Source organism: Pontibacillus yanchengensis, from assembly GCF_009856295.1.
In the GTDB taxonomy this organism is placed as follows: Bacteria; Bacillota; Bacilli; order Bacillales; family BH030062; genus Pontibacillus; species Pontibacillus yanchengensis_A.
On the sequence record NZ_WMEU01000006.1, the window covers coordinates 115,343 to 171,706 of the forward strand.

Annotated in this window: 66 protein-coding genes and 1 riboswitch (2 of these 67 only partly in view); of the genes, 57 read left to right on the top strand and 9 right to left on the bottom strand. The window is 37.6% G+C overall.

The window, feature by feature from the left end; translation table 11 throughout:
- The 3 genes in view from GLW08_RS16925 to GLW08_RS16935 are tightly spaced (each overlapping or abutting the next) and all read left to right on the top strand, a layout consistent with a single transcriptional unit that may run on beyond the window.
- Window positions 1–278, top strand: partial view of an iron-sulfur cluster biosynthesis family protein gene (locus GLW08_RS16925; protein ID WP_160849833.1) — the 3' portion only. The gene continues 70 nt to the left of window position 1, outside the view; 278 of the gene's 348 nt are visible here — the last part of the coding sequence; the start codon falls outside the window, past its left edge; its stop codon occupies window positions 276–278.
- On the top strand, window positions 253–504 hold the full coding sequence (locus GLW08_RS16930; RefSeq protein WP_423808608.1) for a YqkE family protein: 252 nt from the start codon (window positions 253–255) through the stop codon (window positions 502–504). Before GLW08_RS16925 ends, GLW08_RS16930 begins: the two co-directional genes overlap by 26 nt.
- Entirely contained in the window at window positions 501–1,022 is a 522-nt protein-coding gene (locus tag GLW08_RS16935; RefSeq protein ID WP_160849835.1) for a GrpB family protein, read from the top strand. The genes GLW08_RS16930 and GLW08_RS16935 overlap by 4 nt, the downstream gene beginning before the upstream one ends.
- Window positions 1,023–1,192: 170 nt before the next feature.
- On the opposite strand, the gene GLW08_RS22170 is transcribed toward GLW08_RS16935, so the two are convergent.
- Window positions 1,193–1,306, bottom strand: coding sequence for a putative holin-like toxin (locus GLW08_RS22170; RefSeq protein WP_337193957.1), 114 nt, complete (start codon window positions 1,304–1,306; stop codon window positions 1,193–1,195).
- A gap of 226 nt (window positions 1,307–1,532) precedes the next feature.
- On the opposite strand from GLW08_RS22170, the gene GLW08_RS16940 reads away from it, so the two are divergent.
- Complete coding sequence (locus tag GLW08_RS16940) at window positions 1,533–2,987, top strand: aldehyde dehydrogenase family protein (RefSeq protein WP_160849836.1); 1,455 nt, start codon at window positions 1,533–1,535, stop codon at window positions 2,985–2,987.
- Between the two features lie 150 nt (window positions 2,988–3,137).
- Here the strand turns inward: GLW08_RS16940 and GLW08_RS16945 are convergent, their stop codons facing one another.
- On the bottom strand, window positions 3,138–4,058 hold the full coding sequence (locus GLW08_RS16945; RefSeq protein WP_160849837.1) for an aldo/keto reductase: 921 nt from the start codon (window positions 4,056–4,058) through the stop codon (window positions 3,138–3,140).
- A 147-nt stretch (window positions 4,059–4,205) separates the two neighbouring features.
- On the opposite strand from GLW08_RS16945, the gene GLW08_RS16950 reads away from it, so the two are divergent.
- The 24 genes from GLW08_RS16950 to GLW08_RS17065 all read left to right on the top strand — a co-directional run bounded on the left by GLW08_RS16950 (window position 4,206) and on the right by GLW08_RS17065 (window position 24,908).
- A complete protein-coding gene (locus tag GLW08_RS16950) occupies window positions 4,206–4,754 on the top strand; it encodes an NUDIX domain-containing protein (protein ID WP_160849838.1) in 549 nt (182 codons plus the stop codon).
- Between the two features lies 1 nt (window position 4,755).
- Window positions 4,756–5,922 carry an endonuclease Q family protein gene (locus GLW08_RS16955; RefSeq protein ID WP_160849839.1) on the top strand — a complete coding sequence of 389 codons (1,167 nt, stop codon included), beginning with the start codon at window positions 4,756–4,758 and terminating at the stop codon, window positions 5,920–5,922.
- A gap of 92 nt (window positions 5,923–6,014) precedes the next feature.
- A complete protein-coding gene (spoIIM, locus tag GLW08_RS16960; protein ID WP_160849840.1) occupies window positions 6,015–6,653 on the top strand; it encodes a stage II sporulation protein M in 639 nt (212 codons plus the stop codon).
- Between the two features lie 118 nt (window positions 6,654–6,771).
- Window positions 6,772–7,227, top strand: a complete 456-nt coding sequence (locus GLW08_RS16965) for a Fur family transcriptional regulator (protein ID WP_160849841.1) — start codon at window positions 6,772–6,774, stop codon at window positions 7,225–7,227.
- Window positions 7,228–7,711: 484 nt separating this feature from the next.
- Entirely contained in the window at window positions 7,712–7,930 is a 219-nt protein-coding gene (locus GLW08_RS16970) for a YqzK family protein (RefSeq protein WP_160849842.1), read from the top strand.
- Between the two features lie 6 nt (window positions 7,931–7,936).
- Window positions 7,937–8,824, top strand: a complete 888-nt coding sequence (gene xerD / locus GLW08_RS16975; RefSeq protein WP_160849843.1) for a site-specific tyrosine recombinase XerD — start codon at window positions 7,937–7,939, stop codon at window positions 8,822–8,824.
- An 89-nt stretch (window positions 8,825–8,913) separates the two neighbouring features.
- Window positions 8,914–10,089, top strand: coding sequence for a phosphopentomutase (gene deoB / locus GLW08_RS16980; RefSeq protein ID WP_160849844.1), 1,176 nt, complete (start codon window positions 8,914–8,916; stop codon window positions 10,087–10,089).
- 14 nt (window positions 10,090–10,103) lie between these two features.
- Entirely contained in the window at window positions 10,104–10,919 is an 816-nt protein-coding gene (locus GLW08_RS16985; protein WP_160849845.1) for a purine-nucleoside phosphorylase, read from the top strand.
- Window positions 10,920–10,959: 40 nt separating this feature from the next.
- Complete coding sequence (locus GLW08_RS16990; protein WP_160849846.1) at window positions 10,960–12,267, top strand: pyrimidine-nucleoside phosphorylase; 1,308 nt, start codon at window positions 10,960–10,962, stop codon at window positions 12,265–12,267.
- A 660-nt stretch (window positions 12,268–12,927) separates the two neighbouring features.
- A complete protein-coding gene (locus tag GLW08_RS16995) occupies window positions 12,928–14,094 on the top strand; it encodes a D-alanyl-D-alanine carboxypeptidase family protein (RefSeq protein ID WP_160849847.1) in 1,167 nt (388 codons plus the stop codon).
- A 105-nt stretch (window positions 14,095–14,199) separates the two neighbouring features.
- Window positions 14,200–14,553 carry an anti-sigma F factor antagonist gene (spoIIAA, locus tag GLW08_RS17000; RefSeq protein WP_036820754.1) on the top strand — a complete coding sequence of 118 codons (354 nt, stop codon included), beginning with the start codon at window positions 14,200–14,202 and terminating at the stop codon, window positions 14,551–14,553.
- Window positions 14,553–14,996, top strand: coding sequence for an anti-sigma F factor (spoIIAB, locus tag GLW08_RS17005; RefSeq protein WP_160849849.1), 444 nt, complete (start codon window positions 14,553–14,555; stop codon window positions 14,994–14,996). Before spoIIAA ends, spoIIAB begins: the two co-directional genes overlap by 1 nt.
- 12 nt (window positions 14,997–15,008) lie before the next feature.
- On the top strand, window positions 15,009–15,764 hold the full coding sequence (gene sigF, locus GLW08_RS17010) for an RNA polymerase sporulation sigma factor SigF (protein WP_160849850.1): 756 nt from the start codon (window positions 15,009–15,011) through the stop codon (window positions 15,762–15,764).
- 875 nt (window positions 15,765–16,639) lie between these two features.
- Window positions 16,640–17,272 (top strand): stage V sporulation protein AA, encoded by a 633-nt coding sequence (locus GLW08_RS17015; protein WP_160849851.1) that lies wholly within the window; start codon window positions 16,640–16,642, stop codon window positions 17,270–17,272.
- Entirely contained in the window at window positions 17,253–17,669 is a 417-nt protein-coding gene (locus tag GLW08_RS17020; protein ID WP_160849852.1) for a stage V sporulation protein AB, read from the top strand. Before GLW08_RS17015 ends, GLW08_RS17020 begins: the two co-directional genes overlap by 20 nt.
- Before the next feature lie 15 nt (window positions 17,670–17,684).
- Window positions 17,685–18,140 carry a stage V sporulation protein AC gene (gene spoVAC / locus GLW08_RS17025; RefSeq protein WP_160849853.1) on the top strand — a complete coding sequence of 152 codons (456 nt, stop codon included), beginning with the start codon at window positions 17,685–17,687 and terminating at the stop codon, window positions 18,138–18,140.
- Window positions 18,141–18,151: 11 nt separating this feature from the next.
- Window positions 18,152–19,171 carry a stage V sporulation protein AD gene (gene spoVAD, locus GLW08_RS17030; protein WP_160849854.1) on the top strand — a complete coding sequence of 340 codons (1,020 nt, stop codon included), beginning with the start codon at window positions 18,152–18,154 and terminating at the stop codon, window positions 19,169–19,171.
- A complete protein-coding gene (gene spoVAE / locus GLW08_RS17035; protein ID WP_160849855.1) occupies window positions 19,171–19,521 on the top strand; it encodes a stage V sporulation protein AE in 351 nt (116 codons plus the stop codon). The genes spoVAD and spoVAE overlap by 1 nt, the downstream gene beginning before the upstream one ends.
- Window positions 19,522–19,527: 6 nt before the next feature.
- Window positions 19,528–20,103 (top strand): stage V sporulation protein AE, encoded by a 576-nt coding sequence (locus GLW08_RS17040; protein WP_160849856.1) that lies wholly within the window; start codon window positions 19,528–19,530, stop codon window positions 20,101–20,103.
- Entirely contained in the window at window positions 20,087–21,553 is a 1,467-nt protein-coding gene (locus tag GLW08_RS17045) for a spore germination protein (protein ID WP_160849857.1), read from the top strand. Before GLW08_RS17040 ends, GLW08_RS17045 begins: the two co-directional genes overlap by 17 nt.
- A 177-nt stretch (window positions 21,554–21,730) precedes the next feature.
- Window positions 21,731–23,032 carry a diaminopimelate decarboxylase gene (gene lysA / locus GLW08_RS17050; protein ID WP_160849858.1) on the top strand — a complete coding sequence of 434 codons (1,302 nt, stop codon included), beginning with the start codon at window positions 21,731–21,733 and terminating at the stop codon, window positions 23,030–23,032.
- Between the two features lie 19 nt (window positions 23,033–23,051).
- Entirely contained in the window at window positions 23,052–23,486 is a 435-nt protein-coding gene (locus GLW08_RS17055; protein ID WP_160849859.1) for a peptidylprolyl isomerase, read from the top strand.
- A 233-nt stretch (window positions 23,487–23,719) separates the two neighbouring features.
- Window positions 23,720–24,181 (top strand): site-2 protease family protein, encoded by a 462-nt coding sequence (locus GLW08_RS17060; RefSeq protein WP_160849860.1) that lies wholly within the window; start codon window positions 23,720–23,722, stop codon window positions 24,179–24,181.
- 367 nt (window positions 24,182–24,548) lie between these two features.
- Window positions 24,549–24,908, top strand: a complete 360-nt coding sequence (locus GLW08_RS17065) for a GNAT family N-acetyltransferase (protein WP_160849861.1) — start codon at window positions 24,549–24,551, stop codon at window positions 24,906–24,908.
- A gap of 74 nt (window positions 24,909–24,982) precedes the next feature.
- Here GLW08_RS17065 and GLW08_RS17070 read toward each other — a convergent pair whose 3' ends face one another.
- Window positions 24,983–25,507: a DUF309 domain-containing protein gene (locus GLW08_RS17070; protein WP_160849862.1), complete on the bottom strand. Its 525-nt coding sequence runs from the start codon at window positions 25,505–25,507 to the stop codon at window positions 24,983–24,985.
- Between the two features lie 123 nt (window positions 25,508–25,630).
- Window positions 25,631–25,717, bottom strand: a complete 87-nt coding sequence (locus tag GLW08_RS17075; protein WP_160849976.1) for a YjcZ family sporulation protein — start codon at window positions 25,715–25,717, stop codon at window positions 25,631–25,633.
- A gap of 207 nt (window positions 25,718–25,924) precedes the next feature.
- On the opposite strand from GLW08_RS17075, the gene GLW08_RS17080 reads away from it, so the two are divergent.
- The 18 genes from GLW08_RS17080 (at window position 25,925) to GLW08_RS17165 (ending at window position 43,740) form a co-directional block, all read left to right on the top strand.
- On the top strand, window positions 25,925–26,668 hold the full coding sequence (locus GLW08_RS17080) for a segregation/condensation protein A (protein WP_160849863.1): 744 nt from the start codon (window positions 25,925–25,927) through the stop codon (window positions 26,666–26,668).
- Window position 26,669: 1 nt separating this feature from the next.
- The gene (scpB, locus tag GLW08_RS17085) at window positions 26,670–27,269 is read left to right on the top strand and encodes an SMC-Scp complex subunit ScpB (protein ID WP_160849864.1); all 600 of its coding nucleotides are present in this window, start codon (window positions 26,670–26,672) and stop codon (window positions 27,267–27,269) included.
- Between the two features lie 69 nt (window positions 27,270–27,338).
- Window positions 27,339–27,752, top strand: coding sequence for a hypothetical protein (locus tag GLW08_RS17090; RefSeq protein ID WP_160849865.1), 414 nt, complete (start codon window positions 27,339–27,341; stop codon window positions 27,750–27,752).
- 76 nt (window positions 27,753–27,828) lie between these two features.
- Window positions 27,829–28,335, top strand: a complete 507-nt coding sequence (locus tag GLW08_RS17095; RefSeq protein WP_160849866.1) for a DUF3907 family protein — start codon at window positions 27,829–27,831, stop codon at window positions 28,333–28,335.
- A gap of 58 nt (window positions 28,336–28,393) precedes the next feature.
- Window positions 28,394–29,278: a superoxide dismutase gene (locus GLW08_RS17100; protein ID WP_160849867.1), complete on the top strand. Its 885-nt coding sequence runs from the start codon at window positions 28,394–28,396 to the stop codon at window positions 29,276–29,278.
- Between the two features lie 659 nt (window positions 29,279–29,937).
- Complete coding sequence (locus tag GLW08_RS17105; protein ID WP_272917098.1) at window positions 29,938–31,035, top strand: D-alanyl-D-alanine carboxypeptidase family protein; 1,098 nt, start codon at window positions 29,938–29,940, stop codon at window positions 31,033–31,035.
- A complete protein-coding gene (locus GLW08_RS17110; protein ID WP_160849868.1) occupies window positions 31,036–31,623 on the top strand; it encodes a nucleoside recognition domain-containing protein in 588 nt (195 codons plus the stop codon).
- Window positions 31,623–32,156: a spore maturation protein gene (locus GLW08_RS17115; RefSeq protein WP_160849869.1), complete on the top strand. Its 534-nt coding sequence runs from the start codon at window positions 31,623–31,625 to the stop codon at window positions 32,154–32,156. Before GLW08_RS17110 ends, GLW08_RS17115 begins: the two co-directional genes overlap by 1 nt.
- 579 nt (window positions 32,157–32,735) lie before the next feature.
- Entirely contained in the window at window positions 32,736–33,476 is a 741-nt protein-coding gene (locus GLW08_RS17120) for a pseudouridine synthase (RefSeq protein ID WP_160849870.1), read from the top strand.
- Between the two features lie 56 nt (window positions 33,477–33,532).
- Window positions 33,533–34,090, top strand: a complete 558-nt coding sequence (gene resA, locus GLW08_RS17125; RefSeq protein WP_160849871.1) for a thiol-disulfide oxidoreductase ResA — start codon at window positions 33,533–33,535, stop codon at window positions 34,088–34,090.
- 27 nt (window positions 34,091–34,117) lie between these two features.
- Entirely contained in the window at window positions 34,118–35,752 is a 1,635-nt protein-coding gene (gene resB / locus GLW08_RS17130; RefSeq protein WP_160849872.1) for a cytochrome c biogenesis protein ResB, read from the top strand.
- A 52-nt stretch (window positions 35,753–35,804) separates the two neighbouring features.
- Window positions 35,805–37,001 carry a cytochrome c biogenesis protein CcsA gene (gene ccsA, locus GLW08_RS17135; RefSeq protein ID WP_160849873.1) on the top strand — a complete coding sequence of 399 codons (1,197 nt, stop codon included), beginning with the start codon at window positions 35,805–35,807 and terminating at the stop codon, window positions 36,999–37,001.
- 120 nt (window positions 37,002–37,121) lie between these two features.
- The gene (locus tag GLW08_RS17140; RefSeq protein ID WP_160849874.1) at window positions 37,122–37,844 is read left to right on the top strand and encodes a response regulator transcription factor; all 723 of its coding nucleotides are present in this window, start codon (window positions 37,122–37,124) and stop codon (window positions 37,842–37,844) included.
- Window positions 37,844–39,619, top strand: coding sequence for an ATP-binding protein (locus GLW08_RS17145; RefSeq protein ID WP_160849875.1), 1,776 nt, complete (start codon window positions 37,844–37,846; stop codon window positions 39,617–39,619). Before GLW08_RS17140 ends, GLW08_RS17145 begins: the two co-directional genes overlap by 1 nt.
- A gap of 95 nt (window positions 39,620–39,714) precedes the next feature.
- A riboswitch (cobalamin riboswitch) is annotated at window positions 39,715–39,897 on the top strand.
- 294 nt (window positions 39,898–40,191) lie between these two features.
- Window positions 40,192–40,614: a DUF4430 domain-containing protein gene (locus GLW08_RS17150; protein ID WP_160849876.1), complete on the top strand. Its 423-nt coding sequence runs from the start codon at window positions 40,192–40,194 to the stop codon at window positions 40,612–40,614.
- A 4-nt stretch (window positions 40,615–40,618) separates the two neighbouring features.
- Window positions 40,619–41,185 (top strand): ECF transporter S component, encoded by a 567-nt coding sequence (locus tag GLW08_RS17155; protein ID WP_160849877.1) that lies wholly within the window; start codon window positions 40,619–40,621, stop codon window positions 41,183–41,185.
- 277 nt (window positions 41,186–41,462) lie between these two features.
- On the top strand, window positions 41,463–42,008 hold the full coding sequence (sigX, locus tag GLW08_RS17160; RefSeq protein WP_160849878.1) for an RNA polymerase sigma factor SigX: 546 nt from the start codon (window positions 41,463–41,465) through the stop codon (window positions 42,006–42,008).
- Window positions 41,995–43,740, top strand: coding sequence for a hypothetical protein (locus tag GLW08_RS17165; RefSeq protein ID WP_160849879.1), 1,746 nt, complete (start codon window positions 41,995–41,997; stop codon window positions 43,738–43,740). The genes sigX and GLW08_RS17165 overlap by 14 nt, the downstream gene beginning before the upstream one ends.
- 56 nt (window positions 43,741–43,796) lie before the next feature.
- Here GLW08_RS17165 and GLW08_RS17170 read toward each other — a convergent pair whose 3' ends face one another.
- Complete coding sequence (locus tag GLW08_RS17170; RefSeq protein ID WP_160849978.1) at window positions 43,797–44,294, bottom strand: inorganic diphosphatase; 498 nt, start codon at window positions 44,292–44,294, stop codon at window positions 43,797–43,799.
- Between the two features lie 127 nt (window positions 44,295–44,421).
- Between GLW08_RS17170 and GLW08_RS17175 the strand changes: the two genes are divergently transcribed.
- On the top strand, window positions 44,422–44,880 hold the full coding sequence (locus GLW08_RS17175) for a helix-turn-helix transcriptional regulator (protein WP_160849880.1): 459 nt from the start codon (window positions 44,422–44,424) through the stop codon (window positions 44,878–44,880).
- Between the two features lie 63 nt (window positions 44,881–44,943).
- On the opposite strand, the gene GLW08_RS17180 is transcribed toward GLW08_RS17175, so the two are convergent.
- Window positions 44,944–45,192, bottom strand: coding sequence for a ferredoxin (locus tag GLW08_RS17180; protein WP_160849881.1), 249 nt, complete (start codon window positions 45,190–45,192; stop codon window positions 44,944–44,946).
- A gap of 203 nt (window positions 45,193–45,395) precedes the next feature.
- Here GLW08_RS17180 and GLW08_RS17185 point away from each other — a divergent pair, with 203 nt between their 5' ends.
- From GLW08_RS17185 to GLW08_RS17200, 4 genes are read left to right on the top strand one after another with little or no spacing between them, the layout of a single operon-like run.
- The gene (locus tag GLW08_RS17185; protein ID WP_160849882.1) at window positions 45,396–46,463 is read left to right on the top strand and encodes a helix-turn-helix domain-containing protein; all 1,068 of its coding nucleotides are present in this window, start codon (window positions 45,396–45,398) and stop codon (window positions 46,461–46,463) included.
- Window positions 46,444–48,021: a RecQ family ATP-dependent DNA helicase gene (locus GLW08_RS17190; RefSeq protein ID WP_160849883.1), complete on the top strand. Its 1,578-nt coding sequence runs from the start codon at window positions 46,444–46,446 to the stop codon at window positions 48,019–48,021. The genes GLW08_RS17185 and GLW08_RS17190 overlap by 20 nt, the downstream gene beginning before the upstream one ends.
- Entirely contained in the window at window positions 47,978–48,559 is a 582-nt protein-coding gene (locus GLW08_RS17195) for a CPBP family intramembrane glutamic endopeptidase (protein ID WP_160849884.1), read from the top strand. Before GLW08_RS17190 ends, GLW08_RS17195 begins: the two co-directional genes overlap by 44 nt.
- 5 nt (window positions 48,560–48,564) lie before the next feature.
- On the top strand, window positions 48,565–48,888 hold the full coding sequence (locus GLW08_RS17200) for a hypothetical protein (protein WP_160849885.1): 324 nt from the start codon (window positions 48,565–48,567) through the stop codon (window positions 48,886–48,888).
- Window positions 48,889–49,129: 241 nt separating this feature from the next.
- On the opposite strand, the gene GLW08_RS17205 is transcribed toward GLW08_RS17200, so the two are convergent.
- Genes GLW08_RS17205 through GLW08_RS17215 form a run of 3 tightly spaced genes read right to left on the bottom strand, consistent with a single transcriptional unit; the run spans window position 49,130 to window position 50,228 of the window.
- Complete coding sequence (locus GLW08_RS17205; protein WP_160849886.1) at window positions 49,130–49,699, bottom strand: manganese catalase family protein; 570 nt, start codon at window positions 49,697–49,699, stop codon at window positions 49,130–49,132.
- 33 nt (window positions 49,700–49,732) lie between these two features.
- Complete coding sequence (locus GLW08_RS17210; RefSeq protein WP_160849887.1) at window positions 49,733–49,996, bottom strand: spore coat protein CotJB; 264 nt, start codon at window positions 49,994–49,996, stop codon at window positions 49,733–49,735.
- Complete coding sequence (locus tag GLW08_RS17215) at window positions 49,989–50,228, bottom strand: spore coat associated protein CotJA (RefSeq protein WP_202406230.1); 240 nt, start codon at window positions 50,226–50,228, stop codon at window positions 49,989–49,991. The genes GLW08_RS17210 and GLW08_RS17215 overlap by 8 nt, the downstream gene beginning before the upstream one ends.
- A gap of 148 nt (window positions 50,229–50,376) precedes the next feature.
- Here GLW08_RS17215 and GLW08_RS17220 point away from each other — a divergent pair, with 148 nt between their 5' ends.
- The 6 genes from GLW08_RS17220 to GLW08_RS17245 form a co-directional block, all read left to right on the top strand.
- The gene (locus GLW08_RS17220) at window positions 50,377–51,009 is read left to right on the top strand and encodes a CBS domain-containing protein (protein WP_160849888.1); all 633 of its coding nucleotides are present in this window, start codon (window positions 50,377–50,379) and stop codon (window positions 51,007–51,009) included.
- 47 nt (window positions 51,010–51,056) lie between these two features.
- Window positions 51,057–51,458, top strand: a complete 402-nt coding sequence (locus GLW08_RS17225) for a hypothetical protein (protein ID WP_160849889.1) — start codon at window positions 51,057–51,059, stop codon at window positions 51,456–51,458.
- Window positions 51,459–51,558: 100 nt separating this feature from the next.
- Window positions 51,559–52,470: a MerR family transcriptional regulator gene (locus GLW08_RS17230; RefSeq protein ID WP_160849890.1), complete on the top strand. Its 912-nt coding sequence runs from the start codon at window positions 51,559–51,561 to the stop codon at window positions 52,468–52,470.
- Window positions 52,471–52,583: 113 nt separating this feature from the next.
- Window positions 52,584–53,165, top strand: a complete 582-nt coding sequence (locus GLW08_RS17235) for a genetic competence negative regulator (RefSeq protein WP_160849891.1) — start codon at window positions 52,584–52,586, stop codon at window positions 53,163–53,165.
- A 985-nt stretch (window positions 53,166–54,150) separates the two neighbouring features.
- Complete coding sequence (locus GLW08_RS17240; protein ID WP_160849892.1) at window positions 54,151–55,080, top strand: D-alanine--D-alanine ligase; 930 nt, start codon at window positions 54,151–54,153, stop codon at window positions 55,078–55,080.
- Window positions 55,081–55,230: 150 nt separating this feature from the next.
- On the top strand, window positions 55,231–56,364 hold the 5' portion of the coding sequence (locus GLW08_RS17245) for a Glu/Leu/Phe/Val family dehydrogenase (RefSeq protein ID WP_160849893.1). Its footprint extends 150 nt past the window's final position; 1,134 of the gene's 1,284 nt are visible here — the first part of the coding sequence; the start codon lies at window positions 55,231–55,233; its stop codon lies beyond the right edge, outside the window.

The window sequence follows — 56,364 nt, forward strand, 5'->3', positions numbered from 1 at the left end:
TAAGATTGTACTATGATACAGATGGATGTGGGTGTGGAGTGGATGGAATGCCCATTCTCCATTTTACAGACCAGCAAACAGTCTATGATGAAGAAGTGGAGAACGACAACTATACTGTAATAATAGATGATCAACAAAAGCTGTTTTTTGATGAAAGTATGACGTTAGAATGGAATGGCCAATTGTTTCGGTTGAAAAGTCCAAAAGGTATGCTCAATGCTTCCATTTCTTCTACGGACATTGAAAAAGGAGGTGCCCTTGTTGAGCAAGACGAATAAGAAACAACAAGAACAGGATGGAACGTTAAAAGATTTATTAAATGAAGATATGCTTGAACAGCTCCGTTCGAAGAAATCCAATTTAAAAAAGCAGGAAAAGGATCGACAAGAAGAAGAACAACGTCGTAAAGCAGAAGAACGTAAGCGACGAGAAGCAAATAAGAGCTTTGAAGAATTACTAAATGAAAGTAATTTAGACGATCCAAAGGCTTTTAAAGACAAATGAGAAAAGTGGAAATTGTTCCATATAAATCAGAATGGAAAAAGGAATTTATAAAAGAAAAGAACCTACTGTCTCCTATTTTTTCAACACTCCATAGCCGTATTCACCATATTGGAAGCACCAGTGTACCTGGACTTGCTGCTAAACCCATCATCGATATCCTTATAGAGGTTTTTGATATCAACGAGGTGGACCAACTCAGTTATGGTATGGCTGTGTTAGGTTATGAAGCGAAAGGAGAACACGGTATTCCAAAGAGGCGATTCTTCTTCAAAAATGAAAATGGACGACGAACGCATCATATACATGTGTTTGAACGAGACACGGAGGATGTAATTCGTCACTTGAGTTTTCGCAATTACCTAGTCGCACATCCAGAAAAATCTCAGGAGTACATGGAACTTAAGGAACGACTTGCCGAGGCGTATCCTGAAAATATCGATGCTTATATGGACGGAAAGCACGATTGGGTGCAAGAGCATGAACGAATTGCGATAGAGTGGTCTCAGCGTGAATTGTAATTTTGCTCGCTCGAAATGCATACGATATGGTATAATACATTTACATTAAACAATAAAAAACGACCACAGCTGGCACTGTGGTCGCTCGAGTCCGTGTTCTCTTAAACAGAGGATCGGCCCATCCTAAACAAGATAGACCTCCCCTTAACATTTAAGCGTGTAAGGGAGGTCTATTTTTTGTTGATAAACTCAGAAATCAGCTTTACAACTAAACCAAGCAGACCAACTAAAAAGCTACCAAACGAAAATAAAATAACAAACATTTGGTAAGCGTCCAGAGGCATCACCCCCTTTCACAGGGGATTAGCCGACCACCCTTTACGTCTGAAGAGGAACACGACTCTGCTTCCATTATACTAAAATTGGTACAAAATAGCTTTAGGACCATAGAACGTATCTTCGTATACGCTCAAACCTTTTGAGAGCATACCAATTTGTTTGAAAATCGAAATAACTTGGTAATGTACCAAAATGTAGCTATATTATTTCGGCGAATGGAGGATATAGAATATGACAACTCAAAACTATACAAAACAATATATAAATGGTGAATGGGGGGATGGTTCTAGTACTAAAAAAGTAAAGAACCTTAATCCTTATACAAATGAAGTGTTGCAGGAAATTCCTTCAGCCAATCAAGATGATTTAAATCATGCGTACGAAAGTGCAGCGAATGCCCAACAAGATTGGGCTACATTGGCACCAGCACAAGTGCAACAAAAGTTTGATGCCCTTTTACAAAAAATGAACGAACGAAAAGAAGAAATTATAAGTTGGTTAGTAGCAGAATCAGGAAGTACGAAAATAAAAGCTCAAGTAGAGTTTCAAGCAGCCTTGGCGATTGTTAAAGAATCATCTTCCTTTCCGACGCGCATGCAAGGAGCTATACTACCATCCAATGTGCAAGGGAAGAACAATTATGTAGAACGTGCTCCTAAAGGCGTGATTGGTGTCATTGGACCATGGAACTTCCCTTTCCATTTAGCGCTTCGTTCGATCGCACCAGCGATTGCATCTGGTAATACTGTTGTAGTCAAGCCAGCTTCAGAGACGCCGTTGACATCAGGGTTGTTGATTGCAGAACTCTTTGAACAAGCAGGCTTCCCTAGTGGCGTTATCAACGTTGTAGTGGGGAGAGGATCGGAAATTGGGGATGCGTTTGTAACTCATCCAACACCACAGCTAATCTCGTTTACAGGCTCCACAGAAGTGGGAAGTCATATTGGAGAACTTGCCGGTAAGCATATTAAAGATACGGCTCTTGAGCTTGGTGGAAATAACGCTATGATTGTTTTAGAGGATGCACATATTGATCAAGCAATACAAGCAGCTGCATTTGGTAAGTATCTACATCAAGGACAAATTTGCATGTCATTAAACAGAATTATCGTTCATGAATCCATTTATGATCAATTTGCTGAGGCGTTTGCTGAGAAAGTGAAACAGTTAAAAGCTGGTGATCCATCTGAACAAGATACTGTAATAGGTCCTCTGATTAATCATGATGCAGTAGAACGTATTCAACAAGATGTAGAAGAAAGTGTGAAACAAGGTGCAACAAAACTTGTATCCGGTGAAGTTCATGGCAATCTAATGGAACCTGTGGTATTAGCAGATGTAAGCAATGATATGCCAATTGCTAACAATGAAATTTTTGGTCCCGTAGCTACATTGATTAAAGTAAAAGATGAGCAAGAAGCGATTGAAGTAGCGAATGGGTCTCCTTATGGTCTCAGTGGTTCGATATTCACGACAGATCGCTATCGTGGTATGGAAGTGGCCAGAAAAATCGAAACTGGTATGATTCACATTAATGATCAGCCCGTAAATGATGAAGCACACGTTGCCTTTGGTGGTGAAAAACAATCAGGCATTGGACGTTTTGGAGGGGAATGGGCACTCGATAAATTTACAACAGTAAAATGGATCAGTGTACAATCCGAATACCGTCAATATCCATTTTAAAACTGTCCTAAGAGACCGAGCCATAATATTGTGGCTCGGTTTTTTTGTTTTCTAGCTTATAATGTCTAAAACTTAAAAAAAGTATTTGACATTGTACGCTAGACGATAAAAAAGCCCCTCACTCAACTTGGAGAGGGGCTACATCCTAAATTAACGATGTTTTTGATAGACAATAGGGCGAGTTTTCTCTTGAAGAGTTTTGTAGAGATCTTCAGTTAAAGGTGAAGCTTCTAACATAGAAATATTTTTCTCTAATTGTTCTACAGAGCTAGCACCAAATACAGCAGAAGCTACACCAGGATGCCCTAATACATACTGAAGAGCTAATGCTTGGAGTGTACGATTTTGATCTGTATGTTCTTGTAAGGAATGAACCATATCTTTTACTTCTTCATAGGAGTGCGTCAAATAACCATTTTGAGCTTTTTCTTCAACTTTTTCCATTCCTTTATCACTTAGCATTCCTTTGGCTAAAGGACCACGGGCCAACACGCTGATTTGATTTTGATGTAATAAATCAAGCACTTCTTCTTCAGGGCGTCTGTCAAATAGGCTATATTGCATCATAACGCTAACGATATTTGAACGCTCAACAAATTGTCTAATTACGTTTGGTCGTATAGATGAGATGCCATAATAACGGACAACGCCTTCTTGCACAAGTTCATCGAAAGCTTGGATTGTTTCATCAATTGGGTCATCAATGGTACCACCATGTAGCTGATAAAGGTCGATGTAATCCGTTTGAAGGCGACGAAGGCTTTCCTTTACGCCCTCTTTAATATAGGATTTTGAAGGGTCCCAAAACCAATCTTCCTTTTGGGCGTCAAAATGGTTGCCTACTTTGGTGCCTAGAACAACTTGGTCACGTCGTCCTTTCAGTGCTTTACCTACTATTTCTTCGTTGGTTCCAAAATTATATAAATCAGCTGTATCTAAGTAATTGATACCAGAATCTAATGCTCGATCAATGATTTCTGTTGCTTTTTGTTGTTCCGTTCCTAATGTCATGCATCCTAATCCTATTTCAGATATATATAGGTTTGATGTACCTAATTGGCGTTTATTCACGTTTTTCCGTCCTTTCTTGCATAATAGGTATGTTTCAACTACATTGTATAAGTCTATACCCGCTCACTCAAATCATAACCAATAGAATTGGTTCGAAATATGATACAATAGTGCACAGAATGAAGATTGATTGGAGCTGACGATACAATGAAAAAATTTGAAGAAAAAACATTACATACAACGTCTATCTTTCAAGGAAATATGATTTCACTACAAGTTGATGATGTACAACTTCCTAATGGAAAAACATCGAAACGAGAATTAGTTAAGCATCCAGGAGCAGTAGCAGTACTTCCTATTACAAAAGATGGGAAAATCGTAATGGTAGAGCAATATCGTAAGCCATTAGAGCGAAGTCTTGTAGAAATTCCTGCTGGCAAACTTGAACCTGGAGAGGAACCGAAACAAACAGCACTAAGAGAGTTGGAGGAGGAGACAGGTTATACTACAAGCGACTTGCAATTTGTAACGTCTTTTGCCACATCTCCGGGGTTTGCAGATGAGATTATTCATCTGTATGTAGCTACTGATATCGAATTGGCTGTAAATAAGTTAGATGGGGATGAAGATGAATTTGTCGAATTAATTGAACTTACGTTAAACGAAGCTGAACAATATGAGCAAGAAGAGAGAATTTGGGATGCGAAAACAGCATATGCGATATTATATGTTCGTGCGAAAGGATTACTTGACTAACATGAATACCTTTTATATCGATCTCCATGTTCATATAGGGCGTACCATGTATGGGGATCCGGTCAAAATTACAGCTTCTGACCAACTTACATTAACAAACATTATGAATGAGTGTTCTGAAAACAAAGGAATCGATATGGTAGGCGTTATTGATAGCCATGTTCCAGATGTGCAAGCAGAGATTCAACATTTGCTTGACCAAGGTGAAGCTATTGAGCTTGAAGAAGGTGGTATTCAGTACAAATCAACTACCTTAATCTTAGGTACAGAGATTGAAATCTATGATGAGAACTGCTATGGACCTCTTCATGTTTTATGCTATTTTCCAGCGTTACATCAGATGCAACAGTTTACGGTTTGGTTAAGCAACCATATGAAAAATATTACATTAAGTACGCAACGATTTTATGGGAAAGCAGTAGAATTGCAAAAGAAAGTGAAAGAACTTGAAGGCCTTTTTGTTCCTGCTCATATGTTTACACCATTCAAGAGTTTGTATGGGAAAGGTGTGCAGCAAAGTTTGATCGAAGTACTCGACCCAGCACTGATCGATGGAGTAGAACTGGGCTTAAGTGCAGATACAAACATGGCGGATAAATTATCTGAACTACATGATTACACGTTTTTAACGAACTCAGATGCACACTCCTTACCGAAAATTGCTAGAGAATATCAACAAATTAATGTAGAGAAAGCTACGTTCAAGGAACTCAAAAGAGTGTTGAAAAATCAGGATAACAGAAGAGTTGCTGCTAATTTTGGGATGAATCCTCGATTAGGGAAATATTATCAAACCACTTGTGCCAAATGCTTTCATCCTGTTCTTCAGGAAGGTGTCTGCAAGAAATGTGGTTCAAAAGATTACATAAAAGGAGTATCCGAGCGTATTCATGAACTTCAGGATACAAATACTTTCCCTAGGCATCGTCCGCCATATATCTCACAAGTTCCTCTAGAATTCTTGCCACATTTAGGGCCTAAAACGTTACGAAAACTATTAAATCAGATAGGAACGGAAATGAAGATTATTCACGATGCTACTAGAGAGGAGTTACTAGAGGTTGTTGCACCTCATTTAGCTGATCGAATTCTCGCTAACCGAAGTGGTCAATTGTCCATAAATGCTGGTGGTGGTGGGCGCTACGGAAGCTTGTCAAAAGAAACATGATGAATTCCTACTCTTAAGGGTCTATTTTACTCGAATCCTTCATAGATTTGTATTACTACTAGAAAAAGATACGGTAGAAATGGAGGATTCTTATGCATGTGAAAGGTTCCGTAGCATCGCAACACGTCCGTGAATATGCTAGTATTTATGTTTTTGTCAGTTTACTTTTCATGATTGGAATTATATTTGGAGCGGTAATAGTAAATAGTATGAACTTCATACAAAAGGAAGATTTGTTCTTTTATCTAGATCGTTTTTTTAAACAAATTCCCGGAGAACCTAACATAAGCTCGCAAGATCTACTAAAGAGTAGTTTCTTTTATCATGTAAAGTATTTGTTGTTCATATTTATTTTAGGATTATCCATAATTGGGATGCCTATTATTTGGATTTTATTATTTATGAAAGGCGTCGTTGTAGGTTTTTCTGTAGGTTTTTTAGTCAATCAAATGGGCTGGTATGGCTTACTGACTGCAGCAGCATCCATTGCTCCACAAAACCTGATTATTATACCGGTTTATATTGTGGCTGGAAGTCTGGCAATGATCTTTTCGTTTGGTCTGATTCAAAAGCTGGTTGCTAAGAAAATTCATCAACCAATCTTCCCGCCTTTTATTAGGTATAGTATGTTTTTTTTAATACTGCTCGTTTTTGTAGGTGTAGCAGCACTCATTGAATCATTTATCTCACCGATTGCTTTAAAATCAGTGATCGAAATGATATATAAATGATAAGATAGTATTTATTAAAAAATAATAATTATAAATAATAGATTGTAATCATTTCAATTTGACACTGGTTTCGTCTCTGCTTATAATTAAAGGTGGATATACGAGGGAGGGACCAGATATGGAACAACGTATAGAGAAAATAAAAAAACAGCTCCATTCCCAGAGCTATAAGTTAACACCTCAACGTGAAGCTACCGTTCGAGTGTTACTTGAGCATGAAGAGGATCATTTAAGTGCAGAAGACGTTTACCTCCTCGTAAAAGAAAAAGCTCCGGAAATTGGTCTAGCTACTGTTTATCGTACACTAGAATTATTATCAGAATTGAAAGTGGTCGATAAAATCAATTTCGGTGATGGTGTGTCACGATATGATCTTCGCAAAGAGGGTGCAGAACATTTTCACCATCATTTAGTTTGTGTAGAATGTGGATCTGTCGAAGAAATTGTAGAAGATTTACTTACCGATGTTGAAAGTCAAGTAGAAAAGGATTGGGGCTTTCAAGTAAAGGACCATCGTTTAACGTTCCATGGCGTTTGTAAGAAATGCCAAGTTGAAACTGTAAAATCATCATAAAGTAGACAGAACCTTTTTTCCGGTAGGGAGAAAGGTTTTTTTGTTTTCTAGCTTACTATAGAATGTTGGCTTGTGTATAACTAAATAAGTATAGAGGCAACGGCCAGTTCCAGCGCCCAGCAACGAGTGTTCTGCGTGCAGTAAGTCAACATCGAACAGACTGTAGGTCGCAGCCCATACATCACTAGACGGGTGTCCTGAGCTTTTGTTCATTTTGTTTTATAAAAAGGACTACATAAATACTAGGCTATGAGATAGTCTATTCGGAAAATTTCAAATCCACACAATTCTATTTACAAACAATAAGAAATCGGTTACGTTTATTTTGTATTCTTCCATAATTGCAATTTATACTAGGATAGAATTACATATGTAAAAAAACCTGTTTCAGATTTGTCTAGTTTCCTAGTATATTTTAAGTGAAATCTGGCATATCTTTTAGTAATGATACAAGCTCGTATTGGGTTTAAAAGGAGACATGATGATGACTCGTTTTTTACATTTACTAAAAGATACAGTAAAGATTTTCATCATCTTTACTGGCTGCACTTTGTTGTTTTACTTTGGATTGCGAATGATGAATGAAGAATATGATCAAATTCATCGCTATGATCAACCAGAAGGAAAAGCTGTCAAAGTTTTTCAGTGGGAGGACGAACGATTAATTGATCGTTTATCTATATTTTTTCGGTTAGGGGAGTAAATGTTCATGCAGCATGAACTCAATGACTTTTTTCATTATTTACAGGTAGAGCGAGGGTTATCAGAAAATACCCTTTCATCCTATCGAAGAGATTTACAAAAATATATTGAATTTTTAGGTAATACAAGTCAATTGGAAAACGTCAATCAGATTACTCGTGTGAACATTATGCAATATTTGCATCATCTCAATGACTTGAACCGTTCTTCTGCAACAGTAGCACGAACTCTTTCATCTATTCGGGCATTTCACCAGTTTCTAGTACGTGAACGGTTAGCTGAGAATGATGCTTCGTTACATCTGGAAACACCTAAGAAGGAGAGAAAGCTACCTAAGATTCTTTCTATGAGTGATGTGGATGCTTTATTAAATATTCAAGCAAAAGACCCACTCGCCATTCGTAACAAGGCTATGCTAGAGATTCTATATGCAACAGGTTTGCGTGTAACCGAGCTAGTAACACTAAAAGTTAGTGACTTACACCTTACGATGGGCTTTGTTCGTTGTTTAGGAAAAGGATCGAAAGAAAGAATCATTCCACTTGGCAATATGGCTAAAGAATCGATTGAACTTTATTTAGAGCAAGCAAGGCCATCTTTGCTAAAGCAAAAAAAGGAAGACTACTTATTTGTAAACCATCATGGTAATGCACTGTCAAGACAAGGGTTTTGGAAGATTCTGAAAGCGGTTGCGGAAGAGGTAGGGATCCAAAAAGAAATTACTCCCCATACGCTTAGGCATTCCTTTGCTACGCATTTATTAGAAAATGGAGCAGACCTTAGAGCTGTACAAGAGATGTTAGGTCATGCTGATATCTCCACAACACAAATTTATACACATGTAACAAAAGCAAGGTTAAAAGATATTTATCGCTCGTATCATCCACGGGCGTAATTCTTTTTTATAAGAGGTCTGACCTCTTACAACCTGGTGCATATAGAAAAGCAAACCAGGGAATGTAACATTTATAGGAGGGATGAATCATGGACAATTATAAACGAATTTTTCTAGTTGTAATGGATTCTGTTGGAATTGGTGAAGCACCCGATGCTGAACAATTCAATGACAAAGGAGCGGACACGCTAGGTCATATTGCTGAACATATGGGTGGGCTTAACATGCCAAATATGGGTAAGCTGGGCTTGAGTAATATTCGTCATATCAAAGGTATTGAACCTGCTGATCATCCACTAGCTTATTATACAAAGATGCAGGAAATGTCCAATGGTAAAGATACAATGACAGGACACTGGGAGATTATGGGGTTATATATTGATACGCCATTCAGAACATTTGAAGAGTTCCCTAAAGAATTAATTGATGAGATTGAAGAACGTTCTGGTCAAAAAGTTATTGGGAATAAGCCAGCATCAGGCACTGCCATTATTGATGAGTTAGGTCCTGAGCATATGGAAACAGGCGCACTTATTGTGTACACTTCAGCAGATTCGGTGCTTCAAATCGCAGCGCATGAAGATATCGTACCAATTGATGAGCTCTATGAAATTTGTGAAATGTGCCGTGAAATAACCAAAGATGAAAAGTATATGATTGGACGAGTTATTGCTCGACCGTTTGTTGGTGAACCTGGCAATTTCCAACGTACGTCTAACCGACACGACTATGCGTTAAAGCCATTTGGTCGCACTGTTATGAACGATCTAAAGGATGACAATTATGATGTGATTGCATTAGGTAAGATAGCTGATATCTATGATGGCGAAGGGGTTACAAAGGAAATTCGTACAAAGGACAACATGGATGGGATGGATAAACTAGTAGAATCAATGGATGAGGATTTTACAGGTTTGAACTTTTTAAATCTTGTTGATTTTGATGCGAAATATGGGCATCGTCGTGATCCTCATGGATACGGAGAAGCGCTTGAGTCATACGATCAACGTTTGCCAGAAGTGTTAGAAAAGCTTCAGGATGATGATTTACTGATTATTACGGCCGATCATGGTAATGACCCTATTCACCATGGTACGGATCATACTCGTGAATTGGTTCCTTTACTTGTTTATAACAAGCAAAGAAACGAAGGCAAGGAATTACCTTTACGGACAACATTCGCTGACATTGGTGCAACTGTTGCAGAGAATTTCAATACGAAAATGCCAGAATACGGCACAAGTTTTCTAAAAGATATTAAATAGGGGGAAATGGAATAATGGATGCTACACAAATTAAAGATGCAGCTCAATTTATTCAACAACAAAGTACCAATCAACCATCAATTGGTATGATTTTAGGTTCTGGGTTAGGAGTTCTGGCAGATGAAATTGAAAACCCTGTTACGATTAAATACAGAGATATCCCACACTTCCCGGAATCAACTGTAGCAGGTCACAAAGGACAACTTGTTATAGGTACTCTTGAGGGTAAACAAGTTATTGCAATGCAAGGTCGATTTCACTATTACGAAGGATATAGCATGCAACAAGTGACGTTCCCTGTACGAGTGATGAGAGAGTTAGGTGTGGAGACGTTATTTGTAACTAATGCTGCTGGTGGTATTAATGAAAACTTTAATGCTGGGGATTTAATGATTATTAGTGATCATATAAATAACATGGGTGACAATCCGCTTATCGGACCAAACGACGAAAAATTAGGTGCAAGGTTCCCAGATATGTCCAAGGCATATGATGATCAACTCGCAACTCATGCAAAAGAATGTGCTAATCGTTTAGGAATTACGGTGCAACAGGGGATATATGTAGGAAACACAGGTCCTTCCTATGAGACGGGAGCAGAGGTGCGCATGCTTCGTACTCTTGGTGGCGATGCTGTAGGTATGTCTACAGTACCAGAGGTTATTGTCGCTAATCATGCAGGCATGAACGTACTTGGTATTTCGTGCATCTCAAACATGGCTGCAGGGATTTTAGACCAGCCTTTAACTCATGATGAAGTGATTGAAACGACTCAACAAGTTCGTCAAGACTTCCTGAATTTCGTAAAAGAGACGTTAAAAACTCTATAAAAACTAGCTTCGTTAACTTTCAAATAAGGGTGATGAGAATATGAGAATGTATGATATTATTGCTAAAAAAAGAGACGGCTATACTTTAACGAAGGAGGAAATTGACTTTTTCGTAGAAGGTTACACAAACGGTGATGTTCCGGATTATCAAGCTAGTGCTTTATGTATGGCGATTTTCTTCCAGGATATGAATGACGAAGAACGTGCAAATATTACGACAGCTATGGTGGATAGCGGAGATACGATTGATCTTTCACCTATCGAAGGCATTAAAGTGGATAAGCATTCAACAGGTGGCGTGGGAGATACGACAACACTAATTTTGGGGCCATTGGTTGCTTCTCTTGATGTACCTGTTGCAAAAATGAGTGGTCGAGGATTGGGTCATACTGGTGGAACCATCGATAAGCTAGAAGCGGTGCCTGGATTCCATGTGGAAATCGACAAAAGTCAATTTATCGATTTAGTAAACACAAATAAACTATCCGTTATTGGTCAAACTGGTAACTTAACACCTGCTGACAAGAAATTGTATGGCCTTCGTGACGTAACAGCAACTGTTAACTCTATACCTTTAATTGCAAGTTCCATCATGAGCAAGAAAATTGCAGCTGGTGCGGATGCTATTGTGCTTGATGTAAAAACGGGTGCTGGTGCCTTTATGAAGAGTTTAGAGGACTCAAAAGCATTAGCTGAAGCGATGGTTCGTATTGGGAATCATGTTGGCCGTAACACAATGGCTGTTATTTCTGATATGAATCAGCCACTAGGTCGAGCAATTGGTAATGCTTTAGAGGTTGAAGAGGCGATCGAAACCTTGAAAGGGAATGGTCCAGAGGATTTAACGGAATTATGTTTAACTCTCGGAAGTCAAATGGTAGTACTTGCCGGTAAAGCAGATACGCTTGATGAAGCACGTCAAAAGCTAGAAGAAAACATGAAAAATGGCAAAGCACTTGAGAAATTTGGAACGTTCCTTAAATCTCAAGGTGGTGACGAACGCGTAGTAGAAGATTCTTCTGTTATGCCAAAAGCATCATATCAAATTGAATTAAACGCCAAAAAGTCTGGATATGTTAGTGACATTGTGGCGGATGAAATTGGAACTGCAGCGATGATGCTAGGAGCTGGTCGTGCCACGAAAGAATCAGAAATTGATTTAGCTGTAGGTCTTTACCTGAATAAGAAAGTAGGCGACTACGTAGAAGAAGGCGAATCACTTCTAACCATTTACGCTAACCAAGAAGATGTGGAAGATGTGAAAGAGAAGCTGTATAAGAATATCACAATCTCTGATGAGAAAGTCTCAGCGCCAACTCTTATTCATGATATGGTTACAGGAGAATAACATGTGAGTTAAAAGAGATGCCAAATGGCATCTCTTTTTTTATGACTCTGAAATTTTATGAAGTAATTTTTCTTCTACCTCTTTCTCCGGTGGGAGTCTCATTGTTCCAAGGCCACCTTTGCTTTTGTTGGGATGAACGGAAAAATGGCCAGGTTAGAGTGGAAGGATATTTGAACCTAATTTCTGAATGATGGCATTCACATACAGCTATACAGCGTGAGCGCACGCGTTACAGGTTGCTCTAAAATCGGTGGAATTACTCAGATTCTTCGCGCTCGCTCCTATTTTTGAAAAGTAGCCCCTATTTTTTCATTCTCGCTCCAATTCTCAAAATGTCGCTCCGAACCATTATTTCTCCTCTCTAACCTTCGGGAAATGGGGAGACTACCGTGGAAAAACGGATATGTCGAGACCCCGCAAGGTCGCATTTTGGCCTGAGGACTCTGTACAGTTGCAGATTACCTCGACCTCAAGTCTTCCACATTATGCCTCTTATATGGAAATACAAATATATCTAACTCTATAAACAGATACTAAATTAGAGAAGAAAATAAAAAAAGCATCACCAAAGGCTTTCTTTTTTAAAATATGTCTATTTTATTGTTATAAAACATTCTTAGCTTGGAAAAAATAGCTAACATTACGATTGGAGGGACAACGATGAAAAAGTTTGGTGTCTGGATAACCATTGTATTCGTTATGTTATCGGTTTTTGCTCCAACTTCCTTCGCGGCAGAGGAATCTGGACCTAAGTTAGCTGAGAAAGCAAAATCTGCAATATTAATTGAGAGAGATACAGGTACAGTCCTATACAACAAGAATTCAGATGAAAAGCTTCCACCTGCAAGTATGACGAAAATTATGACATTGATCCTTGTTATGGAAGCTATTGATGAAGGTTCTTTAAAGATGGATGAGAAGGTTCGTGCTAGTGAATACGCAGCTTCAATGGGGGGTTCGCAAATCTTTCTTGAGCCTGGAGAAGAAATGACAGTCAATGAACTATTAAAAGGAGTAGCCATTGCTTCTGGTAATGATGCTTCTGTTGCGTTAGCTGAACGTATTGCTGGTAGTGAAGAAGAGTTTGTTAAGCAAATGAATACGAAGTCAAAACAAATAGGTTTAAAAAATACGCAATTTAAAAATACAACAGGACTTCCAGCTGAAGGACATTACAGTACTGCCGAGGATATGGCGTTGATGGCCAGAGAATTGTTAAAGCACGAGGAAATTACAGAATACACAAGCAAATATGACGACTATCTAAGGAAAGGTACAGATAATGAGTTTTGGCTTGTGAATACAAATAAGCTTGTAAAGTTTTATCCTGGTGTTGACGGATTGAAAACGGGATTTACACGTGAAGCGATGTACTGCTTAACAGCAACAGCCAAAAAGAATGACATGCGTGTTATTGCAGTTGTAATGGGGGCTGAAACACCAAAAAATCGTAACGCAAGTATTTCATCTATGCTTGATTACGCATTTAACCATTATGAAACGGAATCGTTATATAAGCGTTATCAATCTGTAGATCAATTACGTATGATTCGTGCTCAACAACCAACTATTGATGTAGTGACAAGTGAGTCTGTGTCCGTGTTAAAGAAAAAAGGAGAGAAGATTGAGAATGTGAAGGCAAACATCTCCTATCATAAAGATCTATCTTTACCATTTAAAAGTGGTCAAGAGATTGGGGTTTTGACCGTGACAAGTAACGATAAGAAACTATCTGAATCTACATTAATCGTTAAAGATGATGTAAAGGAAGCCAGTATTTGGACGTTATTTAAAAGATCGCTTAATGAAATGGTGAAACATCGATAATTTTTAGAGGATTCGTCGAATCAACACTTCTTTTGGCAGGTAGCAGGATAATGAATGAGAAAAGGAGAAAGACTCACTAACCTAATTTTAGAGGAGGAAGAAACTGTGAGTCTTTCCGTTCACTTTGAAACGAAACAACATGTGCTGTTAGTTCGACTAGCAGGAGAATTAGATCATCATGAAGCAGAAAATTTACGTAATGAGTGGCAGACCATAATGGCGAGACAAGAGCTTAAGCATGTAGTGCTAAACCTTGAATCCCTTAGTTTTATGGACAGCTCAGGGCTTGGGGTCATTTTAGGTAGGTATAAAGAGGTCAAGCAAAATGGAGGGGAAATGGTTGTATGTTCTATTTCACCAGCCGTTCAGCGTTTATTTGAAATGTCAGGATTATTTAAAATTATTCGTTTAGAAGAAAATGAGGCATTTGCACTTGAAACGTTGGGGGTGGCGTCTTAATGAACAAAAATGAGATGCATATTCAATTTTCAGCTGTAAGTGAGAATGAGTCATTTGCACGTGTTACGGTGGCAGCCTTTGTAACACAATTAGATCCTACAATGGATGAACTGACAGAAATGAAGACCGTCGTATCAGAAGCAGTTACCAATTCCATTATTCATGGTTATGACGATCATGACGAAGGACTCGTACATATTGACTGTGTCCTTTGTGAAGGATCTGTTGAGCTAACCATTTGGGATGAGGGTATGGGAATCGACAACATTGATGAAGCAAAACAACCGTTATACACGTCTAAACCAGAATTAGAGCGCTCAGGAATGGGCTTTACGATTATGGAAAATTTCATGGATGAAGTAGATATCACATCTATCCAGGGTCAAGGGACAACCGTAAGACTGGTCAAGCATTTAAAAAAAAGCAAAACCTTATGTAATTAAGGGGACATGCGTATGGATGTGGAACTAAAGCAATCTAAAAAACAAGAACAGTTGTCTGATGAAGAGGTTAAAGTGTACATTGCACAAAGCCAACAGGGAGACCAGGAAGCCCGAAACATTTTAGTAGAGAAAAATATGCGTCTTGTTTGGTCAGTAGTCCAACGATTCTTAAATCGAGGCTATGATCCAGATGACCTTTTTCAAATTGGTTGTATTGGGCTTTTAAAATCTGTTGATAAGTTTGACCTCTCCTATGATGTGAAATTTTCGACCTATGCTGTACCAATGATTATTGGTGAAATACAGCGATTTATCCGTGACGATGGTAGTGTGAAAGTTAGTCGTAGTTTAAAGGAAACAGGCAACAAGATTCGCAGAAAGAAGGATGAGCTAACGAAAGTACTGGGGCGGACCCCTACAGTACAAGAACTTGCTAAGGAGTTAGACATAACGCCTGAAGATGTCGTACTAGCGCAAGAAGCCTCCAAATCACCACATTCCATTCATGAAACAGTATATGAAAATGATGGAGATCCAATTACACTTCTTGATCAAATAGCAGAACAAGACACAAAATGGTTTGATAAAATTGCCTTACAGGAGGCTATTCGTTCATTGGATGAACGGGAAAGACTAATTGTCTATCTAAGGTATTATAAAGATCAGACTCAATCTGATGTAGCTGAAAGATTAGGTATTTCTCAAGTTCAAGTATCAAGGCTTGAGAAAAAAATTCTCAGCTTCATTAAGGAACAAATGAAGGAATAATAAAGATTTAAAAGACTTCCCGCTATGGGGAGTCTTTTTTGTATTTAAATATGTTAAAGAAAAGGAAAATTTATTACATATAAGAGGCATAATGTGGAAGACTTGAATTTGAGATAAAATTTGGTAATCGTACAGAAAGAGCAATGTACCCGTAGATTTAGTTAGAATAAAGGTGGCCGTGGAACAACTCGCGTCCTGCCGGCGAGAGTCTCCTTGTTCCACGGCCACCTTTGCTGTTGTTTGGGAGAAATGGAAACATTGCGAAGTTAGAGAGGTTGAGGTATTTGAATATCTTCTGACGGTCTACACCCTAGTAAGTTCTAGTATAACAATTGGTTCATAACAAAAAATTCTTTGGCAAGAAAGCTAATGAACATTTAGTTCGCTGCTTGTAAAAAATAAAATTTTATTTGTCCGTAAGGTCTACCCAAAGAGGGTTTTCACTAAAAATAAGGCTTATATGTCCTTCCGGGAGACATACAACATTTGGCCGCGGATCCGATACCCATTAATCGGCTTGGGGTGAAGGGGAACGCGAGACTCCCGCGGGAGAAAGAGGTTGGAGAGATTTCGGAGGGGGCAAAGCGACTGAGAAGGCTCACCAGCTCGCCCGCAGGAACGCGAGTTGCTTCACCGTAACCCCCTTCCACTTTTCAAGTATCAGACCCATCACCTTTTGAATATATCTTGAATCCAAGTCTTCAAGATAATGTGGCGATTATGGAAAGTAAATATTTAACAGTGTTGTAGGTTACAAATACAAGGCTTTGTAACAAGAGAGTGTGGAAATTATATGGAACTAAACGGATTACGAATGATAAGCCTTTATGTAACTCATACTAACCGTAAACTTCTCTAGATAAGGAGGGGTGTACATGAGTTCGACAATTTATATCAGAATGAAAAGTAAAATACAAGCAAAGAGAAATCAAACCTTATACTTATCCGATGTTGCTTATATCTCCGGTCATGAAGAATGGAAGGAAAAACTAAAAGATGTGGAGCTATATCGTATAAAAGGAACAGATCGAAACATTGTCATTTTGGATGTTTTTCGAGTTATCTATACACTACATCAGCTTTATAAAGAATTGGAGCTTCAGGCAATTGGACCAAATCAGACCATAGTTACGATACCAACTAATAAAAAGCAACCTTCTCTTATATTGGTGTGTGTGATTTGGATGTTGTTATTCATTGGTGCTGCTATGGCGATTATGAATTTTCATTATGATGTCAGTATGGAAGAAGTGCAGCAAAGGCTACATTTTTTACTCACCGGAGAAGAAGAAGAACACCCTTTATGGATTCAAATCCCATATTCACTTGGATTAGGTTTAGGTATGATTTTATTTTTCAATCATTTATTTAAAAAGCGAATCAATGAAGAACCAAGTCCACTTGAGGTTGAAATGCATAAGTATCAACAAGATTTAGATCAATACATCGTTTACCATGAAAACCATATTACGAAGGATAGCGATCCAAATGATTCATCCTCTAATTGAATCGTTTATCGGTTTAGCTTCTGGTTTAGCAGTAGGTGCTGGCTTTGTTGCATTTCTTACTGTTTTAGGTATCATTCCTAGGCTCGTGCAACTAAGTAAGAGTGCCAAATACACTAGATTGTATGAACTATGTGTGGTTCTAGGTGTATTGCTAGGTACTCTGTTATCTTTTGACGATATTCCGGTTTCCTTACCGCTGATTATTCTTGCTATATGGGGTGGTTTTCACGGTGTGTTCATTGGGATGTTAGCTGCAGCATTAACGGAAGTACTAAATGTATTCCCCATTCTTGCGAGACGGGTAGGCATGGAGAAAAGTTTGTTATGGTTTTTAATGGCAATCGTCCTAGGAAAAATTTTGGGGTCATTGTTTCAATGGACCATTTTTGTAAACTAAATGAGGTGTGAATAGATGAGTGAAAAATTTAATCAACAACAATATGACCAAACGGTTAAAGAGTATCAACCTAAGCCAAGTATATTTGGAAACTGTATAAGAGCTTTTTTGGTTGGTGGGAGTATTTGTTTATTTGGGCAGTTCTTAACAGTGGTATATATGGATTTATTTAATATGACAGAGCGTGAGGCCGGAAATCCAACAGTTACAACTCTTATTTTGTTAGCCGCTTTATTAACTGGGTTCGGAGTGTATGACAAAATCGCTCAATTTGCTGGAGCTGGTTCAGCCGTTCCTGTTACGGGGTTTGCAAATTCTATTACAAGTGCAGCATTAGAACATAAAAGTGAAGGGTTGGTTCTAGGGGTAGCTACAAATTTATTCAAGCTTGCAGGCTCTGTGATTGTATTTGGAGTGGTTGCGGCTTATGTAGTAGGAATTATTAGATACCTATTTCAATCAATCATGTAGGAGGAATGGTGATGCGTAAAGCTGGAAGACAGACTTGGATGTATGAGAATTACTTATATTTAAACTCGACAGGAACTGCTGTAGGCCCTAAAGAAGCTCAAGGACCACTTGCGAAAACGTTTGATATTAGTCATGATCAGTTACATTGTGAAGAAGATAACTGGGAGCTTGCTGAACGTCGATTAATGAAAGAATCTATAGAGGTTTGTTTATCTAAGGCGAACATGTCCAAGGATCAAATTGATTTATTTCTAGCTGGAGACTTACTTAACCAAAATGTTACATCAAATTATGTTGCCAGGTCTTTATCGATTCCATTTTTATGTATGTTTGGTGCTTGCTCCACATCTATGGAAACACTAGCTGTAGGAAGTGCCCTCGTAGATGCTGGGTTTGCTAATCATGTCATTGCAGCAGTGAGCAGCCATAATGCTACTGCAGAGCGGCAGTTTCGATATCCTACAGAGTACGGTGGTCAAAAACCGAAAACAGCAACTTCAACTGTAACAGGTGCTGGTGCAGCTTTGGTTTCAAAAGTGAAATCAGATATACGGATCGAATGTGCCACGATTGGTAAAGTAATGGATTATGGTACAAAAGATCCGTTTGATATGGGTTCAGCTATGGCACCTGCAGCATATGACACAATCAAGACACACTTTGAGGATACAGGAAGAAAACCAGAGGATTATGATTTGATTGTAACAGGTGATTTATCAGGAGTTGGAAGTGTCATACTAAAAGATATGTTGAAAGAAGATGGGTACACAATCGATCAAACTTACAATGACTGCGGATTAATGGTTTATAACAGCGATCAACAAGTATTTGCAGGGGGTAGTGGTTGCGCTTGTTCAGCGGTTGTTACGTATGGGCACCTTGTACAATCTTTGAAAGAGGGAAGATATAACAAAATTTTTGTAGTAGCAACAGGTGCTCTGATGAGTCCGACCATGGTCCAGCAAAAGGAAACCATCCCAACTATTGCTCATGGTGTTGTGCTAATGAGGTCTGAAGGAGGAGGACAATAATGGATTATCTATGGGCTTTTGTCGTAGGTGGAGGTATTTGTGTCATAGGGCAAATTCTCTTTGACATATTTAAGCTAACTCCTGCACATGTTATGTCCTCATTTGTTGTAGCAGGTGCTGTACTTGATGGTTTTGATATTTACGACAAGTTGATTGAGTTTGCTGGTGCTGGTGCTACGGTTCCAATAACGAGTTTTGGACATTCTTTACTTCATGGAGCAATGGAACAGGCCGAGGAAAATGGGATAATGGGAATCGCGATGGGGATATTTCATTTAACTTCTGTGGGAGTCGCTTCTGCAATATTATTTGGTTTTCTAGTTGCTGTCATCTTTAAACCAAAGGGGTAGGTTCCAATGCATGCTAAAAAAGTAATCGTTGTCACAGATGGAGATGAATATGCTCGAAAGGTTCTTTTATCATTATCGGAGACGATAGGAGGCACTTGTCTCGCCCATCTTTCTGCAAATCCAACCACAGCTACGGAACAGGAGATACTTGCTGCTATAAAATCTGCTAAGAGTGAACCTGTTTATGTTTTGTTTGATGATGCAGGTATTCCAGGGATGGGACCTGGAGAAAAATTACTGGAACAAATCGCTAATAATAAGTCTGTTCACATTATTGGAGCAATTGCTGTAGCATCCCATACAAAATTTAGAGAGTGGTCTCGTTTTGATTTTGCTATAGATGGTGAAGGAGAATTAGTTCCGTTTGGTGTTGATAAAGAAGGAATACCTGAAATGGAAATGGGTAGGATAAGCGGTGATACTGTTTATTGTTTAGATCAATTGTCGATTCCAACCATTGTTGCCATCGGTGATATAGGGAAGATGAGAGGAAAAGATGATATTGAAAAAGGAGCCCCTATAACAAGAAAAGCAATTGAGTTAATTCTGGAAAGGGCTGAGGAAAATGAAATCTCAGAGTGATACTCCCATCTTTAAAGATTTAAAAGATACAGAAAAGTTCATGGAGGAACATGCTGGTGTTGGTGTTTCTTTTGACTTAGGGTTTCGTAAAATTATTATTTTTGAACGCGAAATTGATTTATTTTATTTAACAGGTTTATGTGATACCCAATATATTATAGAAATAATGGAAATGTTGGTAGAGATTAATGATGTGGAAAGGCATCGACGTTCAAAATTGGTTTCTATCATTGAAAATAGACTTGTTCATCAACAAGTGAGAAAAGCCACTTCCATGAACGATGCCATTACTCAAATGCTTTCAGGTTTAATTGTAATCTTTATAGATGGAAGCACAGATGCATTTATCGTTGATGTCCGTTCCTATCCTGGGCGCTCTCCTAGTGAACCTGATACGGAAAAAGTCGTACGAGGTAGTCGAGATGGTTATACAGAGAATATAATCGAGAACACAGCTCTAACAAGACGACGTGTTAGGGATGAACGTCTACGCCATGAAATATTTCAAGTAGGAGAACGCTCGAAGACGGATATCTGTATATCCTATTTAAAAGATGTAGCAGATCCCGGATTGATTGAATTAATCAAACGTGAGATAAAACAAATTGATACAGATGGTCTTTCTATGGCAGATAAAACTGTGGAAGAATTTATTGTAAGTCAAGGGAAAATACCGTTCCCATTAGTCCGCTACACCGAAAGGCCAGATGTCGCTTCAGCCCATCTGTTTGAAGGACATGTGTTAATAATGGTGGATACAAGTCCAAGTATGATTATTACACCTACGACGTTCTTCCATCATGTTCAACATGCAGAAGAATATCGGCAAACACCAATTGTCGGTTCCTTTGTTAGATGGATTCGGTATTTTGGTATTTTTGCATCTCTTTTTCTTTTGCCTTTATGGATGTTATTTGTAATGGATCCCACACTTTTACCAGCTAATTTACAATATATAGGCCCTCAAGATGAAAGTAATGTCCCTGTTATTATTCAATTAATATTAGCTGATATTGGTATAGAGTTCTTAAGGATAGCTGCAATTCATACACCAACACCACTCTCAACTGCTATGGGATTGATTGCAGCAGTATTGATAGGTCAAATTGCTATTGATGTAGGATTGTTTATCCCTGAAGTTATTCTATATGTTTCCGTTGCGGCAATAGGATCATTCTCTACTCCAAGTTATGAGCTTAGTGTTGCAAATAAAATTAGTCGTCTGATTTTAATAACCTTAACTGCACTCTTTGGCATAAAAGGATTTATGATTGGGTGTACGCTTTATATTCTAATGTTAACTAGAACCAATTCTCTTAACACGCCATATTTTTGGCCATTTATACCATTCAATTTTATGGCAATGATACAAATCCTATTTAGGGTATCTGTACCATTATCGAAAAAACGACCAAGTATTGTCCACCCTCGAAACGATTACCGTAAATAGTTGATTCTATATTGAATAAACACGCATGGTATGATAAATTTATTTTAATCTTTCAGTGCGTGAAAGGAAAGAAGGCAGGCTCACTGCCTTCTTTTTGTAGCAAAAAATTTATTCTTTTTATAAAATGGGCATAGATAGAATAATCTAAAATAGATTGTTTGTTGGGAGTTGGTAAGCATGAATCGAACAGAAAGTAATGAATTAGGGCATCTAAACATAGCTGGTGTTGATGCTGTAGAATTGGCAAATACATATGGTACACCTTTATTTGTGTATGATGTAGAAGAAATCAGAAAGAATGCCCAACGCTTTGTTCAAACATTTAAGGAGTTAGGTGTTCAAGCACAAGTGGCGTATGCCTCGAAAGCTTTCTCTTCTGTAGCGATGCTTCAAGTTGCTCAACAAGAAGGTTTGAGTTTAGATGTAGTATCACAAGGTGAAATGCATACTGCTATTCAGGCAGAATTCCCTAAAGAACGCATTCATTTACACGGAAACAATAAAAGTGTTGATGAGCTTGAAATGGCTATAAAAGAAGGAATAGGATGTGTCGTAGTAGACAATTTTCTAGAAATTGAGTTACTAAAAGAATTATTAACGAAATACAATCATCAAATGGATGTATTACTTCGCGTAACTCCTGGTATTGAGGCACATACACATGATTACATTCTAACTGGGCAAGAAGATTCTAAATTTGGATTCGATTTATGGAATGGCCAAGCGGAACAAGCATTATTACAGTTACAAGCGAATGATCACATTCAAGTTAAGGGACTTCATTGCCATATTGGCTCGCAAATATTTGAAACACATGGTTTTGTCATGGCAGTTAAAAAGCTTTTTGAAGCATTAGGGAATTGGAAAGAAAAGCATGGATATACTCCTGATGTACTAAATCTTGGAGGTGGGTTCGGTATAAAATACACCGATGAAGATGAACCTTTGCCCCTTGCAACATATGTGAAAGAACTAGTGCAAGAAGTGAAATACCAATCTATGGAGTATGATTTCCCTCTTCCAGAGATATGGATTGAACCAGGTCGTGCCATTGTAGGTGATGCCGGAGTTACCCTTTATACGGTAGGAGCGATCAAACATATTCCGGACGTGCGTACGTACGTTTCAGTAGATGGCGGCATGACGGATAACCTACGACCTGCTTTATATCATGCTAAATATGAAGCGGCTGTAGCGAATAAGATGAATGCACAACTAGAACAAACTGTCTCTATTGCGGGAAAGTGCTGTGAATCAGGAGATATGTTAATATGGGATGTAGACGTTCCTGCATTAGATAGCGGAGATATATTGGCAACCTTTAGCACTGGAGCCTATGGGTATTCAATGAGTAATCATTATAATCGATTTCCTAAATCTGCTGTCGTATTTGTAGAGAATGGTCACCATCAACTTGTTATTCAACGTGAATCATATCAAGAGGTGACTAGACTAGATTTATCTTACGAACGTCCCTAGTATAGAGGAGGAAGCTGTTATGAAAAAAGGAACAATTGAGTTTGAAAATGGAGAAAAAATCGTTTTTGATTTATATGATGATGCTGCACCAGGTACAGTGGAAAATTTTGAAAAACTAGCTAATTCTGGATTCTACAATGGATTAACCTTTCATCGGGTAATACCTGATTTTGTTATTCAAGGAGGGTGCCCAGAAGGATCAGGTCGTGGTGGACCAGGTTATACAATCAAATGCGAAACCGAAGGAAATCCACATAAACATCAACGTGGTGCCTTATCAATGGCCCATGCTGGTAAGGATACTGGTGGTAGCCAGTTCTTTATTGCTCATTCTCCTCAACCACATCTAGATGGAAGACATACGGTTTTTGGCCAGGTTACAAAAGGCTTAGACGTCATTGACCGCGTACGCGTTGGAGATGTAATGAATGAAGTAACGGTGGTAGAAGAGTAGAGTAAGTCATTGAGACTTACTCTTTTTCTTTGTCAGTAAAGAAAAATTAAGTTGATGGCTCTTACATGTCTATCTCCTGCGCCCAGCGACTTGTGTGATTCCGTTGACTCCTAACGATAAGTTAACCTCGAACAAAATACATAGACTTCTTCGGAAAGGATGCTCTTCATAGCTATATAGGGAGAGAAATGGATAAGTTGTCATCGTAAACACTAAATATGAAGGAGATGTGCATGGATTTTTTTGTTATACTCGTTTTCATTATTGCTCCACTTAGTTTGTTTCTGCATGAGTTAGCACATGGAATTGTTGCTTATTTCTTTCAATCTAGTTATATATATATTCAACTTGGCGTAGGGCCTAGCTTATTGAAACAGAAGCACGGTGTTTTTCGTATTTCAATTTGTTTGTATATTTTCCTTGGAGCTTTGGTAGCTTATGAACGTGATCCTGAGCACACGATGTATGAACGTGCAGTAATTTCTATAGCAGGACCGTTTATCAACGCTTTTCTTGTACTATTAGGTTTTGTAATGTATTACGTTGTTGATCATCCATATATATCATTATTTATTGCTTTCAATATATGGATTACTACAGTAAACTTGATACCGTTTAAGTTCGCTAATAAAAAATCTGATGGCTATGTAATTGCTGAAGCTTTATGGAATAGAGTTTTCTCTTCAAATAAGTAATCTTCTATTCGAAAATTAGGTTAAGATAAAAGGGCTTGCATTATGTGTGAATGTCGTTATAATAAGGGAGGAGTGATGAGGGTGAAGAAGAAAAACTGGATACTCTTTCTCATACTCTTAGGTGTTAGTATGACATGGGGAGTCTTGTACTGGGTATTCTTTGTTATTGAATAGGATAAGAATGAAGAGTATAATCTAGTTCAAGCATCTCGTAATTAGAATAGGTAGTACCTTTCGTTGTAAGTAAGGGTGTTACGTTATGAACAGTAATAAACAAGAAAAAAAGCTCTTCTGGTTAATGATGGCTGTTGCCATTATTTTTCTGCTCTCCATGATAGGGAAGTTTTTTTCATAGCGAGGGGTAAATATGTTAATTCGATATAAAAAGAGTTTTGAAAAAATTGCCATGGGTCTTTTATCTTTTATGCCTGAAGAAAAAGAGGTAAAAAAGTTAATAGGAACCATAAAAGAGTATGAAACGAATGAAAATTGGCAATTGTTCTTATGGAAAGAAGAAGATATATTAGGTGCTATTGGTGTTCAAATTGATGAAAGTCAAGAACAAGCGGTCATTCAGCATATTACAGTAAATCCATCTCATCGAAATATGGGAATTGGTAAGAAGATGGTAGATGCAGTGAACAACCAATTAGGATCTAAATATTCAGTATGTTCAAATACAAGAACAGATGCATTTATTGCACACTGTGAGGATAAAGCTAAATAAATGAAGTGAAAGAATAATAAAGCCAGCTCCTATATGATAGGAACTGGCCTTTTTTCACTATTAGACAAAATGAATTAGGACCGATCTTCTTGTCTCTTTTGTAATTGACGCTTTCGCTCTTCAATCACCTCAGAGCGGTCTCTTCGTGAATGTCGATGAATAAGGTCTGTATCTTCAAGTGGACTTGGTGCACCATAGATACAACCCAAATCGTTACATCGTTGTTGTACAGCATATAAAAGTTTTTGATCAATAATAGGGAGATTCATACTTTCATATGGCTTTTTTAATTCAAGTTTGTACATAAGGTCATCGAGAAAACCAATCATTTTGTGTTGATCTAATCCATAATTTTGAAGGTGTTCCTTTTTATTTTGAAGGATTGTACGAGCTTTTTGAGCGGTACGACTCGCCCCTTTATAATTGTTACGGCGATAATGGTACATAGCTACAGCTAACTGGATAAGTCCTACCCATACAGCCTGTCTATCTAAAGGAGTTTCTTCCTTCCATCTATCCTCTAAAAGTTCATGACATTCGAAATAATCCCTTGTTCCATGAAAGTGTGCAAGGTAGTCCACATAGGCTTGATCATACATAAAAAAAGCTCCCTTTACTAAAGTACATTTGATAGAATCAGTGTATAGTTTATCATACATGGTTAAAGACAAGTCAAAATGAAATGCGCGTTAAGCTTTGCTTAACGCGCATAGTGTTACTTATTATAACCAGCTTGCACCTACGATAATCAAAAGAATAAACAATACAACGATTAGCGCGAATCCGCCACCATAACCGTATCCACTCATCTTTGAATTCCTCCTTTTTTCTGTTAACGGATAAATGTTTTTTTGATAACATTTATCTTACGGTATTACCATATGAGGAAAACCTCATATGTGTATGGGCGTTTCCACTAATAAAGTGAATTTTTTATTGTTTATAGATTACAGATTTTATTCATACGAGCGAACAACCATTTATTTCGCTAGATAGAAGCTAGAAAGGAAAAGCATATGAACCAAAGTTATACGGTTAAGATTGACGCCTTTGAAGGTCCTTTGGATCTGCTCCTTCATTTAATCAACCGGTATGAAATCGATATATATGATATTCCAGTGGCCGAAATTACTGAACAATATATGGCGTATATCCATACCATGCAACAATTAGAATTGGATATAGCTAGTGAATATTTAGTAATGGCGGCAACATTGATTGCCATAAAAAGCCAAATGCTTTTGCCTAATCAAGAATTAGAAGTTGAAGATGAAGAATATGAGGAAGAAGATCCAAGAGAAGAATTAATGCGTCGATTAATTGAATACAGAAAATATAAGGAAGCAGCACAAGACCTTAAAGATAAAGAGGAAGAGGCGAACCAGATTTATACGAGACCGCCTCAACAAATAGAAACCGATGAAAAAGAAGCACAACCTATTATGACCCAAGGTGATATTACAATCTATGATATGATTGGAGCCATGCAAAAGCTACTTAACAAGAAAAAATGGGAGCAACCACTAGAGACGAGAGTACAGCGTCAAGAAATTCCTATACAAGAACGCATGGATGAGGTTATGACACAAGTTAAAAGTACACCTCATGGCCTTCGATTTTTTGACTTATTTCCGCAACCAACAAGGTCTCATATTGTGGTAACTTTTATTGCTATTTTGGAACTAATGAAAAATAGAGAAATACTCTGTGAACAATCAAAACACTTTGAAGAATTAGTTGTATATAAATTGGAGGAGTAATATGGACACACAGCAATATAAGGCAATTGCTGAAGGCTTATTATTTGTTTCAGGAGACGAAGGGATGACTCAAAAACAGCTTGCAGAAGTGATGGAAGTAGAGTTGGAGACTGTTCAGTTTGTTTTAGGTGAGTTGAAGCGTGACTATGAACAGGATAGCCGAGGAATTACAGTGATGCAATCGAAAGCCTATTATCATTTAACTACTAAGCCTAAACATGCCGCGTATTATCAACGGCTAATTGATTCTCCACATGCCTCTCGACTATCCCAGGCTGCCTTAGAAACATTGGCAATTGTAGCGTATAAACAACCTATTACTCGAACGGAGATAGAAGAAGTGCGAGGTGTGAAATGTGATGGACCTATACAAACTTTATTAAATCGGTCTCTCGTGGAAGAAAGAGGCCGAAAGGAAGGGATAGGTCGGGCTATATTATATGGGACAACAACTGATTTCCTGACCTATTTTGGATTGACCTCATTAGAGGAACTGCCTCCATTGCCTGAAGGACAAGAAAATGAAAATATGGAAGGTGAAGCAGATCTTTTCTTTGAATCATTTCAAGAGTCTGTAGATTCTGATAAAGAACCTTTCTAAATTAAGGATTATTTGTTGTATGGAAGAATAAGTATGTATAAAACTTGTCTTGAATAGGGGGAATGTTGAATGCAAATTGTTGCTTGTAATGGAATTGAGTTAGAAAAAGAAAAACCAAATACATCAGAAGACTTTTTTAATCAATCTGAGATCTCCTATGTTGATAAGGGGCAAGAACATTCGCTTCGCGTATTATATGTCCGATATTTTGAAACGAATTTATCTCAATTTACACCATTCGAAACAGATCCTATTCTAACGTTAGAGTATGCTACGTTTTTCTTAAGAGATATTGTGGCTTTAGTGGCACTCATTAAATATCCTGAATACAAAAATAGAAAGCGTGTTTACATCAATCATGAAGATGATTTTAATGTTCTTTTTGAAGGTATAAAATGGGATAACCTTAAACAAGTGTTGGTGACCCTCTCAGAAGGGAAGCGATTTGACTTGGAATCCACTTTAGAATTTATTCAAGGATAAAATGTAAAAATCCTGTATTTTTCTGTGAAAAGCCATATAATAGTAGTAATATGAAACCCTTTGGGAGGTTTAATGAATGAATAACCAGTTGGTTATGACTCAATTGGAAGAAGTAAGAGACGTTTTGGGTACTTCTGTACGAAAAATAAGTCATTTCCTTAATCAATATTCTATTCAACAATTGCTAGAAGAAGAAGGTAGTCATGACAAAGGTTATTACGCTTTATTATTGAAGGCATTAAGACGATTAGAGGTCTTTTGTGATGAAGCTTATGAAAAAGTGCAAGGTCTTATGAATTCCCAATCCTTTCATAGACCTGTTGCTGAGAAAGCTTTATATGGTATCTACCACCAATGCATAATGGAATTCTTCTCTCCGAAGAGTGACGCTTGGGGAGAAGATAGCAGAGCAGCTTATACGGGTAAGAATGCGATAACGTATTTTCATCAGCCTCCGTATGCATTAAGGAAATTAATGAATGAATTAGAAGACGGTTTTCAACAAATTAGAGAAGATTTAGCTTTCTATGAATCAGACTATTTTAACCGAAAAAATGACACGAATAAACGCTCCTCATCATAGATGAGGAGCGTTTTCACTTTTAGTAGGCGTTGGGCATACGATAGGGCGAGGTGATGGTATGCTAACAGCAAAAAAACAATACCTACATTCGTTGTTGAATTGGGCTGAAGAAGTAGAAAAAAAAGTTAATAGCACTCATATGTCTGAAGAAAATCAAAAAAAATGGAATAACCAAATGAAGGAGTGGAAAAAAGACATTCAAGAAGTGTTGCAACAAGATGATATCTCTCATGAACAAATGAACAACCTTCAAGCTCAAGGACAAAAATTACTGCAAAGCTTGGGTGCTTATTATGACAATGAGCGGGAAAAGAAATCAGTTCCCACTGGAGAGCATAAATTGCCACCACTACCTTATCCTTATGACGCCCTAGAGCCATATATTTCGAAGGAAATTATGCGGCTTCATCACGATGTGCATCACAAATCGTATGTGGATGGTTTGAACAAGGCAGAAAACAAGTTAGCTGAACTCAGAAAGACAGGTAAAGATGACTTAATTAAGCATTGGTTACGACAACAATCATTTAATGGCTCGGGACATTTCTTACACACGATATTTTGGTTTAACATGAAGCCAAATGGTGGTGGCAAACCAAAGGGAGATCTGTTAAAGCAAATCAATAAGGATTTTGGAAGTTTTGCGGCATTTAAAAAACAATTTTCTGATGCTGCCAAGTCAGTTGAAGGGGTAGGATGGGCGATATTAGTATGGGAGATGCGTTCAGGCCGCTTAGCCATTCAAACCGTTGAGAAACACCAAATGTTTTCACTATGGGATGTTGTGCCTCTTCTTGTCCTAGATGTATGGGAGCATGCGTATTACCTGCAATATCAAACAAAACGTGGGGACTACGTGAAAAATTGGTGGAATATAGTTAATTGGGATGATGTGGCAACACGTTTTAATTCTGTGAAAGATTTAATTTGGAGCTTATACTAAGTTCACGGGTTTCTTACATGGAAATAGCACCAAATTTCTTATGTAACTCGCAAAATAAATCTTATATACAATAATAGAACATAAATAAGCTCAGAATTTGCTCTGAGCTTTTTATAAGCAGTCTTTTATTAACAATCGCCCCATTATCTTGAAGACTTGGATTCGAGATATATTCAAGAGGTGATGGGTCCGATACTTGAAAAGTGGAAGGGGGGGATTACGGTGAAACAACTCGCTTTCCTCGGGCGAGCTGGTGAGCCTTCTCAGTCGCTTTGCTCCCTCCGGGGTCTCACCAACCTCTTTCTCCCGCCGGAGAAAGAGGTAGGCAAGACCCCACAGAGCCCCGATTTTTGGGCTCGAGGAGGCTTGCCAGCTCGCCGGCAGGACGCGAGTTGTTCCACGGCCACCTTTATTCTAACTAAATCTACGGGTACATCGATCTTTCTGTGCGATCACCAAATTTATCTCAACTTCAAGTCTTCAAGATTATGCCTCGATTACTGAATAACAACATAAAGGAGTATTTAATGATTGAGGTTGGTTTAGAAAATAAAATAGAAATTTGATAGTTAATGGAGCGGGGTTTTTACATCTAACTATCATATGCCCGTCCTTCCTGCATATGTTAGTACAAAGATTAATGAATGGAGGACCCTCCCTTGAGATTGAAGTGGCTTATGATTATTCTATTATGTTTGCTAATAGTACATACACCGATAATGAGTTACGCAAGTCCTGGTGTGTCAGCGCGAAATGCAGTTCTTATGGAGCAATCTACTGGACGAGTCTTGTTCGAGAAACAGGCGCATAATAAAGAAAAAATAGCTAGTATAACCAAGATTATGACAGCAATTGTAGCAATTGAATCTGGAATGCTAGAAGATACTGTGAAAGTGTCAAAACGTGCAGTTTATGAGGAAGGTTCGTCAGTTTACTTAGAACAAGGCGAAAAAATGAAGCTAAAAGATTTGGTATATGGGCTCATGCTACGGTCGGGTAATGACGCTGCGACAGCTATTGCGGAACATGTAGGAGGTAGTTTAGAAGGTTTCGTTTTTTTGATGAACCAAAAGGCTGCATGGATTGGGATGGAAAATTCCCATTTTGCTAATCCTCATGGATTGGATGCGGAAGATCATTATTCTACAGCCTATGATATGGCTCTCCTTACTCGGTATGCTATGAATAACGAGGTATTTAGAAAAGTTTCAAGTACAACAACCTATAAAGCAGAATCTCGAACGTATGCTTGGGGCAACAAAAATAAAATGTTAACTAAATATTATGCTCATAGTACTGGTGGTAAAACAGGATATACAAAAGCTGCAGGAAGAACGCTAGTGAGTACTGCTGAGAAGGATGGTATGGAGTTAATCATGGTAACACTTAATGCACCTGATGACTGGAATGACCATCGAAGTATGTTTGAGTGGGGATATGAAACGTATGATCTGCGAGAGATTCAAGAAAAAGGGGGATTACAGTTAGAAGAACAACATAACGAGGGCGCTTCCGGTTACTTATGGGAACCTGTGATTGTTCCTCTTACCAAAGAAGAAGCGGCCAAAATTGAAGAAATAACCTACACGTTAAAACCTAATAATTTAGAATCAATTCATACAGTTCTAGGAAAAGCAGTTTATCAATTAAATGGTAAAGAAATTGTAGAGGTATCGGTGATGGCTGAGCCAGCAAAAGTACAATCCTTTTGGGAGGATACAGTAGAAGTATTTAAACGAATGTTAGGAGTATATTAAATGGTTAACATCATATGGGTGATGATGGCTGTAATTGGGATTCTATACGCTATGTTTAATGGAACCATGTCCGATGTGAATAAAGCATTATTTGAGAGTGCTGATGACGCTGTCATGCTATCGATTAGCTTAATTAGTGTGTTGGTGTTTTGGATTGGATTAATGAAAATTGCAGAAGCATCTGGATTATTAGAAGGAATGGCGAAATTGTTCCGTCCCATTATTACTAGGCTTTTTCCAGACATACCTCCGAATCACCCAGCTATGGGTTACATTTTATCAAATGTATCAGCTAATATGTTTGGTCTTGGAAATGCAGCTACTCCTATGGGAATCAAGGCTATGCAGGAAATGAAAGAACTTAACCCTTCAGAAGAGGCAAGCCGTTCTATGATCACATTCTTAGCGATAAATACGTCTAGTGTTACCTTAATTCCGACAACAGTTATTGCCATACGCATGAAATACGAATCAATAGCTCCAACAGAAATTGTTGCGACTACCATTATTGCAACGTTAATCTCTACGTTTGGCGCTGTATTAGTTGATAGGTTATTTTATTCCTTACGATCAAGGAGGGGACAGTAATGGGGATAATCACAACTGTGAGTACATGGATAATTCCGTGTATCATATTGCTAGTATTACTTGTAGGTACGTGGAAAAGAGTCCCAACTTACGAAACGTTTGTGGAGGGTGGAAAAGAAGGGGTGAAGTTGGCCTTTTCTCTCCTCCCTTTTTTATTAGGTATGATGGTTGCTATTGCCATTTTTCGAGCATCAGGAGCAATGGAAGCATTTGTTTCTTTATTAAGTCCTTTATTAGGCTTAATAGGTGTACCTTCTGAAATTGTTCCGCTAGCTTTAGTTCGTCCTATTTCTGGAACAGCTGCATTGGGTATGACTACAGAATTAATTGGCACCTATGGACCCGATTCTTTTATAGGTAGACTTGCTTCTACAATGCAGGGTAGTACGGATACGACATTGTATATCATTACAGTGTATTTTGGTGCGGTTGGTATAAAGCGAATGGGAGATGCTCTAAAAGTTGGACTAATAGCTGATTTTATTGGTATAATTGCTTCAATAATAGTAGTTTCGATTGTTTTCGGTGGTTAAAAGCGTTACCATAATTATGGTATCATGTTTACTTTATCTTTCTTTTTAGCCTTGCTGTCTTTGTGTAAGCCTTGCCAATAGGTAAGTGTTCTTCACGCTTTCAGAAAAACTAAATCGTTTGAAAGGGAGTAAATATAAGCGCAATTAGAACTCTGTCTGCGCCTAAGGCTTGCCATTTGGCAAGTTTTCTTTATTGTATAGGAAACTAAAAAAATGTTGGCTTGTGTATAACTTAATATGTATAGGGGCCACATCCAGCTCCAGCGCCTAGTATGCTTCCCTCGCCTTTGTACGATAAGTTAACATCGAATCACGCATGTTTTCGTGTTTCCTTTATCTCCTACGGAATCAGGTGAAGTTCTGGGTTGAAGGAGGTTCGATTAAGATCGCTGCATCGTGCACCAACATCGAAACTGACCTACATCCTTGTAGGCCCGCCTCACGTAGCAACACCGAACCAAACTACGTCGTGTAGGCCGCAGCATATACGTCGCTAAGCGGGCGCCCTGAGCTTTTGTTCTTGTTTTAGGAATTTTATAACGATAGGGCATGGAATAGATGAATAAGAAGGAGATTAATATGACGAATAATAAAGAGAGATTACAAAAGGTAATAGCTAATAGTGGTGTAACATCTAGAAGAAAAGCAGAACAACTTATTACGGAAGGTAAAGTAAAGGTGAATGGAAAGGTCATTACAGAGCTAGGTACAAAAGTTAACCCTAATGATGATATAGAAGTCAATGGAGTTCCCGTTGAAAAGGAAGCACCTGAATACTATTTATTATATAAGCCACGTGGGGTTATATCCAGTGTGAGCGATGATAAAGGTAGAAAAGTGGTGACAGATTATGTACCTGAAACGGATAAACGTATCTACCCTATCGGAAGGTTAGACTATGACACTTCTGGTTTAATTCTGTTAACGAACGATGGTGGTTTTGCCCAAGAGCTTATGCACCCTAAACATCAAATTGATAAGGTATATGTTGCCAAAGTAAAAGGAATACCATCAAAAGAAGAATTATCTTCTTTAACAAAAGGAGTTCAAGTAGATGGTGAGTATTTAAAAGCTGTTCATCAGCGTGTCATTTCAACAGATCGCAAGAAAAACACAGCTATCATACAACTCACACTACATGAAGGGAAGAACCGTCAAATTCGTCGCATGTTTGAAGCATTAGGCTATCCAATAGATAAATTAAAAAGAGAGCGATATGCATTTTTAACGACCCAAGGATTACAGCCTGGAGACTGTAGAGAATTGACGCCTCATGAGGTTAAGAAACTCAGAAAAGCTGCTGACGAAAATGTTAACTAAATTTTCACAGGTTATTTGCTTCATAAGTGGTATAATGTGCGAGGGGAGTGAGTAGCATGGCAAACAAAACAAACAAAAAGAAAAAAAGACTTATATTTCGGAGCGTGATGCTTACTATTATGCTTGCTGCAGTAGCCTTCGCCTTATACTCTAATTTTACGAAAGACAAGAAAGATATATTGCAAGTTGGTGAAGAAGCACCTAATTTTAAGCTTGAAACAATAAATGTTGAAGGAAAAGAGACATTAACTTTGGATTATTTTGAAGGAAAAGGTGTCATGCTAAATTTCTGGGCAGATTATTGCCCACCTTGTAAAGAGGAAATGCCTTATATGCAGCAACTCTATCCTGAATATAAAAAGAAGGGCGTTGAAATTCTAGCAGTAAACTTAGACCAAGGTGAGTTAGTAGTTGAGAACTTCATTGAAACTCATGATCTTACTTTTCCAATTGTCCAAGATAAGAGTGGACAGGTGATGGAACTGTATGATGTAGGATCTCTTCCTGCAACCTATTTTATTGGTCCAGAAGGTGAAATTGAACATAAAGTAATCGGAGCATTAACATTAGATAAGATTGAAGGTTACTTACAGGAGATTAAACCGGAATCATAAGCATTCACCAGATTGAGAGGTTTTTGTATGAACAAAATTACTTGTGAATGCGGGCATGTGAACCCTGAAGGGACCGTTCTTTGTGAAGCATGTGGGAAACCGATAGAAGGAAACCAACATATAAATGGGAATCAACCAAACAAATTACTTAACATGCGCTACGATGGTAGTGCAAGAAGATCACAGACGTATAATAAAACATTTGTCGATAAAATTTGGAATTTCTTTTCCTCCGTTAAAGTAGGAGTTTGGCTTATTGCATTAACATTAATAGCTTCAGCTATTGGAACCATATTCCCTCAGGAAGCAAATAACCAGTCGCCATTGCCTGCAAACCAGTATTATGAACAGAATTATGGGATTGCTGGGAAAATCTATTATCAGTTAGGATTTCATGATCTATATGGGTCCTGGTGGTATATGATACTTGTAGCTTCCATTGGCATATCACTTGTCATTGCAAGTCTCGATCGATTTGTTCCTTTATATCGAGCGTTAAAGAAGCAAAAGCCAAAACGGCATGAGACGTTTCTTAAACGTCAACGTATATTCGGACAAGCTGAGCAAGCAACAGAGGAAGATAAAAAAGCTCTAGTTCAAGGGTTAAAGAAACAGCGATATAAAGTGTATGAACAAGATGGTCATATTTTAGCAGAGAAAGGTCGCTTTGCTCGTTGGGGTCCTTATGTTAATCATATTGGCTTAATCATCTTTCTTATAGGTACGCTATTACGTTTTGTACCCGCGATGTATATTGATGAAAGTATGTGGGTACGTGAAGGGGAAACTAAACAAATACCTGGTACAGATCGTCAATACTATATTAAAAATGAAGATTTTTTTGTAGAAACATACGATAAAGACGACCCGCGTTATCAAGAGGCCATTAAAGAACAAGGTGGTTCAGTCGTTAAAAACTATCAAACCAATGCGGTTCTTTATGAACGTACAGACGAGGCACTTCCAGGGTCTGAACCTGAATTGAAAAAGATAAAAGAAGGCGCTATTCAGGTCAACCGACCAATCAAAGTAGATCGCTTTGCTCTTTATCAAACAACCTATCAATTAGATGAATTTAAAACGATGACGTTTAAGCTACATGAGAAGGAAGATTCGGAAGAGAAAGAGCTGGATACCTTCACAGTTGATTTAGTAGATCCGAAATCGGAGTATAATCTAGACAATGGAATTCGTGTTAAAGTGGATAGTTATTTCCCAGAGTTTGAAATGCAAAATGGGGAACCTACCTCTGTATCAAAATATCCTAAAAATCCAGCTTTTGTATTCAATATATTCACTCCAGAAAATCCCGACAAACCTGAAGTTAGCTTTGTTGGTATAGGCGCAAATCTCGATCCTAGTGGAGAGAACCAATATAAGGTAGGACTAAAAGACTTTGAAACAAGAGATGTAACGGGCTTAACCATTACCAAAGATTTAACCTTACCTATTTTAGGGCTTGGTGGGCTTATTTTTATGATAGGCGTTATTCAGGGTATGTACTGGAATCATAGACGTATTTGGATTCATCCTCACGATGAAGGTGTTTGGATAGCGGGGCACACGAATAAAAACTGGTTCGGGATTAAGCGTGATCTTGAAAAGATAGTCGATGGTACGAATGTGCCAATGGTTACTGATCAAAATGAACTGAAAGAATAACCTCCTTATTTATGTAGAAAGAATATATTAGGGAGGTTGAGGAGGGTGAAAAATGGAATTAACTACTATTAGTAGTAATTTATTATATGGTGCCTTTATCTTATACTTAATTGCTACGTTCTTTTTCGGAGGTACAATCCGTGCTAAGGGAAAAGAGAAAGTTAGTACAAGATCGGGAAATATCGCAATCACAATTACTGTCATCGGATTTCTATTGCAGGTTGGTTATTTCATAACAAGGTGGATTGTAAGTAAGCATGCACCTGTCAGTAATTTATTTGAATTCACAACTTTCTTTGGTATGATGCTCGTCTTTGCGTTTATTATTATTTATTTTATTTACCGATTAAATTTACTCGGTTTATTTACTTTACCAGTAGCTTTACTAGTTATTGCTTATGCGAGCATGTTTCCACAAGAAATATCTCCATTAATACCAGCACTAAAAACCCATTGGCTATATATTCACGTTACGACGGCAGCAATAGGTGAGGCTATTTTAGCTGTAAGTTTTGCAGCTGGTTTAATCTACTTAATTAAGACGGTAGATCAATCTAAGCTTACGAAAAAGACGTTTTGGTTGGAGTTTGTCATTTATGCACTTTATGCGACAATTGGTTTTGTCGTAATCACATCTGTATTCAGAGGTATTGGATATGATTCGACTTTCCAAATCCCTTCAGAAGTGGAGAATGCTGAACCCACACAGGTTGAATTCACACTTCCTGCTATAACGGGGCCTCATAATGGAGAATTAATTACAAATGGTGCAATGCAACCTTTATTCAACGTACCAGGTTGGATGGAAGACGCTAAAGCCGCCAGTAAGTTGAATACCTTCATCTGGTCGCTACTAAGTGGTCTTATTTTATATGGATTAACTTTATTAATTTTGCGAAAACGAGTGGCTGCTGCTATACAACCATTTTTAACAAAAGTGAATCCTGATTTAGTAGATGAAGTTTCTTATCGGGCTGTAGCAATAGGATTCCCAGTTTTCACGTTGGGGGCTCTGATTTTTGCTATGATTTGGGCGCAACAAGCATGGAACCGTTTCTGGGGCTGGGATCCAAAAGAGGTTTGGGCTCTAATAACGTGGTTGTTTTATGCAGTATTTTTACATCTTAGACTTTCTCAAGGCTGGCAAGGAGAACGTTCAGCTTGGTTAGCAGTAATTGGTTTTGCCATTATTATGTTTAATCTTATTGCTGTAAACTTAGTGATTGCCGGTCTACATTCCTATGCTTAAAGATTGAAAGACAAAAAGGCTACTGATCAATTGATTTGTAGCCTTTCTTTTACACATTGTGATAGAAGACAAGACTAATTACTTAAAAGTGAAAAGATATATCTTAAGGAGGCATTATTCATGGAGCAAGAACAAGGTGGGAAAGTTTTAGTAGTAGATGATGAGGATCGTATCCGTCGATTGATTCGGATGTACTTAGAACGAGAAAATTTTGAAGTTACAGAAGCTGAGGATGGAGACGAAGCACTTCAATATGCATTTGAAGAAGATTTTGATGTCATCTTACTAGACTTAATGATGCCAGGAAAAGATGGGATTGAAGTTTGTCGAGAACTTAGAGAGAAGAAGGCGACTCCTGTGATTATGCTGACCGCTAAAGGGGAAGAAGCCAATCGAGTACAAGGATTTGAAGTTGGAACAGATGACTATATCGTCAAGCCATTTAGTCCAAGAGAAGTAATACTTCGAGTGAAAGCATTATTGCGCAGATCTTCTTCTACAAAATTCTTGCAAACAGATACAAAAACAAAGGATATTTTAGTATTTAATCATTTAACGATTGAAAATGATGCCCATCGAGTAAAAGCTGATGGGAAAGATGTTAGTCTTACCCCTAAAGAATATGAACTGCTATTATTTTTAGCTCAATCTCCTGATAAAGTATTTGATAGAGAAGAATTATTGAAGGAAGTATGGCAATATGAATTCTTTGGAGACTTACGAACGGTGGATACACATGTGAAACGCCTACGAGAGAAGTTGAGTAAGGTTTCCAAAGAAGCAGCTAAAATGATTGTAACTGTTTGGGGTGTAGGGTATAAATTCGAGGTCGTTGGTGAGTAATGTTTTGGCGAAGTGTCGTTGGTAAACTGTGGTTTACCATATTACTTCTCGTATCCTTTGTGTTATTTATTTTAACTGTGTTATTACTAGAATTCTTCGAAAGTTATCATGTTTTTCAAGCTGAACAACGTCTCATGCAAAACGCAAAAAAAGTATCCTCTATTGTAGAAGAATATGAAGATGACCGTAATCTCACATTATCTATTGTAGAGAAGATAGTTGATCCCTCTAGTAGGATTGTTATTGCTTTTAGTGAAGAAGATTATTGGATCTCGAATAGCAAAGAAGAGTCAGTACCTATTATTAATATGGATTGGATTCTTGCAAATGAGGATTTATCTAGTGTATTAAAAGATCAAACAAGTGTTAAACAAGAAGATGTATTACCGAGCTCTAAAACGAATGTAATGATTGTTGGTTATCCACTTGAAAACCAAAAGGGAGCAGTCTTTGTATATCAATCTTTAAAATTTGTAGAGAAGACAACATCTGAAACAACAAAAATCATTTTATTGGGAGCTGGGATAGCCATTATCCTAACTACAATATTTGCTTTCTTCCTATCTACTCGAATAACGTCTCCGCTTATAAAAATGAGAGAGGGAGCGTTTGAACTTGCAAGAGGTGAATTTAACACGAAAATACCAATTTTAACGCATGACGAAATTGGTGAGTTGGCTATAGCATTTAATCGAATGGGGCGACAGCTGAAATATCATATTAATGCTCTTAATCAAGAAAAGGAACAGTTATCAGGTATATTAAGGTCTATGGCTGATGGGGTCATAACATTAAATCGCAAGGGGCATATGCTCGTTACCAATCCGCCTGCAGACCAATTTATTGATGCTTGGTTTTTTGAGAATAAGGAACAGACTCAACAAGAACAAGATATCCTTCCTGAAGAACTGCAAGATATTTTACAAGATGTCATTTCTTTGGAAAAAGAAATTATGACAGAGCTCACTGTACAAGGGAGGAGTTGGGTCGTCATTATGACCCCTCTTTATGATAAGTCTTATGTAAGAGGTGCTGTAGCTGTTATTCGTGATATGACCGAAGAACGTAGATTAGATAAACTACGTAAAGATTTTATCGCAAATGTCTCTCATGAGCTTCGTACACCTATTTCAATGCTCCAGGGGTATAGTGAGGCTATAGTAGATGATGTAGCTGAGACAAAAGAAGATAAAAATGAATTAGCTCAAATTATTTATGATGAATCACTCCGTATGGGAAGACTGGTAAATGAGTTACTTGATTTGGCTCGAATGGAAGCTGGACATATACAATTAAACATGGAACATGTACAGGTGAGGCCATTCGTTGAACGAATTATTAAGAAATTTCAAGCTTTAGCAAATGAACAAGACGTTGAGATTATCTTAAATATGGATGAAGAACTAGATAATGAATGCATTACAGTTGATCCTGATCGGATGGAACAAGTAATGACGAATTTGCTTGATAATGCGATTCGACACACAAACGTAAACAGCAGGGTTGAAGTAAGTGTTTCCGTATCTCATGATTACCTTCAACTATCTGTTACGGACCATGGAGCTGGTATTCCTGATGAGGACTTGCCATTTGTGTTTGAGCGATTTTACAAAGGAGATAAATCTCGTAAGCGGAAAAAAGGGAAAGCTGGTACTGGACTTGGTCTTTCTATCGCGAAAAATATCGTAGAAGCTCATAAAGGGACTATTTCTGTTCATAGTATGATTGATGAAGGAACAACTTTCATCATAAAAATTGCTCGAAAGCACGAATAGGGCTAGGTTTTGCCGAAGAATCTTGTTTCGTATGAAACAGGTTAGATAAAGGAACTTTCTTTTTAAGGGAAGGTATGCTACGATATATTTTAACAACAACATAATATGGATTGGGTGCTCACTCTGTGAGCTGAAAAGGGAATCTGGTTCAAGGCCAGAACTGTCCTCGCAACTGTAAGTGTGTACGAAAAGGGAATCCACTGTATGTAACCATATGGGAAGGCCTCTTAGTAGGAAGATACACAAGTCAGTAGACCTGCCTGATTCAGTGTTTCAAAGCTTCGAGGATTGAGCGTTTGAGATGACCAGATGAAACATGATGATTTCATGCTATATCAGTCGTACTCAAAAAGCTTTCCTAGCTGTAGGAAAGCTTTTTTTTATTGTAAAGAAAGTAATAAGTAGGTGGCTCTTGCATGATCTACCTTTAGCGCCCAGCGCCTAGAAAACTTCTTGCCGCTTGCGCCTTTCTTTATTGTGATTAGCTTGGATGGAATTATGTTATGGCCTATCTTAAGTTCAATCCCCTCCATCAAGGATGGACATTACTTACTAAAAGGGGAGATTAAAAAATGATTAAGTTTATTCGTATGTGGATGGTATCTATTTTAGTAGTCGCCGGCTTGTCAGCATGTGGGCAGGCCGAAGGAGGTAACAGTTCTTCTGAAACAAATTCCAATGAAGAGACTCAACAAGAGACTCAAGAAAAAGTACAGGTGACTATTTCCAAAAATAACGGTGAAGAAACAATAGAGGAAAAAGAACTTTCGATAGAAGCAGGTCAAACAGTCTTTGAAATAATGGATGAAAACTTCAAATTAGAAACAGACAAGAGCGGTGGTTTTATTACAGCCGTTGAAGGTGTGAAAGCAAAGGAAGAGGATAAAATGGCTTGGTTTTATTCTGTTAATGGCAAAGAAGCTGAAGTAGGTGCCAAAGAATATGAATTACAACCTGGTGACACTATTTCGTTTGACATGCATAGCTGGGAGTAAGTAAATGAATATTCGGAAGCTAACCCTAATTGCTTTATTAGCGGCATTAGGCACAGTCGGTCGCTATGCCTTTTCCTATATTCCCAATGTCCAGCCTGTTACTGCATTAATTATTATATGTGGAATTTGGCTAGGTCCCGTAGCAGGTGTAACGCTTGCTGTATTATCAACCATCCTTTCCAACATGTTACTAGGAATGGGGATATGGACGCTCAGTCAAATTATTGCTTGGGCAATTATAGGACTATTGAGCGGGTTATTAGGAAAATACAATGGTAAATTGCCTGTATGGTTTATCGGAATCTTTAGTGGGATTGCAGGTTACTTTTATGGATTTGTGATTTCACTTGCTTACGGTACAATCGGCGATCACTTTTGGCTTTATTATCTAAGAGGAATTCCATTTGACACAAATCATGCTATTGGAAATGTTGCATTCATCATCATTTTATATCCTGTACTCTCCAGGTTGTTTCAGCGTTATGGAAAGGATATAAATCAATCAACGACCTCTTTAATGTATAATAATAGTAACCTTCATAATCATCATAAAGAACGTGGAGTCTCTTGACTTTTTCTTAAATAGTTAGTCTAGCACTTTTTTAGTGCTAGGCTTTTTTGATTGTATATCATAATGTAAAAATGAGCCCGTGTATGCTTCGCTCACCTCTGTACGATAAGTCCACTTAAAAAGGGATACATAAGGACTTACATATCAATTCTTCTCATTTTAAATGATTAGAATATAGGTTATATACCTATTCAAAAAAAGGAAAATATTTTATAGTTGTATAAGTTGCAACCTTTTTAATACATAAACGACTAATCAGTGAACGGGAGGTTCTTGAATGAAGGCGGTTTTTCAAGAGCTCTATGAAAAATACCATCAAGATGTGTATCAGTTTCTATTTTATATGGTGAAAAATCGTGAGCAAGCTGAAGATCTCGTTCAAGAGGTATATATAAAGGTCATGAACTCGTATGATCGCTTTAAAGGAGAAAGTAGTGAAAAAACATGGCTATTTTCTATTGCCAGACATGTTGCTATTGACTATTTCCGAAGGCAAAAAAGAAAGCGGAATAAGATATTGGAGTTTTTTGACTGGGGAGAAAGTGGACATCTAATTGAAGATGAAGACCCTATACCTGAGGATATTGCTGTTCAGAACGAAGAGATACAAAAGATGTATCAATGTTTGGATAAATGTTCTGTAGATCAAAGAAGTGTTTTGATTCTTCGTTACATTCAGTCAATGTCTATTCAAGAAACAGCAGATGTGTTAGGTATGAGTATAAGTAAAGTGAAGACAACCCAACATAGAGGCATGAAGAATCTACAGCAGTTAATGGAAGAAGAAGGTAGAAAGGAGGGAGACAATCATGAAGCGAGATAAACAATACAATGAAGAAGAAATACAAAACCTCCTTAAACAAATGCCGGCAGTTCAGGACAGGCAAACGGCAGAACAACTGTATAATTCCATTTCATCACAGCTAACTCATGAACCAAAACCTCCCCCTTTCTATAAACGGACCTGGTTTCCTGCAGCGGCTGCAGCTTTTGCTATACTAATGGTTGTAGTAATTAGTATGGCGTTCATGTTTAATCAAGGTTCAAGGATGGCCGATGAAAATAAAATAACAGAGAATAATGAGTCATCATCCAACGCTGGAGATAGTCAAAGTAGTGAAGATTCTGGTGAATCAGCTCCGCAATCTAATTCTACATCCGAAGAGAGTGCTGAAGGTAATGAATCCTCTCAACAGAAAGATAATAAAACAGAGGATTCAAATGAAGAGAATTATTCAACAGGTGAAACATCTCAATCAGGCGGGGATCAAGGGCAAGCAGAGTCTTCTCAGAACTCAGCTTCCACTGAAGGTCAACAGGAGTCATCCGATTCTTCAGCTGAGAATAGAAAATCAGACTCAAAACAAGAAAAAACCAACCAAGAGAATCAAAGTGATGATAATCAAATGACAGCTCAAAAAGATGATTCATCTGAAAATAATAAAACAAACGAGAATGATGCCAGTTCTGCTGAGACCAATAAAGACAATGCTCCATCAACATCGGATGAAAAAGAATCCCCACAATCACAAGAAAAACCAACATCAAATCACACTGAAGCGGAAAGTGGAGATGCTGAGCAAGAAAACAAACCTTCTCCTGAAAATGAGGGTGATACGGAGGGGGCAAAACCTTCACCTGATGAATTTGAAGATGGGCCTAATGTAGCTACGTCAGAAAATGAGAGCAATAATCATACGTTTCAAGGTATAACTGGACCTTCTTCAACTAAAATAAACAATGTAGCAACGATAAATGAAAAAGAGCACTTTGCAACAGTAGGTTTACCTATTAATTCTGGTAAAGGTATAATACCTGTTTCCTTTATAGCACCGAAGAAATGGGGGAGCCTAGAAGCTATTTACAATCAAGTTGGACATTCTATCCACTCGAAACAATGGGGATTAGGACCTTATTTATTCAATGATGTAACATTTACATTTCATAAAGATAAAAAAACAATTACGGCAGCGTTCCCTAAGGGTTATGAAACACCGAAAAATGCTCTAGAAGAACAAAATATAATACAATCTCTAAAGGTAATGTTAAGAGATCATTCTTTCCAAACTATTCAGCTTAAACATGGGGGGGAGCGTGGACTATCATTTAAGCATGCTGGAGAAATTTCCTCGATAAACATCGATTCTAATCCAAAACGTACGTACACTATTTTTCGAGGGGACCAACAGTTTCTAAAGCCACTGTACCTGGAGGAGAGTACGACCATAAGTGAAGCAATTCGACGTATGCAAAAAGCAAACGATGGAAAAGGGGTTTCTTCAAAAATGATTGAGTTTACATCCATTACATCGAAAGGAAATCGACTAGAGCTATATCTAAGTAGTGGTCAATTGATTGATGGAGCTAATGAAACCATGATGATTGAGGCAATCTTAATGACTGCTAAATCCTATGGGTTTGAATCAGTGTTTTTTAAAGGCGCGGGAATTTCTAGTGTTGGTGATTATTCACTGACTGAACCAATACAAGTACCTACAGTAGTAAATCCTAAAAAGTTTCTACTACCTAACAGGGAAAACACACAGAATAAGTAATATAATGAAGCCCTATAGCCATTTTGGCTATAGGGCTTCATTTAATAACGAATAGATTAGTTGTTCTCTTTGTAACGTGTAAGACAATCTTCAATAAGTTTGTTAGCAGCTTCTACGCCTTCCCATTCACCTATTTCCGTTTTCTTACCTTGTAGGTCTTTATATGTTTTAAAGAAATGAGAAATTTCTTCTAGCTTATGCTGTGGTACATCATCCAACGTGTGTACATCTTTGAAGCGTGGATCTTCCGTAGGTACTGCTAAGAGTTTTTGATCTTCTTCACCATCGTCAATCATGTTTAAGAAGCCAATTACACGGGATTCAATGACACATCCAGGGAAAGTTGGGTTTGTTACAAGTACTAGCGCATCGAGTGGGTCATCATCTAATGCTAAAGTATCATCAATATACCCGTACTCTGCAGGATAGAATTGAGAAGAGAAAAGCACACGATCTAGTTTAAAAACACCTTTTTCTTTATCAAATTCGTATTTGTTTTGACTTCCAGTTGGAATTTCAATGAATACATCAAGAACTTTATTTTCAGCCATGATTATTCCTCCTTTTATACAAATGTATGTATGGGGTTTCGATTAGATATTATATCAATATTTAGGTAGGAAGGGAAGCAGTAGACATGTTAAAATATTGTTATCGATGTCAGAGTAGGAATGGTGAGAAATGGATCAACATGCTTTAATAAAACAGCTATCATCCAAAATGAAGCTAGTAAGGGTCGAAGAGGGATATACACAAGATCGCATGGCTATTATATTAGGCATTTCTAAAAAAACGTTAGTTCAAATTGAGAAAGAACGTATTGAAGCTGGTTGGACTACAATAGTGGCTATGTGTGCCTTGTTCAGAGATAGTGAAGTAATTCAACATAGTCTGGGAGCAGATCCTATTGAAGTATTAGAAACAATCGCCCATCATCATGTCGACCGCCCCAAGCAACGAACAATGGGTGGAAAAGTATGGTGGACCCCTGTGATGGAAAAAGATGGTTACATGGTGCAGCAAAATGTAATTAGTCAACATTTTCGGATAATCGATGAGCAATATTATCGCTATTATAGTACATTTGATAAAGAAGAAGCTGAAGAGAAATTACAAGAACTCATATTATCATCTTCGTAAAATTGATGTATTTACTAAAAAATCCCTCCACTATGTTTGTGAAGGGATTCCGCTATATAATGCTTATTCGTATTTTAAAGGATCGCCATTGAATGGTTCATCAGCTACTTTAATGGAGTCTGTTGGACAACCTTCAAAGGCATCCTCCATATCTTCTTCTAGTTCTTCTGGAATTTCTGCAGTACCTTTGTTGTCATCTAGAATTACATATGCAATACCTTCATCATCATAATCGTAGATATCTGGTGCTGCTGCTCCGCAAGCTCCGCAAGCAATGCATGTTTCTTTATCAACAATTGTATATTTAGCCATTTCTCATTACCTCCTAAAAATAATAATCATTTACATGATCTTTCACTATCATATATAAGTATCCTAAGTTGGAAACATTCGCCTCATTCTTATTGTAAAGCTACATTCTTAACATTTCAACATCAAAACTTATCCTTAAAGTGTTGTGATATCGGCATTCATACACAATCATACATTTGAAAAAAAAGAGGGGTTTTCCCGTCATGTTTGAAACATTAACACTGTATTGTGTGCAACAATATAAAGGTGAACGTAGCCTGTCGGCAATACTTCATATGCTCACAGGAAAAAAATCATCGCAAACTTTTCAAGATGTCCACGCTTATGGTCTTACGCCTTTTTTTGGTATCCATCGATCTCTTGTGAGAAAGGATTTAGAGGTTACTGCAAGGAACCTCAAACAAAAAGGCTATCTAAAATATTACGAAAATGGGAATCCGTTTCTTACCGACAAAGGAAAATCGGCATTGCAGAACGATTGGTGTAATTATCCTTTCTCATCCCTAAATGGAATGCACTATCATTACATGGATCAGACGTATTGGTCTCGTTTGTTATTATTCGTTCAAACTGCATCGAATATCGCCATGGGGGAACATCAATTTATTCCAGTTCATGATCAGAAAGAAATCATCAATTGGGTTAAGCGAAAATACCAAAAAGAACACCAGTTTTTACAACAACACTTACAGGGAATTTATGAAGAACTGAGTCACATTTTGACCCAAATTCCTAATCATCTAGCTGAAATGATTGTTTACAGGATGACTGGGTATCATCGGTACGGTTTCAGTAAGGAACAACTCGCATTGAAATATGAAGTATCCATCCATGATATATCAATATACCTAACTATGGCGATTCACTTTCAGCTATCAAGTATTATAACTTATCCTTCGACATACCCACTATTGTTTTCGTATTGTAAAGATTGTATAGATGATGTTCCATTAACCCAGTCAGCCAAAAAGTCAAAAGAATGGCTGGACAAAGGATTCTCCATTGAATATATTTGTCGCATACGGAATCTAAAAGAAAGTACTATTCAGGACCATATTGTGGAGATTGCTTTAGTTGATCCTACATTTTCACTTTACAACTTTGTTTCATTAGAAACCGCACAGGACATTTCCCGTGTAGCGAAAATGCTAAACACCAATAGACTGAAAGCTATTAAGCAAACTCTTCAAGATAAATACTCATATTTTCAAATCAGAGTTGTGTTAGCAACCATTCAAAAGGAGGGCCTACATGAATCAGCAAACATATGAATCGTTGCTAGAAAATCATTTTGGATATTCAACGTTTCGTGAGGGTCAAAAAGAAATAATAGTTGATGTTTTGAATGGTAAAGATGTATTAGGTATTTTGCCAACAGGAACAGGGAAATCCCTATGTTACCAATTTCCAGCCGTTATGATGGAGGGCACAGTATTAATTATTTCTCCACTAATTTCACTCATGATTGATCAAGTGAAACAGCTTAAACAGCAAGGATTTAAAAAAGTCACGGCCATAAATAGCTTTTTGAATGGGGAACAAAAAAGAGAAATATACAAAAGTTTAGACTCCTATAAACTCATTTACTGTTCACCGGAGATGTTACAAACGGAGCAGTTTATAAGGGAACTTTCCAATAGAGTAAACATATCGTTATTTGTTGTCGATGAAGCACATTGTATATCTCAATGGGGCCATGAATTCCGCCCGGATTACCTGAAGCTTGATGACACATTACAGCAGTTGGGAAATCCAACGCTACTAGCTTTAAGTGCTACTGCTCCAAAAAACGTCCAAGATGATATTATAGAACAGCTTGGACGAGAAAAAATGAACAAACACATTTATCCCATGGATAGGGACAATATTGCCTTTTCTGTGGAGCATGTTTCGCATATGAATGAGAAAATTAATCGGATGAAAGAAATCTTAACATCTCATCCAGTACCTACAATGATTTATTTCTCTAGTCGGCAGTGGACAGAAAAAGTTGCGTATGAGTTATCACAATCTCTACAGCATTTACGTATTGCTTTTTACCACGGAGGAATGGAGCAAGTGGATAGGCTGTTAATACAGCAACAATTTATGAATGATCAACTTGATGTTATATGTTGTACAAGTGCTTTTGGTATGGGAGTAAACAAATCCAATATACGTCTTGTGATTCATGCTCATTTACCGTCTCAGCTAGAATCCTTTATACAAGAAGTTGGACGTGCTGGTCGTGATGGTAAACAAAGTGTAAGTCTAATGTTTTATTCTCCTGGAGATAGTGAAATCCCTAAAGGGTTTATTGAGGGAGAGTTGCCTGGTCAGGAAACCTTACAAAAGACGTTTACATTTCTTTATAAGTGGGGGTATCTTCAGGGGAATCATGTGAAATCAAATGAAGAGATGGAATCGTTATTAGATATTGGTGAAATCCAGTGGCGTTTTTTACGTTATCAATTTGAAAAGCATGATATGATAGAACAAACGTACATCAAATATGACGAAAAAAAATGGAGACGTGCATTTGAGCAGATTCAACTATTTATACAAGAACGTACCAACATTAAGCATAGAAAATTAGAGGAATTGATCAACTGGATACATCAAGAAAACTGTTTAAGAGAAAGTCTTTATAAACCTTTTCAACATTCTCTGAAAAGCCCTCAAGGTTATTGTTGTGATCGTTGTGATTTTTTGTTTAGTCATTGGAAAGTAGACGACAAAAAGCAGACAAAACAAGTTTTAGGTTGGATGGAAGAATTAAAACAGATATGTTTACAAGGGGAAACTTATGAAATGGACAAATCAAGCAGAGCTAATCAAACAACTAACTGATCGTCAGCTAGTCAATCAAGTATACCTTACTCAATTAATAATCCTCATATTGACTATAGGTGGTAGTTTTTTTCTTTTTGATTCTTTAGAAGAAGTAGCAGATCTATTTCGTTGGAATACGCAACAGGTGATTTTTTATGGGATTTCTGCTGGTGTTGTCGTTCTTATAATCGATATTATTTTGATGGTTCTCTTGCCAGCGAGATTTTATGATGATGGTGGGATTAATAAACGTGTTTTTCGCTCAATATCAGTTTTAGAGATTTTTGTCATTGCACTACTAGTTGCTTTTGCAGAAGAGTTGCTCTTCAGGGGAGTTATTCATACTCATTTTGGTTATATCATTGCTAGTGTTTTGTTTGCACTTATGCATGTGAGGTATTTGACGAAGCCTGTTTTATTTGTTTCTGTATTATTTATTAGTTTTTACTTTGGATGGATGTATGAGATCACCCACCTTTTATGGGTGACCATCATTGCACATTTTATGGTCGATTTTGTGTTAGGGGTTATGATTCGCTTTAATGTAATGAGGTGATTAATGTGTCCAATTCAATTGAGGGAACATATGAGGACCAAGCTCGAGGACTTCGGCAGTTAACGAAGGAACAGCAAACAGATGAAGAAGAATTTAAAGATATTGATGTTTTGAATTTACCTCCTCGAAGCTCTGTACATAATGAAAAACCATCAAAAACCAAATGGAGAATACGATACCCAGTGATCCGTTTGCTTGTAGTATTGATTATGTTGCTTGTTTTATTTATCCCAATCTACATGTTATGGAATAATCTCAACATAGATCCTATAAATCAAGAGAGAACAGAAGCTTCATTTGAATTTATGAACCATGAGCTGTTCCACTAGAACCGCTTTAATCTGAATTAAGTAACGGTACTGTTCTTTTTTGCCAGTTCTTTGTGCAGGTAATCAAATATATGATGAATCGTAAACCTTTTACTTAATAGGTTTTAAGGGGAATAAGAAGTGTTATTGCAACAATATTATGTACTATTCATGATAAAAAACGTTTAGGGTTTTTACTCCTAAACGTTTTCCTGTGTAAGATTACTAACAAAATCATATCTAACAGCTATGGGGGGGCAATCTAAAAATAAATTTGTCGATCTCGTTCGTCTTTTAATATTTCTACAGCTTCACGGAATCGTTGGGAATGAATCACTTCTCGTTCTCTCAAATATTTAAGTCCATCATTCAAATCAGGGTCATCAGAGAGGTTAATGATCCATTGGTATGTTGCCCGAGCTTTTTCTTCAGCAGCAATATCTTCGTAAAGGTCAGCAATAGGATCTCCTTTGGCAGCAATATAGGATGCCGTCCAAGGAACACCACCTGCGTTATGGTAAAATAGAGCATTGTCATGGTTTGCGTAATGTGCACCTAAACCTGCAGCTTTCATTTCTTCTGGGGTAGCATCTTTCGTTAGTTTATAAACCATCGTGGCAATCATTTCTAAATGAGCAAATTCCTCTGTACCAATATCCGTTAATAGTCCAACTACTTTATCAGGAATGGAATAACGTTGATTTAAATAACGTAAAGCTGCAGAGAGTTCTCCATCAGCCCCTCCATACTGTTCGATTAAATATTTAGCAAGTTGAGGATTACACGTGCTAACCCGAACGGGGTATTGGAGTTTTTTCTCGTAGTACCACATTAGACGCTCCTCCTTCCAATCATCGTTATAGTACTATACTTGCCAAGGCCAAGGTGCATCTCCCCAATTCCAAGGGTAACCTGAATAACTCATACCATATTGTCTAAGAGGTCCGAATTGTTGCTCGTATTGTTTTTTTAAGTGCTTGCTTTGCTTAGCGCAATCATTAAACTGTTGAATAGCATTATAATCATCGGGATGCGTATCAAGGTATAACGTTAACTCCACAAGAACAAAGTCAATAGCTTGTATTTCTTCTAGTAACTCATAAAATTCTGGTGGCATTTGTTTATTCATATTCGTCCCTCCCTTGTGGATTTGGATAAGGACTAAATAACGCTGGCCACAGAGTTCCACAATATAATGCCTGTTTTGGAGGATATTGTTCTAGGTTTGGAGGTTGAAATCCTAAGTATAAGTTAGGTGGAGTTTGGTAGCTTTTCACTCTAATAGGTGGACAGGGGTCAAAAGGGCTAATATATGGGTGATAATATTTCACTTGAGTATGCAACCCGATTCCTCCTTCCATAATTTTGGATAGCATATGTTTCCTTTCATTTTTATGGAAAGAAAACTTGTCTTATGCTAAGTTTAAATTACGCACTATTGAAGGGGAAATCCCAAGAAATGCAGAATTAATAAAATGAAGAACTAATCCATTAGAAGAGGTGACGACAATGTTTGTAAAAGGAATAATGAAACCTGCACATCGCTGTTTTACAGCTGGTTTGGATACACCGCTTAATGATGTGCTACATACACTTAATCAACATGATATACAAGGAATGCCGGTAGTGGATAAAGGGATATTTCAAGGAATGATTTCTAGACAGGTCATTTACAAAACATTCTTTGAAAGCTCAATGGAAAAGGAAGTGTTTCTGAACGAGAAAAAGGTGGGGGATATCGTCTCTTATCAGGGGTACTATGTTACAGAAGATGATGTCTTCGAACAAACCCTCACCACCTTTAAAGGGTTCCCGATTATCGCTGTGGTGAAAGAAAACAAACAATTCCTTGGGATTGTTTCAAGATATGATGTCATAGAGCAATTCGAAAGTGCTTTTGGTATGAATCGAAGTGGTGTACGCATTGCCTTCACCTCTGAAGAATCTGAGGGAAGAATTGCCCGTTTAGCAGAAATTGTTAAACAATACCATGAAAATGTCATTTCCTTGGCTACGTTTGACGAAACGGATAAATTAGCCAGACGAATTGTATTAAAAATAGAGAAAACACCTAATATTGAAAAATTCGTTCGTAAGCTTGAACGCTCTGGATTTCGTGTGCTTGACGTAAAAGAAGACTAGCATGGATATCTCCCTGTAGGCATAAGTTTGCAATAGGGAGGTGTGTTATGTTTTTACGAATTTTCATTCCCGGTGGGGTAGGGTTTGCTGGCTGCTTTTTTTCAATCTATTGGTTTCCTTTTGCTACCATTCCTTTTACATTAGATGCCTTGTTACAATCCATACTGTATCCTACAGATTTTTTCTTTGGAGGGATATCTTTTTTAATGGGGATGTGGGGTCATAGCATGCTTGTACGTAATTGGATTATTACACCTAACAAAAGAGGCCTCGATTCTATCATTTTTGTTTTGCTTTTTTTGTCGCCGTTCCCGTTAATTATTTTATCTCTAAAAGTAGTTATAGCCTTTTTTCTATTTGTGCTAATCTATGGTATGATAAATAGTACTTCTCAATCGAAGAAAAGCCAAGTATGGCAAAATGATTACAAAACAGAGAATAAGATGTAAAGGTATAAGTTATTCAAATATTATATAAAACCTATACAAATTTTACACACCTCGGCAGTTATTCTATAATAAAGAAAAACAACACTGTGGAGGCAAATCTATGTCCAGCATTCAAGGGAAGTATAACATAAAAGCTGTATCACAAATGCTAGGTGTTCAACCAGGAACACTCAGGGCATGGGAAAGAAGATATCAAATGATCCGCCCGCCAAGAAACGAAGCTGGGCATCGATTATATACGGAGGAACATGTTAAAGTATTAAAATGGTTATTAGAAAAAGTGAATAATGGTTTTACAATTTCACAAGCTGTATCCATTTTAGAAGATCAGCAAGAAACTGTTGAGAAATCTCCCTCGATAATAGAAGAAAGCTCAAAAGGCCATTTGGAACAAATAACGGAAGAATTGTTACAATCCTTGTTATCTTTTGATGAATCTCGTGCACATGAAAAATTGGATTACGCGTTTAGTATGTTTTCTCCAGAAAAAGTTGCATTGGATATTGTTGGAACATTATTAGTAAGAATTGGAACCCAATGGGAAGAGAATCGTATATCTAGTGCTCACGAACATTTTGCAACAAATTTCTTACGTTCTCGTTTAGGTATGATGCTTATATCCATGCCATCTGATAAGCTGTTACCAAAAGCTGTTTGTGTATGTGGCCCTAACGAAAAGCATGAACTTGGACTGTTGATTTTTACATTATACCTAAAACGGAGAGGGTACGATGTTATATACTTAGGACAAAGTGTTGCTGCAGGGGATGTAGATGTGGTGATAAATGAGGTTCAACCTAGGTACTTATTTATGTCTAACACTATGAAGGAGAACATTCCAGTTTCTGTTAGGTTGGCTGAATCTTTAAAAGAACACTATCCAGGACTTTTTATTGGGCTTGGTGGTTTTGCCTTCGATCAGTTACCAGAAAAGGAGAAGGAACCATTGAAGCCTTATTTAATTGGCAAAACGAAGGAAGAATGGGAGCAATGGCTAGCCTTGAATAAATAAGGGCTTGTCCCCCGTGCTTTTCCATTTTATACTTTATAGAACAGTAGCAAAATTAAAGAAAAGATCATATACTATCAAAAGGAATTTTATATGCATTCAAGGGGGACGAATGAATGCGTTTAGAAAGAATGTCTGACAACAAGTTTAAAATATTTCTTACTTTTGATGACTTAATGGATCGTGGACTTACACGTGAAGATCTATGGCAAGACCTTCCGACAGTTCATCAGTTGTTTCATGATATGATGTATGAAGCTACAGATGAACTAGGTATTGAGTTAGAAGGTATGCTCCAAGTCCAAGTTTATCTCATGCAAGCTCAAGGAATGCTCATTGTGGTAACACAAAGCGATGATTTAGATGATGAGTATGATGATGACTTTATTGAAATGAAAGTGACTCTAGATGAGAGTAAAGAAATGGTTTTTGCATTTTCTTCCTTTGAAGACATTATCCAAGTCAGTAAGCATCTTAAGCAATTACCCTTAACAGGTGGCTCCGTCTACTTTATGGATTCTCATTATTATATGAAATTAGATGAGAATGAACTATTTGAATTTAACCGTGAGAGTATCATTGCTATTATGTCGGAGTTTTCATCTCCAAGCACAGTGACCTCACATCGGCTAATAGAATATGGAAAAGAAATATTCAAGTCGAACGCTGTTCAGAGTATTACACAGTATTTTGACTGACTTTAACGAAGATCGATCCCTCTAGGACGATCTTTTTTTCACTTTAAGGTCTTTTTTACACCTGGCTATGTTAAATATGTAGTAATTTTTTTAGCAGAGAAGACAGGGAAGAAAAGTTATTCAATAAACGAGACATAATCGTGAAGACTTAAAATCGAGAAATTTGGTAATCCCGAAAGAGCGATGTTTTCGTAGAGTTAGTTAGAATAAAGGTGGCCGTGGAACAACTCGCGTCCTGCCGGCGAGCTGGCAAGCTACCTTGGCGGAAAAACACCCTCAAGGGGATTTTGCCTACCTCTTTCTCCGGCGGGAGTTCCTTGTTCCATGTCCACCTCCTGCGATGTTGGGAGAAACGGAAACATTGCTAGGTTAGAGAGGTTGAGGTATTTGAATATCTTCTGACGGTCTACACCCTAGTAAGTTCTAGTATAACAATTGGTTCATATCAAAAAATTCTGTGGCAAGAAAGCCAATGGACATTTAGTTCGCTGTTTGTAAAAAAATAAAGTTTTTATTTGTCCGTAAATCTATCCAAAGACGGTTTTCACTAAAAATAAGAGCTTATATGTCCTTTCGGCAGACATACAACATTTGGCCGTGGGTCCGATAGCCATTACCCGGCTTGAGGTGAAGGGGAGAGGGAGCAAAGCGACTGAGAAGGCTCACCAGCTCGCCCGCAGGAAAGCGAGTTGCTTCACCGTAACCCCCTTCCATTTTCAAGTATCGGCCCCATCACCTTTTGAATATATCTCGAATCCAAGTCTTCAAGATAATGGGGCTTATAATGGATATTCCAGCAGTATTTAACCAGGTCCGTAATAATAGTTAAAAGAAATCAAAAAGGTAAGACTTAGACTACTCTACAAAATATCATTATTGACCTGATTTTTATAATTTAAATAGATGGATTGATGATAAGATGTTAAGATTATTTTGGACCTAAGCTGTTCAATTGGTAGTAAAGTTTTGATGGGGAGTGTCACGTGTGAAAATTGCCGTGCTTTACGGAGGAATTTCAGGAGAAAGGGAAGTATCACTTTCAACTGGTAAAGGAATAATAAAAGCATTAGAATATAATGGACATGATGTAAGCGGAATTGATTTTCATCCAGAACAGATACATGAAATTCTAGATTTAGATGTGGATATTGTATTTATTGGATTGCATGGAAAGCACGGTGAAGATGGAAGAATTCAAGGATTACTAGATATGCTGGGTGTTCCTTATGTGGGTTCAGGTGTGTTAGCATCATCATTAGCTATGGATAAATCCAAAGCTAAGCAAATTTTTCATCAAAATGGGTTACAAACAGCCCAAAGCATAAGTCTGCCTGTACAAAGTGGGAAAAACCCTCAAACGATGGTAGAAGAGGTTAAGCAGGCTCTTACACTACCTTTGGTGATTAAACCAAATCAAGAAGGCTCTACATTAGGATTGACAATCGTAAAAACCGAAGACCAGCTTTTGCCTGCAATTAAAGAAGCAATAAAGTGTGATTCTGTTATCCTTGCAGAAGAATACGTAGTAGGACGGGAAGTCACGGTAGCGGTTATGGGTACTCAAGGAAATGAAAAAGCATTACCTGTTATAGAAATTATCCCTAAAAATGATTATTATGATTACGAATCTAAATATACGCCAGGTGGTAGTGAACATGTATGTCCTGCAGAAGTTTCTAAAGATATAACAACAATTCTTCAACGAGATGCTGTTCTGGCTCATCAGCTCCTAGGTTGCAATACATATTCACGAGTTGATTTTATTATTTCAAATGATGGGAAACCTATCATATTAGAAGTGAATACATTACCAGGGATGACACCAACTAGCTTGTTTCCAGATGCAGCAAATGTGATGGGAATGAGTTATGAACAAATGGTTGAAGAATTTGTATGTATTTCATTGCAAGATTAGGGAAACCCACTTATAATGAAATCGCTTACAGCTTTTAAATGAGCATAATTGTTTATATCCTGTTGCATATGTGAATAGAACATGTATACTAATTGCTGTATAGAAACAGGATGACTTTGACTGAACTGATTATTCATGGGAGGTAAGTTCATGGTAGCCGATAAAGCAACTGATTCTGCAAATGAAAATAACAATGAAAAGATGGATGTATTAAAATCAACACAAACAGTAGTAAGTAATGCTCTAGAGAAACTAGGTTATCCAAAAGAGGTTTTTGAATTATTAAAAGAACCAGTTCGAATGATGTCAGTACGTATTCCAGTACGTATGGATAATGGCTCTATTAAAATATTTACGGGCTACAGAGCTCAGCATAATGATGCTGTAGGTCCGACAAAGGGTGGGGTTCGATTCCATCCAAATGTAACAGAAAAAGAAGTGAAAGCTCTTTCTATTTGGATGAGCTTAAAAGCAGGCATTGTTGACCTTCCTTATGGTGGAGGTAAGGGAGGCATTGTTTGTGATCCAAGAGAAATGTCCTTCAGAGAATTAGAAGGGTTAAGTCGTGGATACGTTCGTTCGATAAGTCAAATTGTAGGACCTACAAAAGATATACCTGCACCAGACGTCTTTACAAATTCTCAAATCATGGCTTGGATGATGGATGAATACAGTCGTATTGACGAATTTAATAACCCTGGATTCATCACAGGTAAACCTATTGTATTGGGTGGTTCACATGGTCGTGAGTCAGCTACAGCAAAGGGAGTTACTATCTGTATCGAAGAAGCAGCAAAAAAGAAAGACATTAACATTAAAGGTGCTCGAGTCGTTATTCAAGGATTTGGAAACGCTGGTAGCTTCTTAGCGAAATTCATGCATCATAAGGGTGCAAAAGTTATAGGCATTTCAGACGCATATGGTGCCTTACATGATCCAGAAGGTTTGGACATTGATTACTTATTAGATCGTCGTGATAGTTTTGGGGCGGTCACTAACCTCTTCAAAAATACCATTTCAAATCAAGAACTGCTTGAATTGGATTGTGATATCTTAGTACCAGCAGCTATTGAGAATCAAATTACAGAAGAGAATGCTCATAATATAAAAGCAAGTATTGTAGTTGAAGCAGCAAATGGCCCAACCACATTAGAAGCTACTAAGATCCTTTCAGAACGTGAAATCCTACTTGTCCCTGACGTTTTAGCATCAGCTGGAGGAGTAACCGTTTCTTATTTTGAATGGGTACAAAACAACCAAGGCTATTATTGGAGCGAAGAAGAA

Excerpts from the sequence above, each read along its gene's own strand:
- GLW08_RS16935 (WP_160849835.1), top strand. The coding sequence starts at position 501 with ATGAGAAAAGTGGAAATTGTTCCATATAAATCAGAATGGAAAAAGGAA.
- GLW08_RS22170 (WP_337193957.1), bottom strand. The coding sequence starts at position 1,306 with ATGCCTCTGGACGCTTACCAAATGTTTGTTATTTTATTTTCGTTTGGT.
- GLW08_RS16940 (WP_160849836.1), top strand. The coding sequence starts at position 1,533 with ATGACAACTCAAAACTATACAAAACAATATATAAATGGTGAATGGGGG.
- GLW08_RS16950 (WP_160849838.1), top strand. The coding sequence starts at position 4,206 with ATGAAAAAATTTGAAGAAAAAACATTACATACAACGTCTATCTTTCAA.
- GLW08_RS16955 (WP_160849839.1), top strand. The coding sequence starts at position 4,756 with ATGAATACCTTTTATATCGATCTCCATGTTCATATAGGGCGTACCATG.
- spoIIM (WP_160849840.1), top strand. The coding sequence starts at position 6,015 with ATGCATGTGAAAGGTTCCGTAGCATCGCAACACGTCCGTGAATATGCT.
- GLW08_RS16965 (WP_160849841.1), top strand. The coding sequence starts at position 6,772 with ATGGAACAACGTATAGAGAAAATAAAAAAACAGCTCCATTCCCAGAGC.
- GLW08_RS16970 (WP_160849842.1), top strand. The coding sequence starts at position 7,712 with ATGACTCGTTTTTTACATTTACTAAAAGATACAGTAAAGATTTTCATC.
- xerD (WP_160849843.1), top strand. The coding sequence starts at position 7,937 with ATGCAGCATGAACTCAATGACTTTTTTCATTATTTACAGGTAGAGCGA.
- deoB (WP_160849844.1), top strand. The coding sequence starts at position 8,914 with ATGGACAATTATAAACGAATTTTTCTAGTTGTAATGGATTCTGTTGGA.
- GLW08_RS16985 (WP_160849845.1), top strand. The coding sequence starts at position 10,104 with ATGGATGCTACACAAATTAAAGATGCAGCTCAATTTATTCAACAACAA.
- GLW08_RS16990 (WP_160849846.1), top strand. The coding sequence starts at position 10,960 with ATGAGAATGTATGATATTATTGCTAAAAAAAGAGACGGCTATACTTTA.
- GLW08_RS16995 (WP_160849847.1), top strand. The coding sequence starts at position 12,928 with ATGAAAAAGTTTGGTGTCTGGATAACCATTGTATTCGTTATGTTATCG.
- spoIIAB (WP_160849849.1), top strand. The coding sequence starts at position 14,553 with ATGAACAAAAATGAGATGCATATTCAATTTTCAGCTGTAAGTGAGAAT.
- sigF (WP_160849850.1), top strand. The coding sequence starts at position 15,009 with ATGGATGTGGAACTAAAGCAATCTAAAAAACAAGAACAGTTGTCTGAT.
- GLW08_RS17015 (WP_160849851.1), top strand. The coding sequence starts at position 16,640 with ATGAGTTCGACAATTTATATCAGAATGAAAAGTAAAATACAAGCAAAG.
- GLW08_RS17020 (WP_160849852.1), top strand. The coding sequence starts at position 17,253 with ATGATTCATCCTCTAATTGAATCGTTTATCGGTTTAGCTTCTGGTTTA.
- spoVAC (WP_160849853.1), top strand. The coding sequence starts at position 17,685 with ATGAGTGAAAAATTTAATCAACAACAATATGACCAAACGGTTAAAGAG.
- spoVAD (WP_160849854.1), top strand. The coding sequence starts at position 18,152 with ATGCGTAAAGCTGGAAGACAGACTTGGATGTATGAGAATTACTTATAT.
- spoVAE (WP_160849855.1), top strand. The coding sequence starts at position 19,171 with ATGGATTATCTATGGGCTTTTGTCGTAGGTGGAGGTATTTGTGTCATA.
- GLW08_RS17040 (WP_160849856.1), top strand. The coding sequence starts at position 19,528 with ATGCATGCTAAAAAAGTAATCGTTGTCACAGATGGAGATGAATATGCT.
- GLW08_RS17045 (WP_160849857.1), top strand. The coding sequence starts at position 20,087 with ATGAAATCTCAGAGTGATACTCCCATCTTTAAAGATTTAAAAGATACA.
- lysA (WP_160849858.1), top strand. The coding sequence starts at position 21,731 with ATGAATCGAACAGAAAGTAATGAATTAGGGCATCTAAACATAGCTGGT.
- GLW08_RS17055 (WP_160849859.1), top strand. The coding sequence starts at position 23,052 with ATGAAAAAAGGAACAATTGAGTTTGAAAATGGAGAAAAAATCGTTTTT.
- GLW08_RS17060 (WP_160849860.1), top strand. The coding sequence starts at position 23,720 with ATGGATTTTTTTGTTATACTCGTTTTCATTATTGCTCCACTTAGTTTG.
- GLW08_RS17065 (WP_160849861.1), top strand. The coding sequence starts at position 24,549 with ATGTTAATTCGATATAAAAAGAGTTTTGAAAAAATTGCCATGGGTCTT.
- GLW08_RS17070 (WP_160849862.1), bottom strand. The coding sequence starts at position 25,507 with ATGTATGATCAAGCCTATGTGGACTACCTTGCACACTTTCATGGAACA.
- GLW08_RS17075 (WP_160849976.1), bottom strand. The coding sequence starts at position 25,717 with ATGAGTGGATACGGTTATGGTGGCGGATTCGCGCTAATCGTTGTATTG.
- GLW08_RS17080 (WP_160849863.1), top strand. The coding sequence starts at position 25,925 with ATGAACCAAAGTTATACGGTTAAGATTGACGCCTTTGAAGGTCCTTTG.
- scpB (WP_160849864.1), top strand. The coding sequence starts at position 26,670 with ATGGACACACAGCAATATAAGGCAATTGCTGAAGGCTTATTATTTGTT.
- GLW08_RS17090 (WP_160849865.1), top strand. The coding sequence starts at position 27,339 with ATGCAAATTGTTGCTTGTAATGGAATTGAGTTAGAAAAAGAAAAACCA.
- GLW08_RS17095 (WP_160849866.1), top strand. The coding sequence starts at position 27,829 with ATGAATAACCAGTTGGTTATGACTCAATTGGAAGAAGTAAGAGACGTT.
- GLW08_RS17100 (WP_160849867.1), top strand. The coding sequence starts at position 28,394 with ATGCTAACAGCAAAAAAACAATACCTACATTCGTTGTTGAATTGGGCT.
- GLW08_RS17110 (WP_160849868.1), top strand. The coding sequence starts at position 31,036 with ATGGTTAACATCATATGGGTGATGATGGCTGTAATTGGGATTCTATAC.
- GLW08_RS17115 (WP_160849869.1), top strand. The coding sequence starts at position 31,623 with ATGGGGATAATCACAACTGTGAGTACATGGATAATTCCGTGTATCATA.
- GLW08_RS17120 (WP_160849870.1), top strand. The coding sequence starts at position 32,736 with ATGACGAATAATAAAGAGAGATTACAAAAGGTAATAGCTAATAGTGGT.
- resA (WP_160849871.1), top strand. The coding sequence starts at position 33,533 with ATGGCAAACAAAACAAACAAAAAGAAAAAAAGACTTATATTTCGGAGC.
- resB (WP_160849872.1), top strand. The coding sequence starts at position 34,118 with ATGAACAAAATTACTTGTGAATGCGGGCATGTGAACCCTGAAGGGACC.
- ccsA (WP_160849873.1), top strand. The coding sequence starts at position 35,805 with ATGGAATTAACTACTATTAGTAGTAATTTATTATATGGTGCCTTTATC.
- GLW08_RS17140 (WP_160849874.1), top strand. The coding sequence starts at position 37,122 with ATGGAGCAAGAACAAGGTGGGAAAGTTTTAGTAGTAGATGATGAGGAT.
- GLW08_RS17145 (WP_160849875.1), top strand. The coding sequence starts at position 37,844 with ATGTTTTGGCGAAGTGTCGTTGGTAAACTGTGGTTTACCATATTACTT.
- GLW08_RS17150 (WP_160849876.1), top strand. The coding sequence starts at position 40,192 with ATGATTAAGTTTATTCGTATGTGGATGGTATCTATTTTAGTAGTCGCC.
- GLW08_RS17155 (WP_160849877.1), top strand. The coding sequence starts at position 40,619 with ATGAATATTCGGAAGCTAACCCTAATTGCTTTATTAGCGGCATTAGGC.
- sigX (WP_160849878.1), top strand. The coding sequence starts at position 41,463 with ATGAAGGCGGTTTTTCAAGAGCTCTATGAAAAATACCATCAAGATGTG.
- GLW08_RS17165 (WP_160849879.1), top strand. The coding sequence starts at position 41,995 with ATGAAGCGAGATAAACAATACAATGAAGAAGAAATACAAAACCTCCTT.
- GLW08_RS17175 (WP_160849880.1), top strand. The coding sequence starts at position 44,422 with ATGGATCAACATGCTTTAATAAAACAGCTATCATCCAAAATGAAGCTA.
- GLW08_RS17180 (WP_160849881.1), bottom strand. The coding sequence starts at position 45,192 with ATGGCTAAATATACAATTGTTGATAAAGAAACATGCATTGCTTGCGGA.
- GLW08_RS17185 (WP_160849882.1), top strand. The coding sequence starts at position 45,396 with ATGTTTGAAACATTAACACTGTATTGTGTGCAACAATATAAAGGTGAA.
- GLW08_RS17190 (WP_160849883.1), top strand. The coding sequence starts at position 46,444 with ATGAATCAGCAAACATATGAATCGTTGCTAGAAAATCATTTTGGATAT.
- GLW08_RS17195 (WP_160849884.1), top strand. The coding sequence starts at position 47,978 with ATGAAATGGACAAATCAAGCAGAGCTAATCAAACAACTAACTGATCGT.
- GLW08_RS17205 (WP_160849886.1), bottom strand. The coding sequence starts at position 49,699 with ATGTGGTACTACGAGAAAAAACTCCAATACCCCGTTCGGGTTAGCACG.
- GLW08_RS17210 (WP_160849887.1), bottom strand. The coding sequence starts at position 49,996 with ATGAATAAACAAATGCCACCAGAATTTTATGAGTTACTAGAAGAAATA.
- GLW08_RS17215 (WP_202406230.1), bottom strand. The coding sequence starts at position 50,228 with ATGGAAGGAGGAATCGGGTTGCATACTCAAGTGAAATATTATCACCCA.
- GLW08_RS17220 (WP_160849888.1), top strand. The coding sequence starts at position 50,377 with ATGTTTGTAAAAGGAATAATGAAACCTGCACATCGCTGTTTTACAGCT.
- GLW08_RS17225 (WP_160849889.1), top strand. The coding sequence starts at position 51,057 with ATGTTTTTACGAATTTTCATTCCCGGTGGGGTAGGGTTTGCTGGCTGC.
- GLW08_RS17230 (WP_160849890.1), top strand. The coding sequence starts at position 51,559 with ATGTCCAGCATTCAAGGGAAGTATAACATAAAAGCTGTATCACAAATG.
- GLW08_RS17235 (WP_160849891.1), top strand. The coding sequence starts at position 52,584 with ATGCGTTTAGAAAGAATGTCTGACAACAAGTTTAAAATATTTCTTACT.